This is a genomic window from Granulicella sp. L60 (assembly GCF_009765825.1).
Classification (GTDB): domain Bacteria; phylum Acidobacteriota; class Terriglobia; order Terriglobales; family Acidobacteriaceae; genus Edaphobacter.
In genome coordinates this window covers 961,704-1,019,374 of record NZ_LMUR01000018.1, presented here as the reverse complement: position 1 = coordinate 1,019,374, position 57,671 = coordinate 961,704, and the positions used below count along the sequence as shown (strand labels likewise).

Below are 57,671 nucleotides of genomic sequence, written 5' to 3'. Positions count from 1 at the left end.
TTTGTCTTGCCAGTTGGAGACATCGACGCTACCGCCGGAGGTGATGACGACGATGGTCTTTTTGCCGAGGGCGGCGATCTGCTGGATGAGCTGCTCCTGACCTACGGGAAGCTCGAAGTTGCGATCTCCGCCTTCGGATTCGGAGGCAGCGTTGAAGCCCACGGCGAGGATAACGGCGTCCGCCTTGGAGGCCATGGCGAGAGCATCTTTTTCGACGATGGTGGCGAGGGGAGCGATGCCGGCGCGCATGCCGGAGACGGAGCCGATCTGCTGAGAGAGCTGCTCGAGGACGACTTTGTGTGGAGCCTTGGTGAGATCGAGTGTGGCCTGGTTGAGGATGTACTTGGGAACGACGGAGCTGTCGAAGACGACGGCATCGTCAACGAGGAGGCGATACTTGCCGTCGGTCTGGACGAAGATGGCGAACTTTCCTGCCTCCGCGGGCGTGTAGTAGCCGGTCCACTTGCTGCTGTTGGTGGGTCGAACGTAGGGGTTGGCGGATCTGTGCGCGGTGAGGGCGTTGAGCTCCTGCTCCTCGGGTTCGCGGCGTGTGGAACCGGCGGTGCCGAGAGTGGCCTCGGTTACGGTGCTGGTGACGTCACCTTCGAGGTTCGCTTTGGCGTAGGTGACGTGGGTGACGCCAGTGGTGGTGCCCTCGGCGTCGGTGGTGAAGTGGGTGAGGCGCGACATCTGGAAGGTGCTGTAGAGACCGCGTGCGTAGAGGACCTTGGCTTGATCGCCGAGATAGTTGCTGACGCCGACGAGGAGGTTGGTGCTGGCGAAGCTGACGACCTCGCCGCTGCCGCCGCCGGTGGTAACGGTCTGGGTGGCGGTGGGTCCGATGACAGCGATGGTCTTGATGGATTTCTTGTCGAGCGGGAGGGCGTGATCTTCGTTCTTAAGCAGAACGGCGCCTTCGAGCGCGGCTTGCAGGGAGGCTTCGCGGCCTTGAATGTTGTAGCGTGGGATGTCGATGTCGAGCTGGGGGCGATCGAGCCAGCCGAAGTCTGCTGCGACGCGGAGGATACGGCGAACCTTGTCGTCGAGCGTGGCCTGGGAGATGGTGCCGTCTTTTATGAGCGGGAGAATTTTTTCCGGAGCGAAGTAGACGCCGTAGGGCATCTCGAGATCGAGGCCACCGTTTGCGGCTGCGGCGGTGTCGTAGGTGGCGACCCAGTCCGACATGATGATGCCGGGGAAGTGCCACTGGTCTTTGGCGACGTCGACGTTGAGAGGCTTGTTCTGCGTCATGTGCGCGCCGTTGGTGAGGTTGTAGGAGTCCATGATGGCGCCGACCTTTGCGGTTTTGACGGCAGCCTCGAAGACGGGCATGTAGATCTCGCGCAGGGTGCGCTGGTCGATGATGGAGTCGGAGTCGTGGCGGAGGTACTCGGAGTTATTGCCGAGGAAGTGTTTGACGGTGGCGGAGACACCCTGCTGCTGAACGCCGCGGATGTAGCCGACGGCGATGGCGCTGGCGAGGAAGGGATCTTCGCCGAAGTACTCGAAGTTGCGGCCGTTCATGGGGGCGCGGTAGATGTTGACGCCGGGGCCGAGGATGAAGGCTGCGCCACGGGAGCGTGAGTCGCGGCCGAGCTGCTGGCCGATGTTCAGTGCGAGCGAGGTATCCCACGACGCAGCGAGACCAATACCGGCGGCGTAAGCGATGGTGGGGGCAGGGATGTGCGCGCCGACGGGACCGTCGGCCATCTGGAAGAAGGGAATATCGAGGCGGGGAATGGCGTGGGTGCGGAAGGGAGTGTCGCCGCCGATGAGGTCGACCTTCTCTTCGAGTGTCATCTTAGACAGGAGACTGTCTACACGCTTTTCTACGGCCTGCGGATCGTTGCCAACGAACTGCGCGGAGGCGAAGATGCTCGCGGAGAGAAGGGCTGCGGCTGTGATGGTGCGGCAGAAGGCAGCGGCGGAGCGAGGCATGAGCATGACAGGGCCTTTCGATGAGCTCTGAGATCTCCTGGAAGGGGACATACTTCCAGAGGACGCAGAGCGTTGAATCTTTTGCGAGAGAAGTATATCGGCTTGTCGCCGGATGCTGAGGTTCGCGGCCAGTTTCGAATGGTTCGAAGAAACTAGGCGCGACCGCGTGCTGATCCGGGTGGCGGTGGGTAGTTGGGCTTCAGTTTCGCGGGTGGTAGCGGCTCGGGCTCGAGGTCGATCGGACGGTGGGTTTCGACGAGTTTCGCGATGGCGTGTTTCAGGGGCTCGATGCCTTCGCCAGTGACTGCGGAGATGGCGTAGAACGGGAGCTTGCGACGCTTGGCCATCGCGGTAAGCTTCTTGAGCTTGTCAGGATTGGCAACATCGGCCTTGGCGGCGACGAGGATGGTGGGTTTGGCCGCGAGTGCGGGGTCGAAGCTTTTGAGCTCGGCGGTGATGACCTTGTAGTCCTCGACTGGATCGGGGCGCGAGGTGCCTTCGGTGGCGCTGGAGTCAGAGACGTCGACGAGGTGAACGATGACGCTGGTGCGCTCGATGTGTTTGAGGAACTGGATGCCAAGACCGTGGCCGAGGTGCGCGCCTTCGATGAGGCCGGGGAGGTCGGCGATAGTGAAGGACTCGGTGTGGGGAAAGTCGCCTACCTGAACGACGCCGAGGTTGGGCTCGAGCGTAGTGAAAGCGTAGTTGGCGATCTTGGGTTTAGCCGCTGAGATGCGCGAGATGAGGGTGGACTTGCCTACGTTGGGATAACCGACGAGGCCTGCATCTGCGAGGAGGCGGAGTTCGAGGCGATAGGAGCGCTCTTCGCCGGAGCGGCCGAGTTCGTGTTCGCGCGGAGCCTGGTGGGTGCTGGTGGCGAAGTGCTGGTTACCGCGTCCACCGCGTCCGCCCTTAGCGATCACGATGGTCTCGTTGGGGCGGGCGAAGTCATGGATGAGTTCGCCGGTCTGGTCGTCGTAGAGCAGGGTACCGACAGGGACTTTGAGGGTGATGGATTCGCCTTGGTAACCGGAGCAGTTGGAACCGAGACCGTGGCCGCCGCGCTGAGCTTTGTGCTCGGGATTGAAGCGGAAGTGGACGAGGGTGTTATGGCTTAGAGAGGACGCCATGATGACGTCGCCGCCGTGACCTCCATCACCGCCGGAGGGACCGCCCTTGGGGACAAACTTTTCGCGACGGAAGGCCATGCAGCCGTTACCGCCGTCGCCAGCTTTGATGCGAATTCGTGCTTCGTCAATAAACATACAGTCTTTAGTGTAATGGAGAGGGTCCTACCGTACGTGGAGAGGTCACTTCGTGACTTTTGTACCTGTTTTGGTGGAGTGATGAACGTAAGGCCTCCCTTTGGTCGGCGGATGATGATTCCGACCAACGGGAGGAGTTTTGCTGCTTGTAGTTGCGTGACCGGTATAAAAGCCACGAAGTGACCTCCTGCTGAGCAAGCGGCCCGTCCGGCAGGACACGGTCTTTAGCTGAGCGTCTCCATCAGTTTGTTGATAGTGCGGTTCAGGTCCTTATCCGCGCGGCGCTGCTCATCGATCTTGGAGATCGAGTGCATGACCGTGGTGTGGTGCTTACCGCCGAACTGACGACCGATCTCCGGTAACGAGGCCTCAGTAAGCTGCTTGGCCAAGTACATCGCGATCTGGCGCGGCACGACGATCTGGCGGGAGTTGTTCTTCTGCTTGAGTTCGGCGACGCGCATGCCGAACTGCTCAGCTACCGTGCGCTGGATGGTCTCGATGGTGATCTTGCGGACCTGCGTGTCGATGAACTGCTTGAGGCACTGCTGCGTGACTGCGAGCGTGATCTCCACGCCGTGCATGGAGCACCAAGCGATGAGGCGGACGAGGGCGCCCTCGAGCTCGCGCACGTTGGTGCGGACGTTCGAGGCGATGAACATCGCGACATCGGTGGGGAGCTGGGTCTGTTCGCTCTCAGCCTTCTTCTGCAGAATGGCGACCTTAGTCTCGAGATCGGGTGGCTGAATGTCGGCGATGAGGCCCCATTCGAAGCGCGAGCGGAGACGGTCTTCGAAGTCGGCGAGCTCTTTGGGAGGGCGGTCCGAGGCGATGACGATCTGCTTCATGCTCTCGTGGAGGGTGTTGAAGGTGTGGAAGAACTCTTCCTGGGTGCGCTCTTTGCCGGCGAGGAACTGGATGTCGTCTATGAGGAGAACGTCGACGTTGCGGAACTTGTCGCGGAATCCGGTCATCTTGTCGTACCGGACGGAGTTGATCATCTCGTTGGTGAATTTTTCGCCGGAGACGTAGGAGATGGAGGCGTGGGGCTGGCGACGTTTTACGTCGTGTCCGATGGCGTGCATGAGGTGAGTCTTGCCCATGCCTACGCCACCGTAGAGGAAGAGTGGGTTGTAGGCCTTGGAGGGCCGCTCGGCGACGGCCTGTGCGGCGGCGGTGGCGAACTGGTTGCCGCTGCCGATGACGAAGGCGTCGAACTGGTAGCGCGGGTTGAGCTGCGAGGCTGCGCTCCAGTCGAAGCGCGCCTGCTCAGGCGTAGGACCCGTGACGGAGTTTGAGGAGCCGCCGAGACGGCTCTGGCGGGGCGCGTTCTGGCTATGGCTAGGTACGGGTGCGAAGCCGCCGTCCTCACGCACCTTGGGCGCGCGGGGGTCTTGTTCTGGCGTGGTGAAGCTGACGGTCTCTACGTCGAGGCCGAGGTTGTCGATGGCTTCCTGGATGAGATCGGCGTAGCGGTCGCCGATGTGCTGGAAGTCGCTGGACGGGATCCGCACGAAGAGCTTCTTACCCTCAATGTGGGAGAAGCGCGTGGGCTTGAGCCATGTCTCATACGACTGGCGGTTGATCTTTTTTTCAAGAGCAGCCAGGATACGAACCCAATAATTCAATACGGCGGTCGCCGTCGGAACGAATGACATTCTTAGTTTCCTTGTCTTGTTTCCTGGTTCAACCCAAACTGCGGCACTTTTGCAGTCACGAGTAAAGCGTGACAATTAGCAAACAGACGTCCATCCCTGCCCGAATGTGGACTGGTGATGAGTGACGTGCGTTGCCAGAGTTCTCTCCGCTAGTGCCTATCACAGAATCAGGTGGGCGGAGAGCAGTGGTTCACGTAATACAGAGTGCGGAACAGCTGGACGTGCAGAGAAACTACTTACTAAACGGGTTCGATAGTAGCACGGAAAAGAAGCGGTTTTTCGGTGTGTTCGGTCAAAAAAGAGAAGTTGCACCATTCGCGGTGAAGAAGAGAAATTTCTACTCGTTGCGGCGGGAATTTTCCTTGTTTTAGAAATTTTTCTCTGTTGCTGCGCGATGCGTTGTGCTATTCGCGAGGCGTGACATTGGGAGGTTCGATGGCTTTGCTATTGATTGGGTGGTCTGGGTTTTTCTTCGGCGTGGTACGGGGTGGTAAATGCGGTATGTTCGACTGCCTCGCGGGTGAGACTTCGCGGGTCCGCCGACACGAATGGCAACGACGACAGCAGATCCCTTCGGATGACAAATCAAGTGGCGGGCTGTGAAAAATCGCGTCCGATCGGGTATACTCAGAGATTGTTGCAACAGCTTAAAAGTTTGAGCGGGAGTCTGTCTCCTGCGCAGGAGTTTTTGTCATGCCGAAGCGTACCTTTCAACCTAACCGCCGCCACCGCGCCAAGACCCACGGCTTCCTTACCCGCATGAAGACCAAGGCAGGAGCCGCGGTGCTGAATCGCCGTCGCGCCAAGGGCCGTCACAAGATCGCCGTCAGCGCTGGATTCCGCGACTAATCTTCGCCCCCGTGCGGAAGATGTGGCTGGCCGGTTTGATTTAGTTCTTCTGGTCTAGCTCTTCGTGATCCACGGGCATTCGTTCTGGAGTCTACCGATGGCCAGTTGCCATCGGAGTGGACTGGGATAGGCGGATGGCCAACGTTCGAATGATCCGACGTTCAAGTAGATCTTTATAGCAACAAAGCCATCGAGGAGAAGAGACTCTCGCGCTCGATGGCTTTGTTGCGTCTATGCGCATGGCTTGTTTGCCACAGTCGATGTTTGCATGCGGGTGAATTGAAATGGGTTCGGGGTAGGGTTGGAATCGCCGGACGGTAGAGAGCGAAATTGGATGATCTCTGGAGCCGGGAATTGGAAAACGGAACGCAGTTTCTGGGGCAACCAACCGTCGTGGGGCGGCCTCCTACTGTGCAATGCCGGCGTCGCGAAAGCGAACGAAGTGCGGTACCGACAGCAGGAGCAATACGGTCATGGCAAATCAAGGAACACACAATCCCCCTTCGCAAGAGGCTTCCGTGAAGGGCGGTCAGCATTTGCATCAGGCAAGTCAGGGCGTAAACGCCAACCAGAGTGATCAGGGGAACAAGGGGAAGATGGGCAGTATGGGTAACAAGAATCAGCCGAACCATGAGGCTTCGGTGAAGGGTGGAGAGCACTCCCACTCAGGCAGCAGCAAGAGGTAGTATCGGTACGCGGTAATGAAGTGCAGATGGTGAAGGCCCGCTCCTGGAAGCGGGCCTTCTCTTTGCGCGGTGCGTTTGTTCTGGCTCGATGGCTGTACGATAGAGAGTAGCGGCAGGTGCCGTTTCAGGCCGCTCCGAATGACCCCTACACCCAATTCGATCTTTCGCCTGCGCAAACATGCTGACTACCAGCGCGTGTATAAGGCCAGCCGGAAACAGTTCGCGAAACAAATGAGCTACTTCTACATGGTGCGGCCGCAGTTGGGGCCGGATGGAGAGCCTTTGCGCGGGGTAGATGGTGCAGCTCCGCGAGTTGGCCTGACGGTCGGCAAGGTGATGGGGAAGGCCGTGGATCGCAACCGCATCAAACGGCGGATGCGGGAGGCCGTACGGAAGAATCTTGCGATGCTGCATCTGCCGGTGGACGTGGTGTTGCATCCGCGGCGGAGCGTGATCGACCTGGACTTTGCGACGCTGGAGCGGGAGGTTGCCGGGGTGTTTCGGGCGATCCAGCGGGCAGCAGAGAAGCGCGGCGGCGATGTGGAGCCGAAGGGCCGATGAGATCGTCCGGGGATGACTCGCCTGAGCCGGGGTTGAGGGTAAAGCTCGGCGTTCGAGTTGTGTACTGGATATATAAGACTTTAGTCTCGCCGGTGGCTCATGTGTTCAGTCCGTCGCAGTGCGTTTATCTGCCGACGTGCTCAGAGTATGCGTACGTTGCGCTGGTGCGGTTTGGGGTGTTGAGGGGGTCGTGGTTGGCATTGCGGCGGGTGGGACGGTGCCATCCGTTTGCGCGAGGCGGCCTTGATCCGGTTCCGGAGCGGGTGTCCGGCGGGCGCGAGAGCGGCTCTACCAGCCCAGACATTCACGCAGACCATTTACCATAGATCGTGCGGCTCATATAAGCGCGGCGTTAGCCTTACTTCAGCACAGAATAGGAAGTCTCTTTTGGCAGAGTTCAAGAACCCCAATCAGCAAGGCGGCGGCGACAACAAATCGCTGCTCGTCATGATGCTCGTCCTGGTCACGGTATTTTTCGGCTTGCAGTACTTTCGGGCGCGGAACAATCCGCAGACGGCTTCGCCCAACGCCGCACACAGCGCTGCTCCGGTTACAGGTGGGGCGGATGCCTCTTCGGTGACGCAGGCGGGCAGTGCTGCTTCGCCCGCATCTGCATCTGCTGCGAGCGTGCCAGCGGTGCAGGCGGCTGCTGAGACGACGACGACGGTCGAGAACGAGCTGTACCGGATCACGTTTACGAACCGGGGCGGCCAGGTTTTGAGCTGGATGCTGAAGAAGTACAAGGATAACGACGGCAAACCGTTGAACCTGGTGCATACACAGGCGGCGGATCAGTTTGGCTATCCACTTTCGCTGTACACGTATGACGCCGCGCTGACGACGGCACTGAGCAAGGGACTGTATGTAGCCTCGGCTTCGGGAAATCTTGCGGCTCCGGCTAGCCTGACGTTCAAGTACTCCGATGGAGCGGTCGAGGTTCGGAAGACATTTTCGTTCGACGAGACCTACGTGCTGCACGCCGATGTAGAGGTGACGCGCGGAGGCGCTCCGGTGCGTGCGCTGATCAACTGGCCGGGTGGGTTTGGCGATCAGGATAATGCAGCGGCCTATGCGGGCGCGCAGGTCGACATAGCGCGTAATGGCAAAGAGCAGCACCTGGCGCCGAAGAAGGTGTCGGGCGGCGAGACGCTGAACGGGCCGTTCGACTGGGCGGGTACGAGCGATACGTACTTTGCGGCGATCTTCTTGCCGGACTCACCTGATACGGCTACCCTGGCGACGCAGCATGCGCAGTTGGATGTGGCGAAGACGATTCGGCGGACAGGGCTGGGCTCGGGTGCGCCATCGAAGGGTGCGATGGAGGTTCCAGTGCTCGGCGTCGCGCTTGGCGATACGAGCGGACGAACGCAGACACGCATCTATGCCGGACCGAAGGCAGTGAGTGTACTGAAGGCGATCCACGCGACGGGCGATACGATGACGCTGGAGCCGCTGCTGGACTTCGGATTCTTCGGGCCTATCGGTAAGTATCTCTTCCTTACGCTGCAGTTCATCCATGCGCATATCGTTACGAACTGGCCGGGCTCGTGGGGCTGGGCGATCGTCATCCTGACCGTACTGATCAACTGCCTGATTCTGCCGTTCCGCATTAAAACGATGCAGAGCGGTCTGAAGATGCAGCGGATTCAGCCGCAGATGGACGCGATCAAAGAGCGCTACAAGAAGTACAAGGCGACGGATCCGAAGCGCAACGAGATGAACGTCGAGATTATGAAGCTGCAGAAGGACAACGGCGTGAACATGTTCGGCGGATGTATTCCGACGCTGATTACGCTTCCTCTGTTGTTTGCGTTCTACACAATGCTGCGCTCAGTTGTGGAGCTTCGCCAGGCGCACTGGCTTTGGCTGCCGGATCTCTCTTCCGCCGACCCCTACCATATTCTGCCGATCGTGATGGTCGTGAGCCAGTTCCTGGTCCAGTTCTATACGCCTTCACCTGGTGTGGATCCGCAGCAGCAGAAGATGATGGCATTTATGATGCCTGCGGTGACCGGCTACATGACGTGGAACTACGCCTCAGGTTTGGCACTGTACTGGGCAATTGGTAACTTGATCAGTATCATTCAACAGTCGGTGATGAACCGCACCAGCATGGGCCAGGAGATGCGCGAGATCGCTCTCAAACGTGCACGGCGCAAGGCAGGAACGGGAACGACGATCCAGGGCAAGCGGTAACGCCAAGGTCGGCGGTGTACCGAAATGGGACATCCATAGGTTCAGATTTATCAACCGTATACATAGTTTATGCCGCCAAATGGCGGCATATTAGATATAGTTCAATAGAATTCAGTTGAGTAAGTAAGTAAGTAAGTGTCCTGACGTATGACGAATCTTCTGAATGACCCGGTCCATGCAGCAAGAAAGATAGCTGACTTCCTTGAAACCCTGAGCGGTATGGGCAATCTGGAACTCAAGTCTCACATCCTTGCCTGCAACGGCCACGTGCAACCCGATACCAGCCCACACGCCGGTAAGACCTCTCTTGTCTCTTCGGACTCCTCTCACACCCCAGACTCCCCTTCCAGTTCACTTCCTTGTATTACGGTAGAGTTCACCGGACCCGATACGCCTCTTCTGCTGGCGCGTAACGGTGAGCTTCTTCATGCGATTGAACACGTCGCGGCCAAAATTCTCCGGCTCGAACCGGAGGAGCACGACCAGATCTCGTTCGACGCTGAGGGCTTCAAGGCGAATCGGGACAAAGAACTATTTCAATTGGCCGAGACAGGCATCTTAGAGGTTCGCTCAACTGGCCGGCCTTACTCGTTCCCACCGATGACCTCGCGCGAACGCCGGATGCTGCATGTGGCACTGTCGAAGTCCGGTCTTCCAACGGCCTCTTCGGGTGAAGGTCCGCGGCGCTTCGTCGTTCTTTATCCGGTGGGGTATGAGGGGGTAGCGGCTCCCGTCTCGGCTGAACGCGCAAAGGCGATCCGTAACAGCTTTCGCCGTCGATAGCATGTCTACAGTCTTTTTCTCAGGAGTTGACTGAGATAGCGGAGGTCAGGTGACTTCTGATTCGCTACCCTTGAGAGCTGCGCAGAACCGCGGTCGCGTCCCATCGGCGTGGCGTGTCCTTTTGCGAAGGAGGCGGAGCTGGTTCGCTACGACCGTCGAGGTAGTTGTGCCACTGGTCGGACTCGGCTACCTGTTTGATGTAAGCGTTACGTTCTGTCAGGAATGCTGATAGATAGCGCTGTAGGTATAGCTTCGTCGCCAGTCGCCCAAGTGGTCCCCAAGGGGCGGAGTACCGGATCTCATCGCGCATGCGGGTACCGTCGTCCATAGCGGCGAAGTGGTGCTCATGTTCGAATCGTCCGAAGACGCCTTTGACCATGACATCGCGAAAGTACGAGTAGGGACGCAGCTTTTCGATGCGACTCGTATGGCGCAACCGCATACCGAGATGGCGGCCCTGGAAGGTAACCGTCTCCCCTTCGCTGATAAGGCCTGTGGTGATCCCATCGATCGCTTTTTCGTTGGATTTATGTGCAGATTCGACGTGCAGATCGATACTAAGCGAGAGCAGGAAACAGCGCTCAACCGGTGCATCAATCCAAGTCGATAGTCGAATAGTATTCATGGCCAGCCGTCCTCGGCTCCGCGCCCGTTACTCGAATTACGATAGTAACAGAATCTTTCCAATTCCACCCTTTTCTGCGGCTTCCTGAGCCTTGCCGGCTTCGGCCAATGGAACCATACGATCGATCGGAATCTTTAGCCGGCCAGCGACGACGTCTTCAGCGAGCTCGTACAGCTCCTTGGAGTCGCTGTGGACCATGATGGCTTCGATTTTAACTGTCGGGTGCATCTTTGCGTTCTCCGGAGGCCCAAGCACAGATCCGAAGGTACCTCCCTGCTTCACTTTGGCGAGGAGCTTCTGCGCAGTTTCCCCTCCCACAGCATCGGCCACGGCGTCGATGAATCCAAGCTTCTCCATGGCGGCAGCGTCATCGAGGGCGAGGACCTGGTCGGCGCCGAGGTCAGCGGCTTCTTTCAGCTGTGACTTCTTGACTCCTGCTATGACAATGGCACCAGTCTTCTTGGCTGTCATGACTGCCGAGCGGCCTACATTGCCCATGGCGCCTGCGATGAGAACGGTCTGACCGGACTGAATCTTTACGGCTCGCGTAATGAGCTGTCTGCCAGTGAGAGTAACGAGAGGAAGTGCTGCAGCTTCGACCAAGTCGAGGCCCTTTGGAAGATGAGTGAGATCGGATGCTTCGACGACGGTGAGTTCGGCGTAGCTGTTCTTTCCAAGCGCCATGACCTGATCGCCTAGCTCGAATCCGCTTACCCCTTCGCCGATTGCGCGAACGATGCCGGCGATGTCGCGGCCGAGGATCGCGGGCAGCTCGAGAGGCATGCGCTCCTTCATTGCTCCGCTGCGCAGCTTAAAGTCTACGGGGTTGATGCTGGTAGCCGAGAGGCGTACAAGCACCTGGCCTGCGCCAGCCACAGGATCTGGAACTTCTTCGTACTTCAGTTTGTCTGGTCCACCAAACTCATGCAGAACGACAGCCTTCATAAGAGCAAATCCTCTAACAGGTGTGATGCAGGAATGCTTCTCCCGATAGTTAGACGAATGTAAATGAATGCGGCGTGACTGCAAATGAATGCAGTGACGATACGCTAAAGCGCGTCATCAGGGAGATACTCTCTCCACTCTCCGCTTTCGGCTATCTTTCTCAAAAGATGCATACGTCTGCGCAGCAGCTTGGAGATGTGCGGCACCATCACTGCCTGCGCCACGAGTGAGCCTGCCCATCCATAAGGCATAGTGAAGCGCACCTTATCGTGGAGCAGGGTCTGTCCGCCGATCTCGGTAAAGTGATGATCGTGCTGAAATCTTTGAAAGCGGCCTCGGCCCATTGTGTCCTGAAAGTAGTTTGGGCGTTCATATTTAGTGATCAGGGATTCGTGCATCTGTGGAAACCCGAACTTCCAGCCTGCCCAAAGCAACCTGTCCCCGCCTACGATCATGCCGCTGGTCTTGCCCTCGATGGGTTTCAGGCCGAGGGTCTGCTGCACCAGCTCGATGTTAGTCGAGAGGAGAAAAACCCTGTCGATGGGAGCGTTGATATGAACGCTGTCGCTGATGGTAAACATGAAGCTCCTGAAACTATCCTAACGATTCCCCTCTGAATACGGTGGTTTGAGAGAACTCTCTGCCTGGCCTGGTGTAACTGGATCTTGCGATGGACTCTATCAAATGTGAGTGCGGAAGCGGAGCTAGAGATTCAGATGCTGCCGCGCTCGGCTTCGGCTGTCTGGTGGCAGTTGCGGCAGAGGAGTTGGGTGTTTCCTGCAGTGTAGCCGTCGATGGCGCGGAAGCGGTCGAGCTCTGCGCCTCGCTCAGGCAGGGAACCGCCGCACATGGCGCATAGTCCGCGCTGGCTTCTGCGCTTCTGCTCTTTCAACCTGCGGCGCTGCGTGGGCGTGCCGCGCTCGTCGAACTCCAGCCGCTTGAGAATGTAGCGGCGGATCTGGAAGAGGCGATCGCGGTCTGATTCAGCAGCGGCCGCGATCTTTTGCCGCAGGTCTTCCAGAATCGCAATCGCCCGGATGCGGTCGTCGTCTGAGAGCGATGCCATGGTCAGCCTCTGGAGTACAACTGGCTTAGTTTAGAGTGTGATGGTCTTGGACTCCTGCAACCGCTTTGCTCTTTCGATGAAGTCGGCGAGGCTAACGCTGCCTTCGTCGCCTTTGCCACGCGTCCTGACGCTCACGCTCTCAGTGGCCGCTTCCTTATCGCCCATGATGAGGACGAATGGAACCTTCTGCAGCGTGAACTCGCGGATCTTGGCGTTCATCTTTTCGTTGCGTGCGTCGAGCTCTACACGCAGACCGGCGGCTTCGAGTTTGGCTTTGACAGCAGCGGCGTATTCGAGATGCTTCTCAGAGATGGGGACGAGTCCGATCTGGACCGGTGCAAGCCAGAGCGGAAAGGCTCCGGCATAGTGTTCGATGAGGACGCCGAAGAAGCGCTCAACCGAACCGAAGAGTGCGCGGTGCACCATAACGGGACGATGGAGTTCGCCATCTTCGCCCTTGTATTCGAGCTCGAAGCGCGCGGGAAGGTTGAAGTCGAACTGCACCGTCGAGAGCTGCCACATGCGACCGAGCACATCGACGAGCTTGATGTCGATCTTGGGGCCATAGAAAGCCGCCTCGCCAGGGATCTCTTTGAACGGGATACCTTTGCGGCCGAGCGCTGACTTGAGCGAGTTGATGGCGAGGTGCCAGTTCTCTTCGCTGCCGGTATAGCTCTTGCGGTCGTTCGGATCCCAGGTGGAGAGTTCGACCTTGAACTCTTCGAAGCCGAAGGTGTGGAGCACGCTCTGCGCGAAGTCGATGCACGCGACTACCTCGTCTTCGATCTGCGAAGGTGTGCAGAAGATGTGGGCATCATCCTGCGTGAAGCCGCGAACGCGCAATAGGCCGTGCATGGTGCCGGAGCGCTCGTAGCGATAGACGTTGCCGAGCTCCGCGTAGCGCACGGGCAGGTCGCGATAGCTGCGCGGGGAGTTTTTGTAGATAAGGATGTGGCCGGGGCAGTTCATCGGCTTCAGGCGATACTCGGCGTCGTCGAGCTCCATCGGAGGATACATGTTCTGCGAGTAGAAGCCCTCGTGGCCGGAGATCTTCCAGAGGTCGCGGCGCATGATGTGCGGGGTGTAGACCATATCGTAACCGCGACGGATACATTCTTCCCGCATCCAGTCTTCCATGGTTTTGCGGATGAGGCCGCCCTTGGGATGCCAGAAAATGAGACCCGATCCCGCGACCTCCTGGATGGAGAAGAGATCGAGCTGTTTGCCCAGGACACGGTGGTCACGAGCCTTGATCTCTTCGAGACGTTTGAAGTGAGCGTCGAGATCCTTGTTGTTGAAGAAGGCGGTTCCGTAGATGCGCTGCAGCTGCTGGTTCTTCTCATCGCCGAGCCAGTAGGCTCCTGCGACGGAGGTGACCTTGAATGCCTTGACTCGGCCGGTAGAGGGTACGTGCGGCCCGCGGCAGAAGTCGACGAACGCTCCGTTCCGGTAGAGGGAGATCTCATCGCCGGGCTGCGTGAACTTTTCGATGAAGTGGACCTTCATGAACTCGCCCTGTTGCTCGTAGTCCTTCAGGCCCATCTCGCGCGACTCTCCTTCGCGGATGAATTTTTCATCGCGCGCGACGACCTCAGCCATCCGCTTTTCAATGGCAGCGAGATCTTCTTCGCTGAAGGGGGTCTCGCGATAGACATCGTAAAAGAATCCGGAGTCGGTCGCGGGTCCGTGCCCGAGCTTGGTCTCCGGGAAGAGTTCGAGGATGGCTGTCGCCATGACGTGCGCGGCAGAGTGGCGAACGACCTTCAGCGCAGCCCCGTCGGTCTCCTTCAGAAGTTCCAGCGCGACGTCCTCCGTCAGCGGCGCTGCGAGATCGACGAGACGCTCCGCGCCTGTGGCTGCGCCGTACATCTCGGTCTCAGAAGCTTCGTCGTCTGCTACGGTACTGACGGACGTTGGAGTAAGCGGACGAATCCGCGCCACAACGACCGCTGCCGCCAGCCGCGGCGAGATGCTCGTCGCCACGTCAAATGCTGTTGTGCCGCGCGGAACTTCGCGCACTGAACCATCCGGAAGCTGAATCTTGATTGTCTGCTCGCTCACACTCATAAGAATAGATGGTTGCCGCAAAGCAAGTCGAGACGCCGGGTGGGAATCGTCCTGCGCTCGGGTCGCGCGGTGGTGGCATTACTCTGACGCTTCTGTGTTATTGGCCATGCACCCGAGACTAATCTATCGTGTTGATCATCAGCTCATCCAGTAACAATTGGGTCACTCCAGGCTCAGGACGGCACCGCTATGCAGGTCTTACTTAGACGTTCGAGGTTTCGGCAGGACTTTCAATGTGTTGTCTGCGGGCAGGCCTTTCGCCTCTATTGGGAGCTGAGTTCGCCGTCGGAGCGCGACACCGTGCGCGCCATCGTCCTAGGAGAGCTTCGAGATCACCATGCAAGAGAGCAGGGCGGCGACATGTCCGCTGCGGCACACCCGGTCGACCTGTTTCGTCTGCCAAGCTGGACGAGTTCCCGGAAGCTCTCACGAACCACCCGACACGCGGAGACCACCGCACCGCACCGTCCACCGGCTCCGGTCGTCCTCATCTCGGACTACGCAAAATAACAGACGTCTGCGCTTCGCCCGGCAGAGTCAGGATTTGAGAGACCTTAAAAAAGGAGGACCGCACCATGGCGGCGACGGTCCTATAATTCTCTTGTCAACTGAAAATAGACGGGTTATGCGACCTCAGGGATGGATTTTACTTTGCGTTCGGTTGGCATGTGGTTCTTCAACCACACATTTGCCCTCCATCGGCCGACGAACGGCGCGGCGGCGATCATTCCAAAAGCTACTGCTAATGCGATATGCATCAAACATCTCCTTTATCCCCGAGAGTTTTCAACCTCTCATAGGGTGAACCGGCAGATAGAACTGCAAAGAATTGCATGTTGCTACTGTTGATTCCCCACTATCGTCCTCCTGCATCCCACTCGATATACCACCTTGGTGTAATTGGTCGGACGTTGGTGTTAACCACAGCTTTCATAGACTGCCGAACCCTGTTGCAGTAGTCCCAATCGCCTAAAATAGCCGTATGTCTTATGCAGCCGCAGTCGACCACCTCTACGCACTGGGCCATGAACTTGCCCCGGCCAGCTCCACCGCTCCTCGCCGAAAGTTCGACCTCGCCCATATGCGCGTTCTCGCCGCGGCGCTGAATAATCCTCACCTTAGCTTTCCCGCAGTCTTGATCGCCGGAACCAACGGCAAGGGCTCTACTGCAGCCACGCTCAGCAGCATTCTTACCGCCGCCGGCTACCGCACAGCTCTCTATACCTCGCCGCATCTGGTTCGGCTCAACGAGCGTATTCAGATCGACGGCGTCCAGATCCCGGACGAAGACTTTGCCCGCATTTACTTTCAGGTAGATGAGGCCGCCCGCCACCTGGTCGAATCAAACGAACTACCCCATCCGCCAAGCTTCTTCGAAGTGCTGACCGCCGTTGCCTTCCTTTACTTTGCGGAGCAGAAGGTAGACTTCGCGGTCTTGGAGGTAGGACTCGGAGGCCGCCTGGATGCCACAAACATCGTCGAGCCGCTGATCTCCATCCTCACCGACATTGCGCTCGATCATCAGGACTATCTGGGTTCGACGATTACGGAGATCACACGCGAAAAGACCGGCATTCTTCGCGACCACGGTGTCCTGGTCACTCTGCCGCAGCATCCCGAAGCAAACCAGGCTATCGGCGAGGCGGCAGCTACGCTTCATCTACGAGCCATCAGCGCAGCGGACTATATTCCTCATCTTCCGCCACGCGCTTCGTCCGATTCGCTAGAGGGAAGCGCATCTCTGCCGCGGAATCACTATAGTGTGACGGTGAATGGCGAAGCTCTGGAGATCGACTCCCCTCTGCCCGGCCATCACCAGCAGCGCAACATCGCCCTTGCGATAGCCGCGGCTGTGGAATTAAAAAACCATGACAGTTACAAATTACCGACGGACAGTACTGTACGTAACGATAATGGTTACAAAATATCAAATAGCGCCATTGAAGCTGGAATTCGGAGCACCAACTGGCCAGGACGGCTTGAGCTCTTTACCTTCCCCGAAGGACCGAAGCTTCTGCTCGACGTAGCGCATAATCCTGCCGGCGCCTGGACCCTGCGAGCAGCGATCGCACAACTGCCCGAGAGTCAGCCGCGCACCCTGATCTTCAGCTGCCTGGGCGACAAGAAGATCGACGAGATGGCCCAGATCCTCTTTCCCCTCTTCGATTCAACCAGCGACAGGCCCAACGACCATATTATCTTTGCCCCAATCGATAACCCTCGAGCAGCCAGCCTGGAGGATCTCCTTGCAGCCGCACACACGCTGGATATTCCTGCCCACGCGGCTCCGCATCTGGCTGCAGCCCTGGCTCAGGCGCGAGCCGTGACCCCGGCACAGGGCCTAATCATCGCAACCGGCTCGGTCTACCTGGTGGGCGAGATCCGCCATCTTGCGGAGAATGGATGACCTCCGGAATGACTCCAGAGCAAACCTCCCTTCTGCAGCAAGAGAGCCCGGTTCCTGCATCTACAGGCCAACCGTTGCCAACGCCACCGTCCAGTAGACCACCTTTTCTACTGCGCTGGCTCTCCTACTTGCTGCTAATCCCTCTCATAACCCTTGCTACAGCCGGATTTGGCTGTATCTCTCTTATCTGCGGTCTTTGGGACAAGTCCGGTCGCCAGCAGCACTTCATCGCTCACCTGTGGGCCCGTACGCTTCTCCTCATCAGCCTCTCCCCGGTAACTGTCGTCGGGCGCGAGAAGCTTCATGAGCACGAGACCGCCGTATACGCCTCCAACCACCTCAGCTATATGGACACGCCCGTCCTCTTTGCCACATTGCCATTCCAATTCCGTATCCTGGCGAAGCAGTCTCTCTGGAAGGCTCCATTCATCGGCTGGTACTTGAACCGATCTGGACAGGTCCCGGTGGATAGCAACAGTCCACGATCCCTCATCGGGAGCCTCAATCGAGGAGTGGCGACCCTGAAATCCGGTCTCCCGCTTGTTCTCTTTCCGGAGGGTGGGCGCGCCGCCGACGGTCAGCTTCAAACGATGATGTCCGGCTGTGCCTATATGGCGATCAAAGCACAAGTTCCCCTGATTCCACTGACTCTGATCGGCACCTACGAGCTGCTTCCGATTCACGTCTACTCACTATACCCACGCCCTCTCAGCATTGTTATCGGCGAACCCATCCCCACGGTGGGGCTTACGAGCCGCGATGCGGATGCCCTGACCCAACGCCTCTACGCGGCAATCTCAGAGACCTACATGAGCTCAACCTCCAACCGGTAGTTGTTTCAGTGTTCCACGTGGAACATTGAGCTGGCCGGATTTTTCCAGTGTTGACAGGCTTCGACGCTAAACGCCACACATTCGCTCGCTGCGCTTGATGGCCGTATCATAGATAGAAGCCATGAAGCCCCGTATCGCTATTCCCGTTCCCACCAGCAACGATCTTGTCTATAACCAGCAGTCCTGGCCGCAATATGCCTTGGCGGTCCAGCGAAGCGGCGGCGAACCGGTAGAGATCCCTCTAAAGGCAACTCCAACCGAGATCGCTAACCTGATCAACACCTGTCAGGCCGTTCTTCTTCCCGGCAGTCCAGCCGACGTAAACCCTCACAAATACGGCCAGGAACCGATCCCTGAGTGCGCTCCAACCGATAGCGCACGAGAGAATGTCGATGAACTCCTGATCCAGGACGCTCATAACCTCTATAAGCCCATCTTCGCCATCTGCTTCGGAGTCCAGTTCCTGAACGTCTGGCGCGGAGGCACTCTGGTTCAAGATCTGGCTCCAATGCCAGTCAACCATCCTGCTGGCCGCAGCGTCGCCATCGCCCACAACGCTGCCGTAGCACCAGATTCTCTGCTCGGCAGCTTACTCACTCCCGAAGAATCCCCCAAAGTCGATGCTTTTCTCCATCTTCCGATCAACTCCAGCCACCATCAAGCTATCGGCATTCCTGGAGACGGCCTGCGGATTTCAGCGCGCTGCCCGCAGGATGGCGTTATCGAGGCGGTTGAGGGTGGATTAGCCTCAGAGGGCGCTCATGCCCACTTTGTTCTCGGTATTCAGTGGCATCCTGAACGAAGCTATGACATCAGTGCTGCTTCACGCGCTCTCTTCGACCGATTCATTAGCGAAGCTAAGGCCTGGGCGCCACGTCCAATCCATACTTCAGTGGTCACCGCCAGCTAGATGTTCCACGTGGAACATCTAGCTGGCCAATACGCATCCTTCCCCGACATAATCCATAAATAAAATCCCTGAGATACTAGCCATACCCATGGCTACCTTGTCTGAATCCGTAATTACGGGTCTTCTCGCTCCGTATCTTGATGCAAACCCCGCTCCAAAGCCGGTGAATCCTGATCTTTATACAAAATTGTCCCTGTATCTTGATCTTCTGCTCAAATGGAACGCCCGGACAAATCTAACCGCCATTCGCGAGCCCCAAGAGATCGTCCGGCGGCACTTTGGGGAGAGCCTCTTTGCCGGCCTTCATCTGGATGCATGCCCTACATTACTCGATTTTGGCTCTGGTGCGGGATTTCCCGGCCTCCCCATTGCGATCTTGAGACCAGACATCGCCGTAACCGTCGCTGAATCGCAGAATAAGAAATCCACGTTCCTGCGGGAGGTTGTCCGCACACTCGGCCTTCAGGTTAACGTATGGACGAGCCGTGTCGAAGATATGTCGCCCACGCGTCAATTCGATACCGTAGCGCTTCGGGCGGTGGACAACATGACGGCGGCCCTAACAGCGGCCCATCCCAGGGCCAAGCATCACCTTCTACTTCTTACAGGAGCTATTCCTGAGCTTCCACAAGGCTTTGAACCCCCTAGATCTATGCCAATTCCGAACTCAGAGAACTCATTCCTCCTCATCTCAACACGCAGCAAATAGCTGATCGATGTTCCACGTGAAACAAAAGATTTCCACAATCACAGGGTAGAAAACCTCCAATTTGCCGAGCAAACGCAGCATTCCACAAGTTCTCCACAGCGTCAGACGTTCTGCACAGCTTTGGCAGCATTGCAACCGCTCAAACCTATCGATAGGCTTCAAATATCGCCGATGACGACCGAGATGACCGAAGAAACTAAGCCAGAAGCCGCAGCCACACCGAGATCCGCCTCCCGCGTCATCGCCGTCGTCAACCAGAAGGGCGGCGTCGGCAAGACAACTACCGCAATCAATCTCTCCGCCGCACTCGCTCTCGAAGGCCTAAATACCCTCCTGATCGACTGCGACCCCCAGGCAAACTCAACCGGAGGCCTGGGATTCGCCCGCGACGAGGCCCGCCATAGCATCTACGACGTCCTCCTCGGCCAAACCACCATCGCCGAAGCACTCCTCTCCACCGAAATCGAGACCCTCAAACTAATCCCAAGCAGCAAGAACCTCATCGGAGCCACTCTCGAGCTGATCTCCGTCGACCGGCGCGAATACAGGCTGCGCGATGCAATCGAGCCCATCCGCGCCGACTATCCCTTCATCATTCTCGACTGCCCTCCCGCGCTCGACCTGCTAACCCTTAACTCGCTCGTCGCCGCCGATGGCCTTCTTGTGCCCATGCAAGCCGAGTACTTCGCCCTCGAAGGAATCTCCGAGCTGATGAGCACGCTCGACCGCGTCTCCCAGGCCTTCAACTCTGGTCTCGCCCTCGAAGGAGTTCTCCTCACCATGTACGACGATCGCACCAACCTCTCCCAGCAAGTCACCGAGAACCTGAAGGCGTTCTTCAACGACAAGCTACTGAAGACCAGTATCCCCCGCAATATCCGCCTGGCCGAGGCGCCAAGCCACGGCAAGCCAGTCTCGCTCTATGATCCGCGTTCTCGAGGCGCCGAAGCCTATCGTGAGCTCGCCATGGAGCTGCTCACCCGAAACAACATGAAGAGCCCCGAAGAACAGAGGCGCAAAGCCGCTGCGGCCGCTGCAGCCAGCTCGCTCAAATCATTCCAGAAACCTGAAAAAAAGAGTCGCTTCTGGCAGTCTTCCAAGTAGAAGTCAGCCGCCAAAGCTCCCGGTTCGTGCATCAGCCATAAGCAATTCACCTTAGATCAGTAATCAAGAGACGCCAATATGCCAACTGCAACTCCAGATCCTAAACGCCGTGCTCTGGGCAAGGGGCTCGAATCCCTTCTCCCCTCGCGTCCCGTCCCTGCTGCCGTCCCACCCCCGGTCGTCGAATCCACCGGCAAACCGCTGGAGATCCCGCTCGATCAGATCGACCGCAATCCCTACCAGACCAGGACGCAGTTCGACGAGGCGAAGCTGGCCGAGCTGGCTCAGTCCATCGCCGCCTCTGGCGTAGTCCAGCCCATCGTCGTCCGAACACTTCCAGGAGGCCGCTATCAGCTCATCATGGGCGAGCGGCGTTGGCTTGCCAGCCGCAAGGCGAACAAGGCCACGATCCCGGCCATCGTTCGCCAGGTGTCAGATGAGCAGACGCTTGAGATGACCATAGTCGAGAACCTGCAGCGTGCCGATCTCAACCCGATGGAGCAGGCCCGCGCCTACCAGCGCCTCAGCCAGGACTTCAAACTAACCCAGGAACAGATGGCCGTACGCACCGGCAAAGAACGAGCGAGCGTATCTAACTTCATTCGTTTGTTACGCTTACCAGAACTGATCCAGCAAAAGGTGGAATCCGGCGATCTCTCCTTCGGCCACGCCCGCACTCTTCTGGCGCTCGACTCCCCCGAGGCCATTACCGCTGCCGCGCAAAAGGTGATGGCCCTGTCTCTCTCTGTGCGCCAGACCGAGAGCTATGTGCAAGGCCTGATCAATCCCGAGGCGAAGCCAAAGAAAGAAGCAAAGCTCGCCGAAGAGACTGAAGACCCAAACGTCCGCGAAGCACAGACTCGCCTGCAACGCACACTCGGCCTGAAGGTACGGATCGAAGACAAAAAGGGCAAAGGCAAAGTCATCATCGAGTACTCAGGTCTCGAAGACTTCGACTCCATCCTCACCGCGCTAGGCGGTCAGGTGTAGTTCTGAGAATTAATTTGCTCCTTACATAGTTACAAACTGCAAACATGCCAACCGCAGGAAAGAGAGTATCGCGCTGAGCGCCGCATGAAAGCCACTGCCCTGGAGTTCCGCTTCCGCTATCTCATCCACGCCATCATCTACCTAATCGGCTTCATCGCTCCGTGGAACTATGCCCTACATCTGGACTCCGTGCGGACGTGGCAGTTCCTGGCTGCATGGCCTGCGCGCAGCGGCTGGATCAACTTCAGCATCTCCACCATCACCGTACTCCTCGCCGGCGCTCTCTGTGCCTTGCTGGCGGCGTCAATCCGTACCTGGGGCTCAGCCTATCTCGGGACGTCCGTCGTGAAGGATGGCGCTATGCACGGCGACCGTATCGTTGCATCCGGCCCCTATCGCCATCTGCGCAACCCACTCTACCTCGGCACCTTCATCCATACTCTCGCTCTAGCGCTGCTGATGCCGCCCACCGGAGCGATCTTTACCATCCTCGCCATCGGCATCGAACAGCTTCGTCTCATCGGAGGCGAAGAGTCCTTCCTCACCGCAGGACTCGGCGACTCCTATCGCGACTACTGCGCCAAAGTCCCCCGCCTGCTGCCGTCCCTCACACCGCGTGTACCCGACTCTGAAGTCCATCCTCACTGGGGCACCGGATTTCTGGGCGAGATCTACTTCTGGGGCACGTTCCTCTCTTTTGCCACCCTCGGCTGGCGCTACAACGCCCTGCTGATCATTCAAGGCGTCGTTGTCTCGCTCGGCCTCTCATTTGTCGCCCGCGCCTTCGTTCCCCAGCCAGAGACAAAACAATAAGCCCGCTGCTCCCAAAGCGTACTGGAAACAACGGGCTCATCGCCACTCTCACATCTCGGCGTAACTATGCCGGACGCGTTGATCGGGGAGGGCCTCCGCATGCGACGCCTCTGCACAGAGACTGCAGTCAGCGTCGTCGCGTAACTACTTCTTTACCGGCGCGATCGTATCCTTCGCAACCTTGGCCACGCGGAACTTGACCACGGTCTTGGCCTTGATCTTGATGGTCTCACCCGTCTGAGGGTTGCGGCCAAGACGCGCCTTGCGCTCTGCCTTCACCAGCTTGCCGATGCCGGGGATGGTGAACTCGCCGTTCTTCTTGGTCTCTTTCACCGCGGTCTCGGCCAGCAGTTCCAGGAAACCGGCAGTCTGCTTGTTGGTCAGTTCGAGCTTCTCCGCCAGGTGGCGAACCAGCGCTGTCTTTGTCATTCCCTTTGCCATGTGTGTTGCTCCTTCTTACGTTCTGAAATAAATATCTGCGGTCTGCTCACCTCGCCCTGCATGAATCGTTATGAGACCCGCATCTGTTTTCCAAATGCGAAATCATCAGTGTTCATGCGGTTGCGGAGAACCGTACCGCATTTCACCTTCAGCTTTTCCAAGCGCTTTGTCAATGACATTTCTTTGGTTTCCACAGGTTTTTTCCGGTTTTTTCCGGTTTTGTTCGAAAATTGGCACATTTTGTCCCGAAAACCCCAATAAAACGATGAATTCACACTACCCGCCGACGACCATGCTTCACCAGACGAAGATGATTTCGAAGTCCAAGGCGCCTGCTTTAGCCCTCAGCGTGAGGCCTAATTGGAATCTTTCAACGGCCTCTGCACTCCGGTCAGCTCCTCGGAGATCTCCCACAACTTCCGCGCCGCCGCCTCATCTCGCGCTGGCTTCGGCAGTGGAACAAGCACCGGCTCTCCCTTCAATTGGAAGCTCCCATTCGGTGCATAGTAGCTTCCCATCGCTGCGTTCACATCCGTGGCAGCACGCAGCGTAGGCAGTGCTCCGTGCGCCGCGTCCTGCGACATAAACGAGGCCATCCACCTCTCTGCTGCATTCATCTCTCTGCCAGGGCCGGTCGTCTGGAGATTGGTGCGCGCAAATCCCGGATGAGCCGCGTTGCTCAGCAGGCTGTAACCCGCAGCCACGCTGCGTCGCCCAAGCTCCGTCATCAACATCAGGTCGGCCAGCTTCGACTGGCAGTAAGCCTTCCAGGGCCCATAGCCCTTCTCACCTTGCATGTCTTCAAAGTTAATCCGCTTCGATCCCATATTGGCCGCACCGCTCGACACGGTAGTCACGCGAGCAGACTCCGCACGCAGCATCGCCGGAAGCAACAAGTTCGTCAGCGCGAATGGTCCCAGAAAGTTCGTGCCAAACTGAACCTCAAATCCATCCTCTGTCACCTGCCGTTTTGGCAGTCTCATCACACCCGCGTTATTCACCAGCAGATCCAGCCTTGCCTCGCGATTCACCTTTGCAGCAAACGCCCGCACGGACTTCAAGCTCGCCAAATCCAATATCTCGAACCGAACTTTGGCCTCCGGGATCTGTCGATGAATACGCTCGACAGCGTCCTGACCCTTCTGTTGTGTGCGTGCCGCGAGAATCACCTCACCGCCCGCTCGCGCCAGCTCCAGCGCCGTGTGCCAGCCGATGCCGCTGTTCGCCCCCGTCACCACCGCCAGCCTGCCGCTCTGCGAGGGAATATCCGCCACTGTCCACTCCGCCATATCTTCCTCCTTCGTAAATGCACTTTATTATGTGAGTGCTTACTCACTCATCAAGATTCACAAAGTTCGGCGGAAAGAATTGAACTGCCTTTTTTGCTTGCGCCTCTAGTCTTCGTTCCCTTTTACAGAGACCCTAGAACATCGGCCTCTTCGGTTTTACCAGCAGCGGCGCATTCAGCATCTCGACCATCGGCGCGGCAGCCTTGAACCGCTCGATAATCTTCTTCCCGAGCGTTGCATCCATCGCCGTTTCAAGCGGCAACGTTGCAGACACGCCCCACTGCCTGCACATCAGCAGATCGATCGCAGGATCATCCGCGGAGAATCCCTTGGGCGGCCGCGTCAGCCGCGCTGCGTCGCTCTCCTGCATCAGCGAACGCAGCTTCTTCGCCGCCAGCACTGCGCGAAACTCCTTGTGGTGATCCACCAGATAGCGCCGTATCGCGAGCAGTTGCTCCCGCTCCGGCATGTACACGCCCGCCGCTACCATTACCTCGGCCGTATTGATGTGAAAGTAGAAGCCTGCCCCAGAGGTCTTCTGCAATCCATCACGCGCCCACCATCCCGCCACATTATTTTTGTACGGCCTCTTGTCCTTACTGAAGCGAATATCACGGTAGATCCGCATCGCAATCTTCTGCGGCGGTCGCACATGCTGCGGCGCAAAGTCCACCATCGCATCGTTCACCTCACCGATAAGCGCGAGCAGTGGCTCCTTCAGCTCCCGCTCATAGATCGGCTTTCTCTCGGCAAACCAGTCGCGGTCGTTGTTCCGCTTCAGGCCTCGAAGAAACTTCATCGCATCGCTTGAAAAGTGTGTCCCCATCCCTTAATCCTAAACCGCCTGCAGAAGAACTCCGGCCACGACCACCACGAGCGTGTCGTTCCAGCTCGAAGTTCACTGCATAGAAATCTGATGAATTAGTAGATTTGACGACCTAGAGCCCAGTACGTTCCGCGTGCGCCGCTGCGGCCTGATTGATCTCCAACGCCAGCGCCAGCGCAGCGCGGCCATTCTCACCCGAGACCAGCGGCGTAGAGCGCGTGCGTACAGCTTCGAGAAACGACTCAATCTCCAGCCGCAGCGGTTCGCCCTGCTCCACCGGCACCTTCGTAAGCGAAAGCCCCGCAGACGGATGCTGACCCGGCTGCTGTGCCATCGCTGCCATCGCCGCAAGCTGCGCCGGGTCCACGCCAGCCGCCGCCGCAACATCGATCATCAGCAGATCCTGCCGCGCAAAGTCGAGCGAAAGATACTGGTGGGGCTGAAAGAATCGCAGCTTACGGACCCGCTCCGTGCTTACGCGGCTGGCTGTAAAGTTCGCCACGCAGCCGTTCTCAAACTCAACCCGAACGTTGGCGATATCGACCTTACGCGATAGCACCGGCAGTCCAACCGCACGGACCTCCCGCACAGGCGACGCCACCAGGCTAAGCACAATATCCAGATCATGAATCATCAGATCCAGCACAACATCCACATCAAGCGAGCGTGGTGTGAAGATGCTCAACCGGTGTGCCTCAAAGAACATCGGACGGTTGAGATATCTGCGCGCTGCGGCAACGGCTGGATTGAACCGTTCCAGATGACCCGTCTGCACGATGCGTCCATGCCGTCGGCTCAAGTCGAGAATGCGATCGGCATCGGCAAGACTCGCCGCCAGAGGTTTCTCGATTAACAGATCAACCCCTGCAACAAGCAACGGCTCAGCGGCAGAGGCATGATGCACCGTTGGCACACAGATCGAAGCTGCATCGAGAGAACCCACAGCAGCCAGACAAGCTTCAATCGTCGGGAACGCCGGTACGCCAAACTTTGCGGACGCCTCCGAAGCAGCCTTCGGTTCAGGCTCTACGAATCCGACAACTTGAATGCTCTGCCCAGCCTGCTCCAGCTCGCGATACACCCGCAGATGGTTCCGCCCGAACACCCCTGCTCCAACGACCGCGACGCGCAGTGGCTGCGTGGCCGGCACTACTTCTTTTCGACCGGAGCCTCAACCGCCTGGCGGCAGCGGGCATAGAGCTCAAGCAAGTGCGTCACCTGGTCGTCCGACTTGGGAGACGAGGACCCGCCGAAGCCAGTGGAGCCTGTAGCTTTGCTGCCGACATTGGCCTGTGCTGCAACGAACTTGAGTAGATCGAGCGCGATATCTTCAGAGCGGCGCGCTGCGGTGGTTGCTTCCATGAGTGATTCCTCTCGTTTCTCTTAACTACGATGTTAAAGGGCGGGATGCCGTGGGCGCAAATGCGCAGCACCGATTACACAAGCCGCGAGCTCGCCCGCACGCCGCACACAATCTCATACGCAATGGTCCCGGCGATCCGCGCATGGTCATTCGCTGTAATGCCTTCTCCCAGAACAACAGCCTCATCCCCCACCGCAACATCCAGAATCTCCGTCACATCCACGATAGTCAGGTTCATCGACACCCGCCCCACAACCGGCGCACACCTGCCATGCACCATCACCCATCCACCAGGCCGCGTATCCGACCCAGAGAGCTCGCGCCGAACTCCGTCCGCATATCCAACCGGCAGCAGCGCAAGCCGCATCGCCCGCTGCGCCGAAAAGATCGCGTTGTACCCAACGGTGTCGCCAGGACGCACATCGCGCAGCCCAATCACTCGCGTCTTCCAGGTCATCACATGCTGAAGCCTTGGCTCGACACCGGGCCGAACCACATCCTCCTTCGTCGAAGACACGGAAGCCTGTTCAATAGGCAGACAATACCCATAGAGAGCAAGCCCAGTCCTCACCATCGACCTCGCCCCTACACTCGCGGCCAACCGACGCAACCAAGCAGGACTGCCCTCGCCGAAATTCTTGACGCCCTGATTGTCGACAGTAGACGAGTTACCCGCATGCACCCAAGCCGGTTGCAAACCAGCCGCCTTGACCGCCCCCACCGCCTCTTCAAACAATCCCGCCTGCTCTACCGTCTGGGGCGACCCAGCAATCTCCGACGAGGCGAAGTGTGTCATCACCCCACCCAGCCGCAACCCAGACTGCGCTCTAAGCCAGCCCAGAAGCTCATCCAGATCCTCCCCCGGTCGAACGCCCTGCCGCGCCATCCCAGTGTCAATCTCGACATGCACAGCCAGTGGAACACCACTACCCGCTCGGGAAACTGCACCCGCAAGCCACTCCACCTGCTGCCGATCCCAGACGACAGGCGTCAGACCATGCCGCACCACCGCACCCGCCTCGTCGCCAATCAGCCCAGACATAACCAATATCTCCGGCTGCATCGCACTCGAGATTCCCTCACTCGTCAGAGCCTCCCGAACCGCCGCGCCCTCAGCAACATCCGTCACCCCAAGCCACTTCGCTCCAGCCCGCGCCAGCACCGGAGCGCAAATCGCCGCCCCATGCCCATAGGCGTTCGCCTTCACCACGGCGAGCACCGCCGTACCCGCGCCAGCCGCCTCCATCAGCAGTCTGTAGTTCGCCGCCAGCCGCTGCTCTGAAACCTCCACCCAACTCTTCACACTCCTTATCCTAACCGTCGCGGTCTCCCGCAGAGAGGCCGCTGAACTACCGATTCCCCATCGCACCCCAGGTGTGATACAAAGCCACGTCCGAAGAAAGCACCACCGCCGCGACGCCACCCAGGGTCCGCGACGTCGCAAAGGGGTACGTGCGTCGCCATGAAAATGAATAGCCGTTCAGTCTCTCTCTCCTGCACTCCGCTTCTTCTCGTAGGTATCGGCCTCTGGCTCACCGGCTGCTCCGGCGGAGGCAGTTCCAACCCCCTCGCAGCCATCCAGGCAGCGCAGGCGAAGAACGTCGGCAACTTCTCCAACACCGTCTTCCTCGGCGACTCGCTCACTGCCGGCTACCAGAGCGGATCCCTTCTCGACACCCAACAGGTTCACGGATGGGCGCCCGTAGTTGCCGCGCAGGCCGGCTTCAACATCATCCAGCCTCTCATCGCCTTTCCCGGCGCACCCAACGTGATGGAGCTCGTCTCCGTCGGACCACCGCCCGTCTTCACCACCGCACCCGGAACCACCACCGGCCGCGATAACTTCGCCACCCAGGTCACCGACCTCGCCGTGCCCGGCGCCTTCGTCAACGACGTCATGAATACCCTCCCGCTGGCAACCCCCACCACGCCCGAGCAGCAGATCACCCAGCTCGTACTCGGCTTCCCCGGCCTCGGCTACGGGCAGGCCTATAGTCAGTCAACCTTCGCCGTCAAAGCTCAGCCCACCACCATCTTTCTCTGGATCGGCAACAACGACGCCCTCATCGCCGACGAGACCGGTATGCCCAGCAGCATGACGACGGTGGCCAGCTTCACCTCGCAGTATCAGGCGCTCATCACGCAGCTCACCACCATGACCCCCGCCCACCTCGTCATCGCCAACATCCCAGACGTCACACAGGTCCCCTACCTCCAGCCCGCCGCCCTCGTCCTCGGCGAGTACTCCGCCGCCACCGGGGTCCCCACCGCCGTCCTCAGCGGCCTGCTCGGCATCGTCCCCGGCGACTACGTCAATCCCACCGGACTCGACGAGATCCCCCTCATCCTCGGCGGCGCCCAGAAGGGACCCATCGACGATGCAGGAGTACTCTCTGCTTCCGAAGTCGTCACCGTGCAGGCGCAGGTCGCAGCATTCAATCAGGTCATCGCCGCTCAGGCCAAGGCAGCCAACGCCACGCTGGTCGATATCAATGCACTCTTCGCGAAGGTCACCGCCTCGGGCCTCACCATCAACGGATACACCGGCACCGCAAGCTTCCTCGGAGGCTTCTTCGCACTCGACGGCATCCACCCCACCAACACCGGTTACGCCGTCGTAGCCAACACGTTCATCGACACCATGAACTCATCGATCAGCACCAAGATTCCTGATATCGCATTAGGCCCAGTCGCCGCCGCAGATCCATTCTGGCCGCCGAATCTCGCCACGCAAGCCATGACCCGCCCGCTTATGATGCCTGCCATGGCTGGAAAGAGCTTCGACAAACTCGTACTTGGAAAGAAATAAAGTAAAGATAAGCAGACAATAAACAGAGCGTTCCGACTAATAACCGCCGGAGTCGCCACCAGGCTGCAGATTTTCGAATCGCGTGTAGTCCGCAAGATACGCAAGATGAATGCTTCCCGTCGGCCCGTTTCTCTGCTTCGCGATGATGATCTCGGCCTTACCCTTCAGGTCTTCGTTCTCGCGGTCGTAGTACTCCTCGCGATGAATGAAGCACACCACGTCAGCGTCCTGTTCGATTGAGCCCGACTCACGCAGGTCGCTCAGCAACGGCTTCTTATCCCCACCGCGCTGCTCACTCGCACGCGATAGCTGCGACAGCGCAACCACCGGCACCTTCATCTCCTTGGCCAGCGCCTTCAACCCACGCGAGATCGCAGAGACCTCCTGCGTGCGATTTTCAAAGCCCTTCTGCCCGCCCGCCGAGCCCGTCATCAACTGCAGGTAATCGATCACAATCAAATCAAGCGACCCATGCTGCTGCTTCAGCCGCCTCGCCTTCGCGCGCATCTCCGCCAGCGTAATGCCCGGCGTATCGTCGATAAACATCTTCGACTCCATCAGCCGCTCCAGCCCTTCAATCAACTTGCTGCGGTCCTCCCGCATCATCATTCCGTTCTGAATCGCCCTCGAACTCACCAGCGCCTGCGAGGCCAGCATTCTGCGCAGCAGGCTCGCCTTACTCATCTCAAGCGAGAACACCGCGACCACCTTGCCGCCGCGCACCGCCGCATTCTCCGCGATGTTGATCGCCCACGCCGTCTTGCCCATCGAAGGCCGAGCCGCGATGATCGTCAGCTCCGACTCCTGCAACCCACTCGTCATACGATCAAACTCGATGTAGTGCGTCGCCAGCCCGGTAACCTCGCGCCCCTGCTCATACAGCGCATCGATAGACCCGAACGAATCCTTAACAATCGCCGTGATATCGGAGAAACCGCCCGTCACCGCGTGTTCCGAGATCTCGGTCAACCGGCTACTCACCTGGTTCAGCACGTCGATCGCCTCGCGGCTCTGATCGGACGCCTCGACCATCCCCATATCGCAGACCGTAAGCAGCTGTCGCATTAGGCTCTTGTCGCGGACGATGCGAACATAGCTCTCGATGCTCAGCTTGCGCGGCAGCCCTTCGCTCAGCGACGCCAGATACGGCAGTCCGCCAACCGAGTCCAGCTCCTTCTTCTTACTCAGAAAGTCGGTGACCGTAACGATATCGACAGCGTGCCCAACCTCCACCAGATGCAGCATCGCGTCGTAGATCTTGCGATGCGAATCCAGAGCGAAGTCGTCAGTCTTCAACAGCATGGTCGCGTCGATGATCGCAACCGGCTCTACCAGCATCGCGCCAAGAATAGTCATCTCGGCATGCACGGATGCCGGCCGTTCCTGCTCGCCGACGATGTGGGGGTACGTTGCCATTGGAATTCTTACCTTACAGAAGTTCACCCTGCGGAAAGCGGGTGAACCTGTGGATTCTGTGGATCCTGTAGCAACAGTCTACGCCGTACATACCCACGCCCGCGCAGGGAGAACCGTACCAGATGCTCCCAGTCCACGCTCTCCGCAAACGCCGGTTTCCATCCCGTCAGGCAAGTCGTTATAGGCTATTGAGGAAGTCCTAGTTTAAGTCGCACAGGAGCCAAGATGGGTTCAGAGAAAGTCCTAAGCATCCCCTCAGCCGCGCAACGCGACAAAGCCTCCTTCGAGGTTCTCCGAGTCTGGATCGCCGAGCAGTCGCAACACGTCAGCATCCGCAGCGGCGCCTGGGAAGATCCTTTCGCCTGGGGAATCGTTCTCGCCGACCTCGCACGCCACATCGCCCACGCCCACGAGCTTCAGAACCAAGGTGCCGACACCGACGTCTTCCTCGAGCGCCTGCTCGAAGGCTTCCAGGCCGAGATCGACAACCCGACCGACGAGCCCGAGGGCGAGGTCTCCCAGTAAGTCTGCCGAAAGACCCACTGCAATTTACTTGTGCTTGTAGTCCTGAAACAGATCCGGAAACTGCGCCATCAACGCCTTTGTCTTAGGCACATCGCAGATCTGGATATAAGGATTGTTCGGATTCTTCTCCGCATAGTCCTGGTGATAGTCCTCGCCGTCGTAGAACGCCTTCAGCGGAACAACCTCAGTCACAATCGGCTTTGCAAAAGCATGCTCTCCGTCGAGCTGCGCAATGTACGCCTTCGCAATCTTCTCCTGCTCAGGACTCGTAAAAAAGATCACCGAGCGATACGACGTGCCCACATCCGGCCCCTGACGATTCATCTGCGTAGGATCGTGCACCACCGAAAAGAAGATCCGAAGCAGCGTGCCATAGCTGATCTTCGAAGGATTGAACACAACCTTCACCGACTCCGCATGACCCGTCCTCTCCGAAGAAACCTGATCATAGGTAGCAGTAGAAGCCGACCCGCCCGAGTAGCCCGCAGTCGTCGCCGTAACCCCCTTCACCCGCTGAAACACCGTCTGCACACCCCAGAAGCATCCACCCGCAAACACCGCCGTCTCATGCGTGGACGACGAACTCGGCTCATCCAGCGTAGGAGCCGGAAGCGGCTCTTTTCTCTCCGCACCCATCACCGTTCCCATCATCATCTTCCTCCCGCCAGCCAACAGCACCACACCCAGCGCCACCACACCCAATACAAACAGTCCCGACCTCATCCCAGCTGACATAGCCATCTCCATTCCTACACAGCATTGGACGTCAAAATCGCCCGATCGGATACATATCACACAAACTTGCCGCCCGCAGCGTACTAAGCCACCCTGTCTCGTCCCTGTATCTCGATATAAATCAGAATCAAACTCACCGCCGCCGGCGTAACCCCAGAGATCCGACTCGCCTGTCCCAGCGTCTGCGGCCGCACCCGCGACAGCGTCTCCTTCATCTCGCTCGAAAGCCCGCTCACCGCGCTGTACTCGAACCACGCAGGAATCCCCCGCCTCTCCGACTTCCGCATCTTCTCAATCGAGCGGCGCTGCTGGTCCAGATACCCCGAGTACTTGATCTCCGTCTCCACCGTCTTCATCTCATTCCTCACCCACGCAGGCAGCCTCGAGCCGCCAGCAACACGCGCGCCATCCATCGCCTCCACCCACTCCTTCAGCGCCCCATCACCAACTGCCAGCCGATCCCGAAGCAGCAGCGCCATCTCCTCCACCGGAACCTCAGGCCGCTTCAAAAACTGCGCAAACGTCTGCCCACTCACTCCCGCCGCATCACCATCCAACCTCGCCAGCAGCTCCGCCGGCAACTCCTCCGCCCGCACCCGCGCCGTCTGCAACAGCCTCTCAAACGCCTCTGCCCGAGCCTGCTTCGCCTCATACTCCGCCCACGCCGCATCATCGATCAGCCCCAGCCGTCGTCCATGCGGAGTCAGCCGCCGATCCGCATTATCGATCCTCAGGTGAAGTCGAAACTCCGCCCGCGACGTAAACATCCGGTACGGCTCATTCGTTCCCTTGCTGATCAAATCGTCGATCAGCGTCCCCGTATAAGCCTCCGTGCGATCCAGCGTAAACGCCTCTTCACCCCGCACCGCCAGCGCCGCATTAATCCCTGCCATCAACCCCTGGCACGCCGCCTCTTCATATCCGCTCGTCCCATTAATCTGTCCGGCAAGATAAAGCCCTGCAATCGACTTCACCCGCAGCGAACGGTCCAGCTCCGTAGGATCAATCGCGTCATACTCAATCGCATATCCCGGACGAAGCATCTCTGCATATTCCAGTCCCGGAATCGAACGCACCATCGCCGACTGCACCTCCATCGGCAGACTCGTGCTCATGCCATTGATGTAAACCTCGTGCGTATTCAGACCCTCCGGCTCCAGAAAAAACTGGTGCCGCGTCTTCTCCGGAAACCGCACAATCTTGTCTTCAATCGAAGGACAGTATCGCGGCCCAATCGCCTCAATCTGTCCCGTATACATCGGCGAACGATGTACATTCTCGCGAATCAGCCGCAGCGTCTCCGGCGTCGTATGCGCAACGTGGCACATGATCTGCCGCAGCGGAAGCGCCCCGCCCTTCGCCACTCCCGACCGCATGCTGAACGGCGTCGGATCTTCATCCCCCGGCTGTTCTTGAAACTGCGTCCAGTCAATCGTCCGCCCATCCAGACGCGGCGGCGTTCCCGTCTTCAGCCTGCACTCCCGCAGCCCCAGCCGCTTCAGCGCCTCGCCCAGCAACACACTCGCCGGCTCTCCACTACGCCCCGCCGTGTACTGCTGTTCTCCGCAATGGATCAGCCCATTCAAAAACGTACCCGTCGTAACAATCGTCGCCGCCGCATGAATCACGCGTCCATCCCGCAACTTCAACCCACGAACAACTCTGCCTGCGGTAAGGCCAGGAGAACAAGTTACCGAATCAGTTACATAACTGTGTGCCTCATCTTCGCGCAGCTTCATCGCGCTAAGGGGTGCATCGTGCGAAGCACGACCGCTCTCCTCCACCGTAGCAACCTCTTCAATCAGCAGGTCCACCACCTCCGCCTGCTTGATAAAGAGATTCTTCTGCCCCTCCAGCACCTCGCGCATCTTCACGCGGTACAGCGCCTTGTCGCACTGCGCCCGCGGAGACCACACCGCCGGACCACGCGACGTATTCAGCAGCCGAAACTGAATCCCCGTCGCATCCGCAACCTCGCCCATCACCCCGCCCAGCGCATCCACCTCGCGCACCAGGTGTCCCTTCGCAATCCCGCCAATCGCTGGATTACAACTCATCTGCGCAATCAAATCCAGATTCAGCGTAAAGATCGCCGTACGCAGCCCCATCCGCGCCGCAGCCATCGCCGCCTCGCACCCGGCATGCCCCGCCCCCACCACCACCACATCGAACTGTTCCGTAAAGCTCACCCCTCTATTCTAGGCTTTCCGCAGCATCTTCTTTACAATTCAAACCTTTACAAATCCAGACCTTTACAATCCAAGCCCAGCGCAGAACAATCGACTCATGCGCATCCATCCCCTCCTTGCCGCGGCTCTGCTTTTCTGCTTCCCACTCTGCCCCTCCATGCACGCCCAGCAGTCTCCATCGGCCATCGCAGCCGACCCCACGCCAGACAAAGCCAACCCCGCTGCCATGCAAACCTTCCAGCTCCCCAGCCACGGCGCCCTGCTCAACGCACTCGTCTATGTGGCCGAAGGTCCCGGCCCGCATCCCGTCGTCATCCTCCTCCACGGCTTCCCCGGCAACGAGCGCAACTTCGACATCGCCCAGACCCTCCGCCGCGACGGCTACGACGTCCTCTTCTTCGACTATCGCGGCTCCTGGGGCTCTCCCGGCAACTTCTCCTTCACCCACTCCATCGAGGACGCACAGTCCGCCATCGCCTACCTGCGCAATCCCGTCAACGCCAAAAAACTCCGCGCCGACCCCAACGACATCGTCCTCTTCGGCCACAGCATGGGCGGCTTCATCGCACGCTACGCCGCCGCGCAGGATCCCGCCATCAAGGCAGTCGTCCTCGTCTCCGCAGCAGACATGGGTGTAGACAAACTCCAGCCCATCCCACCCGCTCAGCGCATCCACGCTCTTCATCCCCTCGCCACGAATCTAGCCGCAGAGGGCATCTCCCCGCTCGCCGGATGCACCCCCGAGAGCCTCGCACAAGACCTCATCACCAACGCCACACTCTGGAACGTCCCCAACCTCGCCCCGAAGCTAACTACACGCCCCATCCTCGTCATCACCTCCGACGACGGCCTCGCCCCCTCCAACGACGCCTTCGTCGCCGCGGTCCACAAAGCCGGTGGCACACAAATCACCGCAACCCACATGCCCACCGACCACTCCTACTCCGACCACCGCATCGCACTGCAGCAGTCCATCCTCGACTTCCTCAACTCGCTGCAGCACCCAAAGAAATAAGCACCCATAGAAGCAGAAACCGGGACACTCGTTACATCAAACCGTCTCCACCCTCACGCATCTAACGGTCACAGGAGACCTGGCATCTTGAACGCACAGACCCTTCGCTCCGCCGAACTCGCATCCCTAGTTCCTCAGCTAACGCACTCCCGCATATCGACGCTTGCCATAGGACACTTCCGCCACGGCTGGTTCGCCGCCATCTTCTGGTTCTGCACCGCCATCGTCCTCGCGAACGTTATTCACTACATCCTCTTCCGCATACTGCGTCGCGAAGAAGGAAAGACCGCAGGCCTCGGCTGGGGCATGCAGCGCTATCTCGGCAAACCCGCGCGCGCCATATTCCTGCTCACCTGCCTCATCGCCATTCTCCCCGCCATACCCAAGCTCTCCGACAGCCTCGAAGCCAACATCCGCCAGGGCCTTGCGATGGCGATGGTCGCCGCGCTCGGCTGGTTCGCTGTCGGCTGCATCTACGTCTTCCAGGCCGTCATGCTGCGCCGCTACGATCTCAACGCCGAAAACAACGTCCAGGCCCGCCGCGTCCACACCCAGTTCCAACTCTTCCGCCGCATGCTCATCTCCTTCGTCGTCATCATCGACATGGGCGCCCTCCTCTGGACCTTCAACGATCCCCGCATCTGGCACTATGGCTCCGGCCTGCTCGCCTCCGCCGGCATCGCCTCCCTCATCCTCGCCACCGCCGCCAAATCCACCGCCGCCAACTTCCTCGCCGGCCTCCAGATCGCCCTCACCGAACCTATCCGCATCGATGACGTCGTCGTCGTCCAGGGCGAGTGGGGACGCATCGAAGAGATCAACTCCGCCTACGTCGTCATCAAAATCTGGGACCTCCGCCGCCTCATCGTCCCCCTCAGCTACTTCATCGAAAACTCCTTCACCAACTGGACCCGCGAGTCCTCCGACATCCTCGGCACCGCCTTCCTCTACGTCGACTACTCCATCCCCGTCGAAGCCCTTCGCCAGCAACTGAACCTCATCGTCCAGACCACGCCGCTCTGGGACAAGCGCGTCTGCGGCCTCCAGGTCACCAACCTCACCGACCGCTCCATGGAGATCCGCTGCCTCATGAGCTCACGCAACTCCAGCGAAAGCTTCGACCTCCGCTGCCTCGTCCGCGAACAGATGACCGCATGGATCCAGCAGAACTACCCCAACACCTTCCCCACCACCCGCTTCGCCTCCCGCCCAGACTCCAATCCAGATCAACTACCCATGCACTAGCCCAACCCCCACACTTCATCTACACTCGCATCCCACGAGGTAAATGCATGATCGCCGACAACCCACTCATCGCCTTCATCCCCACCCAGGACGCCGACCGCGCCCGCACCTTCTACGAACAGCAACTCGGCCTCCGCTTCATCAGCGACGACACCTTCGCCATCGTCATGGACGCAAACGGCAACATGGTCCGCATCGTTCGCGTCGGCGACTTCACCCCCGCATCCTTCACCATCCTCGGCTGGCAGGTCTCCGACATCCACACCGCCGTCGCCGAGATGACCGCCAAAGGAATCCACTTCGAGCGCTATCCCTACTTCGAGCAAGGCGCCGACGGTGTATGGACCGCTCCCAGCGGCGCAAAGGTAGCCTGGTTCCGCGACCCCGACGGCAACACTCTCTCCCTCTCGCAACACTAAAAAGACGAGCGCCTGCGCAAGCCACGATCACCTCGCGATTGATACACCCATTCGACCGATCCTGCGTTGGTCAGCACAGAGATCATTGCCGACCAACGGAAGGCCCACCCGAAGGTTTAAGAAAGCGTGAGAACGCCCACCCCACGTGCAGTGGGCCCGTCCGGCAGGACATCGCCTCTAAAACTCCACCCTCAACCCCACCTGCACCTGCCGCTCCGGCGACTGCCCCACCGACGCCGCCGTGAACGTCCCAAACGGCTGCACATTCAACCCCTCCGCCGCCACCGTCGCCGCACTCTGAAACACCAGCGGCGTCACCCCATTCACCTCCGTCCCCACCAGAAACGCCCTCTGCATAATCGCCGAATAGTTCACACGGTTCGTCAGATTGAACGCCTCCACCGTCCCCCGCACTCGCATCCTCTCCGTCACATGCAGCGTCCTGCTCACCCGCAGATCCACCCGCCCCGAATCCGGCAGCCGCAGCGTATTCCTCCCCACCGTCGGCAGATACACCGCCCCACCCGAGCCGTTGATACTCTCGTGCCCTCCGCTCAGCCGTGTCCCACCAAAGATCTCCAGGCTGTACGGCCTCCCACTCGTCTCCGTAAATAGCGGCGCAACCATCCACCCATTCGCCACCGTTCTCAAAGTCTTCGAATCACTCCGAACCCTCGGCTCCCAAACCGCACTCGCCACCACCTTCTGCGGAAAGTTCAACCCCGACAACCCTCTGTCATACCCTACGCTGAACGGATCGAACTGCGCATTCGCTCTCGGAGTCGCACTCATCTGTCCATAGTCCAGCGCCTTCGCCCAAGTCCAGCTCGCCCTGAACTCCAACCCTCCGCGTCCTCTCTTCCGCGCCTCCACCACCATCGCGTTGTACGTCGCATTGTCGTTCGAAACAATATCCGTCACCGTCCCAAAGCTCGTATTCAAACGCTGCGTATACTCCGGAATCACAAACGTCTCACCATCCTGCACCCCAAACGCACTCGTCCCACCCTGCAACTGAAACTCTTTTGTAACCGTCGCCGGAGCAATATTAATATCCACCGAGTTCGGCAGCTGCCGGTCAAGATTCATCAGGTACGTCGCACTCGCCACAATCCCCGCGCCCAACTCATGCTCTATCGTCAAACTCCCCTGCTGCACCATCGGCAGCCGAAACCTACGATCGAACAACGTCGCCGAAGTCGTCGTCGACACCGCGGCCGGCGGCGTCGTCACATACGAGCACGCATATCCAAACCCCTGGTTCGCCGCCTGAGGACAATCTGTAACCGTCGTAGGTAAGATCAGCACATGCGTCGCCGAAGACGGCAGCGCCGTATCCACCAGCGCACTCCGTATCATCGCACCCGCCAGCCGCCCATAGAACAACCCATACCCCAACCGAACCACACTGCGTTTACTTCCAAACGGCTGCCACGCCAACCCCACACGCGGCCCAACGTTATTCCTGTCCTCCGGAAACACCCCCGTCGCGCCAACCGTCCCAAACGCCTCATCCACCCCGGCGTTCGGCTGTTGCGGCAGCGGCAAAAGCTCATACTCATACCGCACGCCCACATCCAATGTCAGTCCCGGCCGCAGCCTCCAGTCCTCTTGCACAAACCCCGCCCACTCCTGCGTGTCGAAGCTCACCGTCTGCTGCCCAAAGCTCTGCGTAAACGAGCGAAAACAAAACTCATGAATCGCCGACGTAATCGAAGGACACCCGCCGTTCGGATACGCATTCACATCGAACGTATAGTCTGTCACCCAATCCACCAGACCGCCCGCATGGCCCGACGTCACACCGCTGTCATAGTGGAACGCGCCCTCCGTATTATTCAGCCCCTCCACAAAGTCATGCACCAGGCTCACATCCGCACCCACCTGCACATGATGCCGCCCGCGCGTCCAACTCAGTACATCCAGCAGCTGCAACTTCCTCTCATCCGGATACGCCGTGCGCCCCAGCGACGACGATGTTCCAAACGTAAATCCCTCCGGCCCAATCGACACCTCCGGCGCATACCCACCCGGTCCCACCGCCGGCTCCTGCGGCAGCGGAGCCGCAGCCTCCTCATACTGCAAATCCCGCCCATACTGCACCCGCAGCTCATTGCTCACACGCGACCCCGGCTGCCACAACCATCCCCCCAGCACCGAATCCACCTTCGCAAAACTACTCCCCAAACTCGCCCTTCCCACATCCACCACCGCCGCCGTTCTCACCCCCGAAGGCGAACTCGACCTAGCCCGGTCATACTGCAAACTGAACCTGTGCTTCGACGCAGCCCTCCAGTCCAGCTTGCCGAAGTTGATCGTCTGGTCCTGCCGCCGCGGAATCGTTCCACTCAAACTATCCAGATAGTTCAACGCCGCATTCACCTTCGCCGGCGTCACACCGCGATTGGCCAGCAGCGCCATCTGCGTCGCCGTCAGCGTATAAAAATCAGGATCCTCCGGCGCAGACACCGCAGGAAAGTCCCGCACCTGCTGGTCGTACGCATAAAAGTAAAACAGCCTGTCCCGCACCGCCGCCCCGCCCAGGCTCCCGCCAAACTGCTGCCTCAAATCATGCGGCTTCACCGCCTCACTCGTTACCGCGCCATCCACATACGTCGTCGAGATCGAAAACGGATTCGTCGCTCCCAGCGCACTCGATCGCACCACATAAAACCCCGTGCCATGCACCACATTCGTCCCACTCTTCGACACCGTCGTCACAATCCCACCCGCCGCATGCCCATACAATGCCGAGTAGTTCTGCCCACTCACCCGAAACTCCCTCACCGCCTCCTGCGAAAACGTATAAGCAGCCCCCGCATGACGCCCATACCCTCCACCCCCATCCACGCTCCCTCCGCTCGACCTGCGCGAAGAGCCGCTCTCCGCCGCATCCTCCGCCTCAGCCGAACTCTCCACCCCCGTCCCCCGAGGCACCCCTCCAAAGCTCTGGTCATCATCCCCGCCATCCACCCGGCTACTATTCTGCGTCGAATCCAGCCCCCGAAAACTCAGCAGCCCATCTCCCGCCGGATCCGCATTCACCCCCGGCATCAACAGCGCAAACGTCTGCCATCGCCGCCCATTCACCGGCAGCCGCTCCATCTCATACGGAGTCACCACACTCTCAATCGCACCCGAAGAAAGATCCTCCTCGCTGATCGTCGCAACCGGCTCCTGCGCCGTCACGGTCACCGAGTTCACCACACCGCCCACCCGCATCCTCGCGTCCACCGTAGTCGCGCCGCCCACCTCCACCGTCACCCGCTCCAGCCTCAACTCCGCAAAGCGCTCGTACTCCACCCGCACCCGATAGTCTCCCGCGGGCAAACTCCCCACCAGAAACTCACCCCTGCCGCCAGTCTTTACCGACACCACCGATCCCGTAGCGACGCTCTCCACCTGCACCGCCGCCCCGGCCAGCGCAGCCCCGCTCACATCGACGACAAAACCGCTGATCGCCCCATCCACCGCCGTCTGGCCCCATGCGCTCGTCCACAGAGCCGCAAAGACACAGCACCACAGCAAGCCCATCCACCCAGTCTTCTTCGCCGTCGCGCCCAGCCTGCGGCACGCCAAACCCTGAAACATGCACTCTCCCTGTCCAGGTCAGTTGCTCTACGTTGGAACCACAGGAAAGATAAGGGGTTCAGCCGAAGACTAACGAAATTTTCCCGAATTAGGAAGTACACTTCCGGGTTAGAAGGTCACTTCGTGACGCGCTACCTGCCAAGCCCGCGCAGAAGGTATAAGTCCTCCCCATAGTCGGAATCATCTCTGTGCCGACCAACGGGAGGCCCACCCGAAGGCGTATACAAGTCACGAAGTGACCTCCCCGCGAGCAGCGGCCCGTCCGGCAGGACATATCTTGAAAATAAACCCGAAAAACCTGTCGTACTCCCCACCGTCCGAAAACATGGTGCGAACCAACCACGTCCACCACACCAACCACCACGAACTCACCAGCAAACTACCACAAAAATCACACCGTTTTCGCCAAAACCCCAGCAAATACACCCCACCACCACCCCCAGAAAAAACCGCTACTTCGGAAGATAAATATTAGGAATCGGATGCGCCGGCGACTCCGCATCCCAGAAGATATTCACCACCCAGTACCGCTCCCCATCCTTCAATAGCTGAAAGCTATTGATCCCCCGCGCAAACGGAGCGACATCGTCCAGACCATGCCGCGACTCATACGTGCTCCAAACCTGAACAATATTGCCAAACTGCTCAATCTCATTGTGAATCGACCGCTCAAAGAACCCCATCGTCGTCATCCTGCGATCGCTGCGCGCAATATACCCATCAATCGTCAGAATGATCGCATCCGTATGCCCGCCAGGCGCAGCAGCCGAAGGAATAAGCCGCGCATCAGGAATGAACAGCGAACGCATCCTATCCCAATCCCGCGCCTCGCCCTTACCCCCGGAGATCACGCTATACACCGCATGAACAATGGCCTCCGGCGATCCAACATCCTCCGCCTTGGCCACCGGCCACCCCGGATGCCCAGAAATCGAGCCCACCGGAGCAGCAGGTGCGGTTTGTGCAGCAGGCACAGGGGTTTGCGCGATTCCCACAGCCCCAAACCCAGCAAACAAAATCCCAGCCAGTAGAGTCACACGCCTCATGAGAGCTCCTCGAACAACAAAGATACTCTACCGCGAACCCGCCCCTACCAGGAGATATACACGCCCCTCTGAACCCACTGCGGATTGCCGATCTGCTGCATCATGAAATCGGCCACATCCTCACGCGCGATGCGGCTCCCATTGCGTGGAAGCGCATCGCCATCCACCCTGTAGTAGCCCCGCCCCGGCCCATTCGTAAGCATGGGAGGCATCACCATCGTCCAGTCCAGCCCGCTGCTCGAGAGATCCTTCCACTGCGAGATCTGCGACGCCACAGGCCACTTCAGGAAGGTGTTATAGACCACATTCTGTACGATCCAGCGACGCCACGCCGGCTGCTTATCCAACGAAGTAGCCAACGCCCCAGCCGACCCCAAAGCGATGATCCGCCGCACCGTCTGCTGCAGCGACGCAGTCTCCTGCATCGCCTTGACGATCTGTGGCACAGCGCGTTCGAGCACGTCCTCTCTCTTCAAAGACTTCGCGCCAAGCGCAGACAGAACAACGTCCGCCTCCGCAATCGTCTCTCGAACTGGTGCCGAATCAAACGCACTTCCCTGAACCACCTGAACCCGATCGACAAATGGAAACTTCTCGGGCGTGCGCAACAGTGCCGTTACCTCGTATCCAGAGGCAAGACAGCGCTGAACTAAAAGCCTTCCAGTAGCTCCGTTAGCCCCAAAGAGTGCAATCTTCATAACAAGCCTCCTTTTGCTTTTCAGCCCCGTTATCCTCGCAGATGAGATGACAGTGTGAAAAAGCAGGACGATCTAAGCCGCTCATTTTGTTTCATTTGATCAACATTCCCACCTTTGGTTCCATGTCTTCTCAGAAACTCGCATGGCAGGCTGTGAAGAAATTGGATAACCGGTGACCTTCAGAGAAGCTTCAGACAAGTCTTCCGAACTCTTCGGTTCTGCATGGCCAGTTTTCTAAAACAGGACACACCCTCAAGTCGAGGTGATTGAAAGAGATGGGAGAGATATCCACTTTTCAAGCGACAACGGTTACTGCTACTGGTATTTTCTCTGTTTTTATCTAGTTTCTATAGAAGCAGTAGCCGATCCTTCGTGAAGCATCTGTGCCGGCACCATCCGTCGCACACAAGCGACCTTGCTTTCCACAAAGAAATCTATCGCGTTGAAGGCAGGTTCGACCCTAGAATCAAGCATGAGCTGAGCCTGACCCAGATGCACCATAACCTTGATCCGGTGTACAGTTTGGCCAGTGAGCAACAACTGAATTCAGGGAGAGACCGACCGTGACGAGTGCGACCCAGGAGCCCGAGATGACTTTGCCGACCGAGACGAGCGCAGCCCCAGCCCCAACCGGCAACCTCGAGATCACCGTCTCCCGTGCCGAGCTGCTGCGAGAGTTGACCGCCGCACAGAGCGTCGTCGAGCGCAAAACTACAATCCCGATCCTGTCGAACTTCCTTTTCGAAGCGACCCAGGGTGAAGGTGGCGACCGCCTCACCATCACCGCAACCGACCTCGATCAGAGCCTGCGGACGAGCTGCGCGGCCAAGGTAAAGAAGCCCGGCGCATGCACCATTCCTGCCCGCAAGCTCTACGACTACATCAAGCTGCTGCCCGAGGGCGAGATCTCCATCAAGCTGATGGACAACCATTGGGTGCAGATCCGCGCAGGCCGTTCGAACACCAAGATGGTTGGCATGGCCCGCGCAAACTTCCCGCAGGTTCCAGAGTTTCCATCGAGCGGTGCGACAAAGATCTCTGTTCCTTCGCTGAAGAATATGGTCTCGAAGACGATCTTCGCCATCTCCAACGAAGAGTCGCGCTACACGCTGAACGGCGCGCTGCTCGTGCTGAAAGCCGAGAGCATGGCCATGGTGGCGACGGACGGCCATCGTCTCGCGCATATCGAAAAGCTGGGCGAGACGCTGGAGGGAGTATCCGGCGAAAAGAAGACTCTGATTCCACGCAAGGCTTTGAGCGAGATCTCTTCCTTGCTCGGCGTGACGGAGGCAGAAACACTGGAGTTCGCCGATGACGACCAAACCCTCTTCTTCAAGATTGGCGGACGCGTTCTGACCAGCCGTAAGCTAACCGGCCAGTTCCCCAACTACGAGGCCGTACTGCCACGCGACAACAACAAGTTCGTCATCGTGCGCTCGGAAGACCTGATGGGATCGATCCAGCGCGTCGCGCAGTTTGCCGACGAACGCAGCGGTGCCATCAAGATCCGGCTCGAGCAGAACGAGCTCAAACTATCATCGTCGAGCACCGACGCCGGTGAGTCCGAGGACACGATCGAGACGCCATACAATTACGACCCCCTGGTCGTCGGATTCAACAGCCAGTATCTGATCGATTTTCTAAAGGCAATCGGAAACACTGGTGAGGTGCGGCTCGAGTTCAAGGATGCCCAGAGTGCAGGACAGATGCGACCCGAGGATGCGAACGAGGACGTGAAGTATCGCTACATCTTGATGCCGATGCGCATCTGACCATCCACATTGAACCCCCCCCTGAAAAATAACCCATAAGTTGGCCAAATGGCCAGCTTATGGTATCAACAGCGCAAACGACGACGACAACGGCATGCGTGAAAATGTAGAAATGCGGCCAGCTTATGCTTTTAAAGCTGTCATTCCGAGCGCAACAAACATATCGAATAGTCGCTCACTGATTTTCTTGGAGACGAGGACATCGTTTATTCGCAGGCTTCCCTGAAATAACAAGATCGGAAGTCGTTAGCGAAGATGGTAGGGAAAACGAGCGTAGCAAGCCTGTGCCGAGCCAAATCCGTTAGGTGTTCGGATAAACGCAGCAAGAGAAAAGCATTGAACGCAGGCTTTGCTACTTCTTGCTACCAGGGAATGTCACAACATGTCTGCGCAACGCTGCTACGAAACGCTGAAAGTTCAGCTCTTTGGCAGGCCGAGTGATTATTGCCCGTGGTGAGTTTGTCGCCATCACCAAACAAGCCTTATGAATTTGTCGCTGGCCCCGAAGTCAGCATGGTCGTCACTCGCAATCGGAGGGTGATTTTCTCATTGAACATGGAAGTCCAGCTACAACCTAAGTTGCATTAGTTATCCGTATTTCAACTATTACTTTGGTCCGGCTACCTTTATAAGTGTTGCAGGGGCACAGGTTAGAGCTTATTCCAGCTGCAGAATCCAAATCCCTCGCTTTGCACTTTTTTCTGGGGACTGGATCGTTGACTTTGTCACAGTCCCCATTTGTCAATTTGTTCCAACCTGACTTGGAGACCTCTGATGAATGCAACCTCCCCCTGCGCCTCGCATTTTTTTCTGCGTCTTTTTAAGGGACAATTTCTCAAGATTCCATTCGCGATGGCCATGCTCGGCCTGATCCTGATCGTGTCACAGACTGCATTCGCAGCCACCTTCACCGTCACCAATACATCCGACTCCGGTACAGGTTCGCTGCGTGACGCGATCACTCAGGTAAACACCGGTTCGGGCGGTGACACGATCAACTTCTCCGGTGTAACCGGGACGATCACGCTGGGCAGCACACTCCCTCTAAACAAGAGCGTGACGATCAATGGCCCCGGAGCGAATCTCCTGACTCTCTCCGGAAACGATACTGTAGGGGTAATCAGTACTGGCGCAGGGACGACAGTGAATATCTCGGGGCTGACCATCGCTCATGGCTTCGCTCCACTTGGGGCCGGCATTGTCAACGGAAGCTCAGGCCTGTTGACAGTGACCAACTGCGTCTTCTCCAACAACGTGGCCATCAACACGGGCACCGCCACCCTTGGTGCAGCTATATACAGTATCCAAGGCGCCTCTGTATTAACGGTAAACAACAGTACTTTTGTTCATAACAGTGCAAGTGGTGAGGCCAACACTGGTGGCGGCGCAATTTTTGTCAGTACAGGTGTGGTGAACAATAGCACCTTCTTCGGGAACAGCGCCCCCGCTAATGGTAGCTCTATCTTTGGCGTACTCGGGCCCCTTCTGACCGTGCGGAACAGCACTTTCGTTGGCAACATTGGTAGTGGCGCAACGATCAATGCCTCCGGCACCTTCAAAGTTTCAAACAGCATCATCGCGGGCAATACCGGCGGAAATTGCGAAGGAACCAACTGCACCACCGGCGATAACCTGATCGGCAGTAGCATGCCCCCTCTTAGCCCTCTGCAGTACAACGGCGGCCCGACGCCGACGATGCTGCCGTTGAGCAGCGGCACCGGAATCATCGGGGCCGGGTTAAACAGCACACTGGCTACCGATCAACGCGGCTTCGCGCGTCCAACCTCCGGTGCCAGCGATCTCGGCGCAGTCCAGACCTACAATCTGATAGTCACCACCACCGACGACAGCACCAACAGTGGAACAACCTGCACCGGTGGCGACACCTGTTCGCTGCGTGATGCGATCACACTGACAGATAGCCACGGTTCGGGAGACGTTATCCCCCTCAGCACACTGCAGGGAACGGTTGCCCTGAGCAGCGCACTGCCGGACATTACCGCTGACGTCAACCTCACGGGGCCGGGTGCGAACCTGCTGACGGTCTCCGGCAATGGAGCTGTGCCGGTGTTCAATATCACCAGCGGGGTCACAGCGAACCTCTCCGGTCTCGCCATCGCCAATGGCAGCTCCAGCAGCAATGGCGGTGGTATCAACAACAGTGGCGCATCGTTGACGCTGACCAACTGCGCTCTCTCCAATAATGCCGCTACTGGCGGAGCTTCCGGCGGCGGTCTTGCCAATACGAACCCAGCGGGCAGCGCGACCGTGACCGACTGCACCTTCTCCGGAAACAACGCCCTCAACGGCGGCGGTATCTATAACCTCGGCGCGTTGCTGGTGACCAACAGCACCTTCTCCGGCAACAACGCTCCCGGTACCGCAGGCAGCGGCAGCGGTGGCGGCATCTTCAACCAGGGCGTGGCGGTGGTCACGAGCAGCACTGTCTCCGGTAATGCCGCTGGCACAGGTGGCGGCATATCCACCAGCACTGGCACGATGACTGTGACCAACAGTCTGGTGGCAGGCAACACAGAGGTTGTGTCGCCGGGCGACGATTGCAGTTCATGCGGTCCACAGACCCCCTTCAACTCAATCAGCACCGCAGGCGCGCCCATCACGGCGGCGCAGGTCATGCTTGGCCCACTGGCTTACAACGGTCTGAATCAGACGGTGCAGACTCTGCTTCCACTACCCGGCAGCCCTGCAATCGAGACCGGCGATCCCACGCAGTTACCGGTCGACCTCACCACGGACGAACGCCAGTTGCCGCGCACTATCAACAGCAAACTCGATCTGGGGGCGGTCCAGACCAACTACACCGCAATCCAGTTCGCCCAGCAGCCGTCGAACACTACGGTCAATACGTCCATCTCACCAGCGGTGACGATGAGCGTAACCGAAAGCGGCACAACAGCGGTAAACATTCCAATCCCGATCACCTTCACAGGGTCAGGCGCGCTGCATGGAACACTGACGCAAAGCACGGTGGCTCCCACCGTCATTAGCAATCCCGCGCTGGCCGGCTTTGCAGATCTGAGCGGGGATACGGTCGGGACCGGCGATACGTTGACCGCGACGCTGGCAATAACACCAGCGGGGATAACGCCCGCACAAACACTAACCGCAACCAGCAATCCGTTCAACATCACCCAAGCAACCGCAGATGTGCCGACGGTGACGGTTGGTCCGTCGTCGCCGACGTACGGCCAACCTGAAGCAGTAACCGTAACTGTACCGACGACGGGGAGCGTTCCGCCAACCGGTGTGGTCACGGTCTACAACAATGGCAACCCGATTGGGACGGGAACGCTCGGTCCAAATGGAACCGTGATAGTAACGATTCAAGGCGGCACGCTGCCAGCAGGACCTGCCTCGATTACAGTCGGCTATCCCGGCGATGGTAACTATGGAAGCTCGACCAGCGTATCGGTACCAGTGACGGTAGCCACAGTGACAAGTGCACCGACGCTGACAGTGGGTCCTTCCTCGCCGACGGTTGGCCAGCCTGCAACCGTGACCGTAGCGGTGCCGACTGTTGAAAGCACACCGGCAACCGGCACGGTCAATGTCTACGACAACGGCAGCCAAATCGGAACAGGAACGCTGGGTCCGAACGGAACCGTCACAGTGAATATCCCCGCAGGCCTCCCGGTAGGTAATAACACCATCACGGCAGGCTATTCGGGGGCAGGAAACTACGGAGGCTCAACCAGCGCTCCTGAATCCGTCACGGTGGCTCCTGTCGTGAGCGTGCCGATGGTCACTGTCGGTCCCTCCTCACCGACAGTTGGCCAGCCTGCAACCGTGACCGTTACAATACCGACTGTCGGCGGCACACCGGCAACCGGCACGGTCAATATCTACGACAACGGCAGCCAGATCGGGACCGGAACGCTAGGCCCGAACGGAACCGTCACGGTAAATATCTCCGCAGTCCTGCCGCTAGGTAGTAACACCATCACCGCAGGCTATCCAGGGGCAGGAAACTACGGAAACGCCATCAGCGCCTCTGTATCCGTAACTGTATCTCCGATCGCAGGGATTCCGACCGTAACAGTCGGTCCCTCCTCACCGATAGTCGGCCAGCCTGTAACCGTGACCGTTACAGTACCGACTGTTGGGAGTACCCCTCCTGTCGGCACCGTGATCATCTACGACAACGGCAACCAGATCGGGACGGGGACGTTGGGGCCAAACGGAACCGTCACCGTAAACATCCCCGGAGGCCTACCAGCCGGAAACAACAACATCACGGCTCTCTACTCAGGAGGAGGAGGAATCTATGGCAGCGCGACCAGTGCAACCGCGCCGGTTACCGTCAGCGCCACTGTAGCTCTCGACTTCACCCTGACGCGAACCTCGGCAGCGAGCCAGACGATCATCCCAGGACAGGCTGTAACGATTGCCCTGCAGGTAGCTCCCACAAGCGGAACCTATCCCGGAGTCGTCAGCTTTACAGCTACAGGACTTCCCGCAGGCGCCACAGCTACCTTTACTCCGGCGCCGGTCGCGGCCAACGCGGGTCCGGCGCCGGTCAATCTGGGCGTCCAGACGGCTCCTCTGGCGAGCGCGAACAGACTTGGCAACCCGGTTGCGCCAATCGCTTTTGGGATGTTTCTGCTGCCTCTCCTTGGAGCGAAACGGAAAAAGCTGATCTCAAATGGACGAGCGACCGGATGCTATCTCCTGATGGTGCTTGTCCTACTTGCAGGTGCCGTTACCATGGCTGGCCTCACCGGTTGTGGTAGTGGGAATGGCTTCTTCGGTCACGCCCCCCAGACCTACAACATCACCATTACAGCTACTAGCGGAACCGTGCAGCATTCGGTCAACGCCACGCTCAACGTGCAGTAGATAAGAGGAGAAAGAATGCGTTTATCATTTCGAGATTTTCTGCTGCTCGCAGCACCATTACTACTGACGGCCGGTTTGAAAGCACAAATGCCTGCAACTACCTCCAGCCTCGGCCACCAGGAAGTAGATCTTGGTGTCACATACACAGCGCAGCACAGCAATCTGGTCTCTACCCCCACCTTCTGGCAGCAGGGCGGAAGTGTGGAGCTTTCAACCCAGACTTGGCGTGGTCTGGGAGTCGCGGCCAACATCACCGGAACGGAGGTCGGAAGTGCTGCTAATAGCGGGGTCGGACTCGATATGCTCACAACCACCTTCGGCCCGCGTTATACGTGGTACAAACCGAGAGGCGCATCTCCTAAACGAAGTCTCGCCATCTTCGGTCAGGGATTGATCGGCGAAGCCCACGGCTGGAACAGCTACTTCCCATCAGCAGGCGGAGTGCAGACAAGCCATAACTCATTTGCACTCCAGGTCGGTGGCGGCGTCGATCTGGGGCTATCACGTCATTTTGCAATTCGCGCTATTCAGGCCGACTGGCTCCGCACTCAGTTTCCCAACAGCGCAACCAATGTACAGAACAGCTTCCGTCTGGGTGCGGGGATTGTGCTGACACTTCCTCAGCACAGTAAATGATCTGAGCCAGCGAAGAGCAAAGCATCGGTCGAAGTTTTTTTCGCAAATAATACTGGCTCTCATCCTGTATTAGTCCAGGATGAGAGCCAGATAGCACTCGGTAAAAGGCTGCGATACTGTTGGAAGAGGCTGATGGCGAGGACCTGCACAGTCGATGAAGTCATGTCTCGGAAGCTGGACAGTGGCGAACCGATCTTCGATGGCCGAATACACTGGATGCACAGGTCGGTCAATCAGAACTTGGATGGAAGGCACCACTCGGCCACGCGCAGAGAGTCTCTTTCGGCTTTGTTACGCGTTGAACGTCACCCCGCTCAGCTTTCTGGGTTATGGGGGTGAACCGCTGCCGAGCGAATCGAGGGCGAAGAGACGGCCGGCTTAGTGAAGAACGTCTTAACGCCGAGCTTCTCAATAGCCGTTGCGGCTGAGAAATCGCTGGAGACGAATCGTGTCGATGCTGTACCCGTGGCCGAGGAGTGTGACCCCGCTGGTGGCCTGCTGAACCAGGTTACCCCTGCGGCTGATGGAGGCCTGCATGATGAGGTTGGCGATCTCAGTCTCTGACCGCATGATCTGCGCCAGCGATGCGCGGCATATACGCATTAACCGCGTGGGCCGGACAGCACGGCAGCTAACCAGGGTCTCCCGGTTATCTAGGAGATCTAGTTCACCGGTGAACTGGCCGTCGGTCAAGCGTGCAACGATATGCTCCTCGCGATTATTTCCGACGCCTTCAAGGATCTCGACGGCGCCATCGAGAATCACGAACCAGTCAACGTCGCGCTCGCCACGGACGAAGAGGGAGAAGGACTCCGAGACAATCTCTTCGCTGCCATAGCACTTCAGGCGATTAAGCAGAGCGGGCGCGAAAGTTGGGTGGAAGATGCCAGCAGTCTGGATGCCAGCGGACTGGGGGCTGCTCGAATTTGCTTCGGAAAATATCAGCGAGGATGTCATGGCGCGCTTCAGCGAAAAATAGCGGTGATGGGAAGCGGGACGCCGTTGCGGGCGCCCCGCGACCTCGAGGGGCTTAGCTCTTGAGAAACCCGAGCAAGCCCTTGTTGATCACGTCGGCGTGCGTGATGGGCATGCCATGCGGGAAGCCGGCATAGACCTTCAGCGTCGCATTCGGGACCAGTTTGACGGTTAGCGCGCCCGCATCCGGGTACGGAACGATCTGGTCGTCATCTCCATGCATGACGAGGGTTGGGACATCGATCTTCTTCAGGTCTTCGGTGAAGTCGGTTTCAGAGAACGCCTTGATGCAGTCGTAGGAGCCCTTGATGCCATTCTGCATACCCTCGAACCAGAAGTTCTCGCGCACGCCTCGGAGATCGTCGCTCGCGGCCGGTTGTAGCCGAAGAATGGGAGCGAGAGGTCCTTGTAGAACTGAGAACGATCGTTGACAACGCCGTCGCGAATCGCATTGAGCGCTTCGATCGGGGTGCCAATGGGGTTGTGCTCGGACTTCACCATGATCGGCGGCACAGCGCTGATGAGCACGGCTTTCGCTACGCGACTCGTGCCATGGCGCGCAATGTAGCGCGCAACCACGCCGCCTCCCGTGGAGTGGCCCACCATGATTGCGTCCTTCAGGTCGAGCCCTCCGAACAGCTCCGCAAGGTCGTCAGCGTAGGTGTTCATCTCGTTGCCATCCCAGGTCTGGCTGGAGCGGCCGTGGCTGCGGCGATCGTGTGCGATGACGCGATAGCCGAGGTTGCCGAAGAACAGCATCTGGGCGTCCCAGGCGTCCGCGTTCAGCGGCCAGCCGTGGGAGAAGGTGATGGGCTGACCGGTGCCCCAGTCCTTGTAGTAAATCGTGGTTCCGTCTTTCAGAGTAGTGTGCTCATGATCTCCTCGATTCTCGCGGGTGACTGTTGCGTTGGAGTGGAGACTCAGTCTGCTTGATGCTGAGCCGGTTTCTTCTTTCTGAAAGTGATTCTGACCCCGCCCGCCTCGTATGAACACCTCACCAAGGGGGCTTTGTAAGCTACTCGTTTGGGTGGTTGTTGAGCGCGTTCCTTGCCGCCTGATCGATGATGGCCGCCACCTCTGCCGGGTCCTGCTGAATGACCATGTGACAGCTGTCCACGGACACGGTAACGGCGCCCATTCTCTTCGCCATCATGGCTTCCATCGCAGGCGCCAGCATCTGGTCCTGGGTGGAGATGAGAGCCCAGTTGGGCTTCGTCTTCCACGCAGCAACCGTCAACTTATCGTCGAACATGGGGCCTTAGCTCTGGCCCTGGGTTGCGAGTGCGAGTAGACGTTCCTCCATAGGCAGGCCTTCAGTGACGTAGTTCAGCATTCCTTCCGCGGTCAATGTGGCGAATTTCTCCGCGTCGAGGCGAATCTGCTTTTGTCCGGCGGTCCAGCCGTAAGGTTCCCGGCATCGTTCGAGGATTCTCCGACCTCCGGAGCGTAAGCCGTGATGTAGACAAGCCCGGCGACCTTTGGATCGTCGCCGGCTTGTGTGATAACGGCTCCGCCCCAGGAGTGGGTCACGAGGATGAGCGGGCCATCCTGAAGCGCGATGATGCGCTTCGTGAAGGCGACTTCATCCGCGAGGGAAGTCATCGGATTCTGCACGGCGACGACGTGGTAATCCATCTTTTGCAACAGTGGGATCACCTTCGACCAGCTTGATCCATCCGCCGTGTACCAGAACGATGTTCTTGACGCGTGTATCGAGTGCCTGGTTAGACATGGCAGTTCTCCTCTTTGGTGGTTGGTGGCGTTATTTGCGTAACGCAGTCTTTGCAGCCTGGTCGATCACCGCGGCGACTTTGGCCGGCTGCTCGAGCATGGCGAGATGGCAGGTCTGAAGGGTGATCGCAGTAGCGCCCAGACGCTTTGCGGAGGCCTCTTCCATGGCCGGCTGAAGCATCTGATCGTTCGCCGCGATGATGACCCACGAAGGCCTCGTCTTCCAGGCGGCGACGGTCAGCTTCTCACCGAACATCGGGCCGTAGCTTTCGCCCTGTACGGCAAGCACTATCCGGCGCTCTTCCATCGGAAGTCCCTGGGCGAAGTGGTTGAGGATGCCGTCCGAGGTCATGTAGGCGAACTTTTCGCTGTCGACGCGGATAGACTTCGGCCTTCGGTGATGCCAAACGGAGTGCTCGCGTCGTTCGCCGATTCGCCAACATTGGGCGCATAGGCAGCTACATAGACCAGACCTGCGACCTTCGGATCGTCGCCTGCCTGAGTGATGACCGCGCCGCCCCAGGAGTGGGCGACGAGGATGACGGGACCATCCTGTAGAGCGATAGCGCGTCGGGTGGCGGCTAAATCGTCGGCGAGCGAGGTGAGAGGATTTTGGACAGAGACGACGTGATAGCCTTCACCTTCGAGGATAGGGATGATCTTCGACCAGCTGGTGCCATCGGCAAAGGCGCCATGGACGAGGACAATGTTCTTTACAACGGGGTCGGGCGTTTGCGCGAGCAGAGGAGCGGCTGGGATGAGCGCAGCTGCCAGACCGATGCTGTTGCGGAGTGCGATGTGAACGATTTTGTTGAACATGATGTTCTCCTTTTGAGTTTGTGGACCGGTGAGTGAACTTATGCCGATATGCGGGCGTTCGACACGAAGGGATCGGTACTGCTGCGTTGCTGACTTTGATCAGCTAGTAGGTGGAGTATGTTCGGGTTCAATGCGGAAGGGGCCACCCGGAAGGGGTGAAAAATAGCTACCTCATGGGATGAGCGAAGCCATATCGACTCATACAGGAAACTCGGCGGAAGACCACCCGATCGGGTGGTGACGGGCGCGTGGAGGGGAGATAACCTAGAACGGATATCACACGCCGGACGGCTTCGCGATACGACGCAGAGGATAGGAGTAAGAGTTGCATGACAGAGTTCGACGCAATCATTGTGGGGCCGGGCAGGCAGGCCTTCGCTCGCCGGCAGGCTGACGGCCGCTGGATGGACCGTCGCGTTTGTAGAGCGGAAGCTCTTCGGCGGAACCTGTGTAAACACAGGATGCACGCCTACCAAGGCACTCGTTGCGAGCGCACATGCGGCGCACCTGAACAGGAGTGCCGAGGACTTCGGAGTTGCACCGAGCATCGCGGTAACCGTGGATATGCGCCGAGTGAAACGGCGCATGCAGGATATCGTTGCGAAGTCGCGTGATAGTGTCGAGCGATCGCTGCGCGGGATGGACCGCTGCACTGTATACCAAGGTACGGCGCACTTTGTCTCCGCGACGGAGCTACAAGTAGGCCCCGATATATTGAAAGCACCGCACATCTTTCTCAACGTTGGCGCGCGCCCAACGATCCCAAAGCTTCCCGGCGTCGACACGGTGCCTTACCTGACGAGTTCCACCATTCTGGCTCTGGGTACGTTGCCGCCGAGCCTGGTGGTGGTTGGCGTAAGCTACGTCGGGCTGGAGTTCGCGCAGATGTACCGGCGTTTCGGTTCGGACGTTACCGTCGTTGAACGTGGGACGCGGCTCGTCGCACATGAGGACGAAGACGTTTCGCGGGCGGTGCGGGAGATTCTGGAAGCGGAAGGGATTCGCGTGCGGCTCAACGCGGAGTGCATCTCGCTGATCCACGGAGGCGACGGGCTGGTGGTGGGCGTGAGTTGCATCGACGATGAGCAGGAAGTTGAGGCGTCTCACGTTCTGCTGGCGATGGGGCATACCCCGAACACGGACGATCTTCGCCTGGAGGCTGCCGGCATCTCGGTCGACGAGGACGGCTATATCCCGGTCTACGACCGGCTGTGTACCGCCGTCCCGGGGATATGGGCTCTCGGCGATTGCAATGGACGTGGTGGGTTTACTCACCTGCCTACAACGACTTCGAAATCGTCGCGGCCAACCTGCTCGATCACGATTCGCGTAAAGTGAGCGATCGCATTCCGGTGCATGCGTTGTATATCGATCCACCACTCGCCCAGGTTGGCATGACCGAACATCAGGTACGGCTGCGCGGGCCGGCTACGCCAAACCAAACCACCATTCGAGGCAGCGGCGTGGAAGGTGTAAGTGTCAGGTTGGAGCTTCATGTAGGTCGCTTCGGTGCGGGTTCGTTTTCACCCAATTTGCCTACAATCTGTGTTGGGCTGGATCGGTTCCCGAATCGAACTGCACAAAATACTGGCTTTCCGGCAACTACGAATAGTTGTGACTCCGCCTGCAGCAAGTTCAAATGGTGGGAATCGCCTGTGCGCTTATCGAGCGCTATTCGTTTGAGGACCAAGGAACAGATTCATAAGTCGTGGACATGTCAGCGGCAGAGGAGGCCGCTCATATGCCCCAAAAGGCCAGGAAACCTGTTCCTAGGAAAATCGTCCTCCGCCTACCGGATCTCGATCATGCAAAATCTTCTGTACTCAATAGCTTGAGTTCCCCCCGGCTGTTGAATGATAATAAAGTTTTATCCTCAAATAGCAATAACCCGTTTATTTTGTGTAACGAAACTTCATCGAAGGTCTTTGGCGTCGATCAGGATACTTCAGGATGCACCCAGAGTATAGGAATGGCTTGGCGCTGTGGTATTGCCATTCCTGATGTGCAGTGACGGGAAGTGAGATATTCCGATGATCCTCTCGTAGAAAGTAAGTCCACGTTCTATCTGGTGGCTGCGAGTTGTTTGAGCTTGGCTTGAAGCTGAGTTAGATCTTGTTGCGACAGATAGTGGCCGTCGGTGACGACGGCCTTGATCTTTCGCGTGTTGGCGATGTCGGCAAGAGGGTTCGCTTCCAGGAGGACGAGATCGGCGAATCGACCTGGCTTGACCGTTCCAAAATCATTGAGCCGGTTGAAGAATTTCGCCGGGTTGAGAGTAGCGGTCTGCAGCGCCTGGAGCGGGGTGAAGCCGGCGGCGACGAACCGTTGCAGTTCAAGATGGAGGCTGATGCCGGGAATCACATCGACGCCTGCTGGAGTGTCCGTGCCAGCCAGAAAAGGAACATCGGCGGCATGAAGTTTGCGGACAATGTCCAGCTCGTGGTCGACGAACTTTTCGCGGATGGGAAGCGGGTCAACATCCAGGTTATTAAGGATTCCCTTTTGCGCCGCAGGCCAATGTTTGACCACCCAGGAGTGGGGAGCATAGGCGAGATCGGGATCTTTTGTGTAGTCGATGGCGTCGACGAGCCACTGGCCTCGCTCCCAAAAGAGAGTCGGACACTGCCAGACCTGGTTTTGGGCCAGCAGTTGAATGATGCCATCTTCGAGTCTGGAGTCGTAGGTAACAAGGAACATGCCCACAGTCTTTTTTCCAATAAGGTACTTGGTCTCGTCAGGAGAGCTGGCCTCAAAGACGCCGATGAGATGCTCGAAGGTGTGCTGGCCAGCGGCGACAGCCTCAGAGGCGCGGATAGCGTCTGGAACATGGCCTTCAAATACAATGCCCACCTTCTTTGCTTCGTCGGCGATGGCGAAATAGGCTTCCCGGGGAACTCCGGATTGGACCTTGATGAAGTCGGCGCCGCGGCTCTTAAGCATATCGACAGCCTTGCGGCCGTCGTCAGGAGTTGTGATGGCGATGGCTGCCTTGTAATGGGAGGTAGGGCCATCGAGCATCGGGCCGGAGACGAACATGCGGGGACCGAGAAGTCGGTGTGCGGCGATCTCGTCGCGGGCATGGAGAACAGGATCAAGTGCGCTGCCCATGTCGCGGATACCGGTGATGCCGTTGGCGAGGAAGAGTGGCAGAACGATATCCGTGCCATCGGCGGCGGTGCTGTCGAAGTAGACATGCGTGTGCATGTCCCAAAGACCGGGGATGAGGTATGCGCCATGGGCGTCAATTACCCGTCCGGTTTTGGGTTTGAGCCTGGTGCTGCGTGCAACACTGGTGATTCGATTGCCCTCAATGACTACGGTCGTGTCGGATTGGATTGTGCCGCCTATCGTGTCGATTACCTTGGCGTGGGTAATGGCAACGGTTTGTGCTCGCGCGACGAGCGTTAACAGTGCCAAGGAGAAGATAAGTTTTTGTAGTGTCTGCACAGAATTGATCGTAAACGGTGGCCCGATGATTGGGTCATATGGTTTTCGGTATTAATGCTAAATCGCCATTGCGCGTTTCAGCGGTTGCACTTCTGAAGTAGTTCGCGGTAGGGATATCAGTTGCCTGATACCCTCGCACAGATCCGTACGGGCGCTCGTTAGCGCATACGGCTCTTACCCGGATGATTGGCCGCGAAGCGATCAAGAACTTGCTTTCCGCACACCCGTAAGCCCCTGTGACACGCGCCCCGCTCTGTGTCGGGCGCGTGCTGGACTGATGGATGTTCTCCTTGATCAGCGGGCCTTCCCTCCTCACTCTCCGCCATCGATTGCTCGATTTTGTTCGAATGATTCATCGGTACTATGCGGCTGTCCGACTCCTCGGATGAAGAAAGCGCACAGCGGCTGGAGGCAGGCGAGGAACTGAGCTCCTCCCATATGGAGAGCAAGATAAAAAAGGCCTATCGTTGAAGTAAGGAGTATGCATTGGGTTTGACGAAGCGATGGTTAGAGGAAGAGGAGGCCAGACGTTACTACATGTCCGACGACAGCGTGTGCGCGCGATGCTTCCATGACAGAGGAATTTAACGCTCCATTTAGCAACACCAAGCCTAGCCTCGTTATCGGACCCAGCCAACGCTGGGTACACCACTCAGCAACCAAAGCCGAGCAGCCTTCCTTTACGAGACAAGCCTCGTCTAAGCGAAATTCATACCGTCGTACATGACTCTAAATAAGCCCAGCAGGCGGTTTGCAGAATCGCGTCAAGGCATGCATTGCCAGGCATATAGCAAACAGCCTAAGCTCCTAAGTGCAGCCGTAGGGTCGTTTACGCGCTCTACTGCATTGCATGAGGAAAACCAATGACGCACAGCATCAAGAAGCAAATGTTTTCAAGGGCCCCGTATCTACGCATCCGCTCAAAAGCGCAAGCTGTTTTACTAAGCGGATGCTTTGCTTTCACAGTTACACCTTTCCTATCAGCACAGAGCACTACAGGCGACATAACTGGAACAGTGACCGACACAACCGGCGCAAGCGTACCTAACGCCACTGTGATACTCACCAACTTAGGAACAAAGGAATCAAGGACTATACATTCAGGCGATTCGGGCGATTACACTTTTACCCAGCTTGGCCCTGGCAGCTATTCGGTACAAATCCAAGAAACTGGCTTTCAGTCCTTTATCATCCCATCCATCGCCCTGAACGCCGGGGACCGTGCTCGTGAAGATGCCAAGCTTGTGCTGGGATTAGAATCCACCACGGTGACGGTAACCGCACAGACGCCGGCATTGCAGACGGACAGCTCTAGCATCTCGCATACGGTGACTGATCAGTCTGTGCAGGATCTGCCGCTTAGCGGACGCAACTACATCAACCTCGTGCAGATCACGCCCGGTGCGAATGAAGGTCCAGGTAACG

Annotated in this window: 51 protein-coding genes and 1 pseudogene (1 of these 52 only partly in view); 24 read left to right on the top strand and 28 right to left on the bottom strand. The window is 58.5% G+C overall.

Translation table 11 applies throughout. The features are described from left to right. From GSQ82_RS14550 to dnaA, 3 genes are all read right to left on the bottom strand, one after another. On the bottom strand, positions 1 to 1,944 hold the 5' portion of the coding sequence (locus GSQ82_RS14550; RefSeq protein ID WP_158792955.1) for a glycoside hydrolase family 3 C-terminal domain-containing protein. Its footprint begins 642 nt before the window's first position; 1,944 of the gene's 2,586 nt are visible here — the first part of the coding sequence; it begins with the start codon at positions 1,942 to 1,944; its stop codon lies off the left edge, out of view. A gap of 146 nt (positions 1,945 to 2,090) precedes the next feature. Further along, positions 2,091 to 3,203: a GTPase ObgE gene (gene obgE / locus GSQ82_RS14545; RefSeq protein WP_158792954.1), complete on the bottom strand. Its 1,113-nt coding sequence runs from the start codon at positions 3,201 to 3,203 to the stop codon at positions 2,091 to 2,093. Positions 3,204 to 3,427: 224 nt separating this feature from the next. Continuing rightward, the gene (gene dnaA / locus GSQ82_RS14540) at positions 3,428 to 4,858 is read right to left on the bottom strand and encodes a chromosomal replication initiator protein DnaA (RefSeq protein WP_158792953.1); all 1,431 of its coding nucleotides are present in this window, start codon (positions 4,856 to 4,858) and stop codon (positions 3,428 to 3,430) included. 693 nt (positions 4,859 to 5,551) lie between these two features. Between dnaA and rpmH the strand changes: the two genes are divergently transcribed. The 6 genes from rpmH (at position 5,552) to GSQ82_RS14510 (ending at position 9,933) form a co-directional block, all read left to right on the top strand. Beyond that, complete coding sequence (gene rpmH, locus GSQ82_RS14535; RefSeq protein WP_013582097.1) at positions 5,552 to 5,707, top strand: 50S ribosomal protein L34; 156 nt, start codon at positions 5,552 to 5,554, stop codon at positions 5,705 to 5,707. Positions 5,708 to 6,180: 473 nt separating this feature from the next. Next, positions 6,181 to 6,393, top strand: a complete 213-nt coding sequence (locus GSQ82_RS14530) for a hypothetical protein (protein WP_158792952.1) — start codon at positions 6,181 to 6,183, stop codon at positions 6,391 to 6,393. A gap of 138 nt (positions 6,394 to 6,531) precedes the next feature. After that, complete coding sequence (gene rnpA, locus GSQ82_RS14525) at positions 6,532 to 6,954, top strand: ribonuclease P protein component (protein ID WP_158792951.1); 423 nt, start codon at positions 6,532 to 6,534, stop codon at positions 6,952 to 6,954. Then, positions 6,951 to 7,280: a membrane protein insertion efficiency factor YidD gene (gene yidD / locus GSQ82_RS14520; RefSeq protein ID WP_158792950.1), complete on the top strand. Its 330-nt coding sequence runs from the start codon at positions 6,951 to 6,953 to the stop codon at positions 7,278 to 7,280. Before rnpA ends, yidD begins: the two co-directional genes overlap by 4 nt. A 61-nt stretch (positions 7,281 to 7,341) precedes the next feature. Continuing rightward, positions 7,342 to 9,150, top strand: a complete 1,809-nt coding sequence (yidC, locus tag GSQ82_RS14515; protein WP_158792949.1) for a membrane protein insertase YidC — start codon at positions 7,342 to 7,344, stop codon at positions 9,148 to 9,150. A gap of 147 nt (positions 9,151 to 9,297) precedes the next feature. Further along, positions 9,298 to 9,933 carry a R3H domain-containing nucleic acid-binding protein gene (locus tag GSQ82_RS14510; RefSeq protein WP_254061654.1) on the top strand — a complete coding sequence of 212 codons (636 nt, stop codon included), beginning with the start codon at positions 9,298 to 9,300 and terminating at the stop codon, positions 9,931 to 9,933. Positions 9,934 to 9,997: 64 nt separating this feature from the next. Here the strand turns inward: GSQ82_RS14510 and GSQ82_RS14505 are convergent, their stop codons facing one another. The 5 genes from GSQ82_RS14505 to thrS form a co-directional block, all read right to left on the bottom strand. Next, a complete protein-coding gene (locus GSQ82_RS14505; protein WP_216847090.1) occupies positions 9,998 to 10,558 on the bottom strand; it encodes an SRPBCC family protein in 561 nt (186 codons plus the stop codon). Between the two features lie 36 nt (positions 10,559 to 10,594). Next, complete coding sequence (locus GSQ82_RS14500) at positions 10,595 to 11,503, bottom strand: NADP-dependent oxidoreductase (RefSeq protein WP_158792948.1); 909 nt, start codon at positions 11,501 to 11,503, stop codon at positions 10,595 to 10,597. Positions 11,504 to 11,607: 104 nt separating this feature from the next. Beyond that, positions 11,608 to 12,084: an SRPBCC family protein gene (locus tag GSQ82_RS14495; protein ID WP_158792947.1), complete on the bottom strand. Its 477-nt coding sequence runs from the start codon at positions 12,082 to 12,084 to the stop codon at positions 11,608 to 11,610. 131 nt (positions 12,085 to 12,215) lie between these two features. After that, positions 12,216 to 12,569: an HNH endonuclease gene (locus tag GSQ82_RS14490; protein ID WP_158792946.1), complete on the bottom strand. Its 354-nt coding sequence runs from the start codon at positions 12,567 to 12,569 to the stop codon at positions 12,216 to 12,218. Between the two features lie 30 nt (positions 12,570 to 12,599). Beyond that, positions 12,600 to 14,636, bottom strand: a complete 2,037-nt coding sequence (gene thrS, locus GSQ82_RS14485) for a threonine--tRNA ligase (protein WP_158792945.1) — start codon at positions 14,634 to 14,636, stop codon at positions 12,600 to 12,602. Between the two features lie 189 nt (positions 14,637 to 14,825). On the opposite strand from thrS, the gene GSQ82_RS14480 reads away from it, so the two are divergent. Further along, positions 14,826 to 15,146: a hypothetical protein gene (locus GSQ82_RS14480; RefSeq protein WP_158792944.1), complete on the top strand. Its 321-nt coding sequence runs from the start codon at positions 14,826 to 14,828 to the stop codon at positions 15,144 to 15,146. Between the two features lie 113 nt (positions 15,147 to 15,259). Here GSQ82_RS14480 and GSQ82_RS25380 read toward each other — a convergent pair whose 3' ends face one another. Then, positions 15,260 to 15,394, bottom strand: a complete 135-nt coding sequence (locus GSQ82_RS25380; RefSeq protein WP_256370087.1) for a hypothetical protein — start codon at positions 15,392 to 15,394, stop codon at positions 15,260 to 15,262. Positions 15,395 to 15,618: 224 nt separating this feature from the next. Here GSQ82_RS25380 and GSQ82_RS14475 point away from each other — a divergent pair, with 224 nt between their 5' ends. The 7 genes from GSQ82_RS14475 (at position 15,619) to GSQ82_RS14445 (ending at position 22,402) form a co-directional block, all read left to right on the top strand. Continuing rightward, positions 15,619 to 17,043, top strand: a complete 1,425-nt coding sequence (locus GSQ82_RS14475) for a folylpolyglutamate synthase/dihydrofolate synthase family protein (protein WP_158792943.1) — start codon at positions 15,619 to 15,621, stop codon at positions 17,041 to 17,043. After that, positions 17,040 to 17,876, top strand: coding sequence for a 1-acyl-sn-glycerol-3-phosphate acyltransferase (locus GSQ82_RS14470; RefSeq protein ID WP_158792942.1), 837 nt, complete (start codon positions 17,040 to 17,042; stop codon positions 17,874 to 17,876). The genes GSQ82_RS14475 and GSQ82_RS14470 overlap by 4 nt, the downstream gene beginning before the upstream one ends. A 121-nt stretch (positions 17,877 to 17,997) precedes the next feature. After that, positions 17,998 to 18,786: a gamma-glutamyl-gamma-aminobutyrate hydrolase family protein gene (locus tag GSQ82_RS14465; RefSeq protein ID WP_158792941.1), complete on the top strand. Its 789-nt coding sequence runs from the start codon at positions 17,998 to 18,000 to the stop codon at positions 18,784 to 18,786. Between the two features lie 88 nt (positions 18,787 to 18,874). Next, positions 18,875 to 19,495 carry a 16S rRNA (guanine(527)-N(7))-methyltransferase RsmG gene (rsmG, locus tag GSQ82_RS14460; RefSeq protein ID WP_158792940.1) on the top strand — a complete coding sequence of 207 codons (621 nt, stop codon included), beginning with the start codon at positions 18,875 to 18,877 and terminating at the stop codon, positions 19,493 to 19,495. Positions 19,496 to 19,678: 183 nt separating this feature from the next. Beyond that, entirely contained in the window at positions 19,679 to 20,599 is a 921-nt protein-coding gene (locus tag GSQ82_RS14455; RefSeq protein ID WP_158792939.1) for a ParA family protein, read from the top strand. 78 nt (positions 20,600 to 20,677) lie between these two features. Further along, positions 20,678 to 21,589, top strand: coding sequence for a ParB/RepB/Spo0J family partition protein (locus tag GSQ82_RS14450; protein ID WP_158792938.1), 912 nt, complete (start codon positions 20,678 to 20,680; stop codon positions 21,587 to 21,589). Positions 21,590 to 21,673: 84 nt separating this feature from the next. Further along, complete coding sequence (locus tag GSQ82_RS14445) at positions 21,674 to 22,402, top strand: isoprenylcysteine carboxylmethyltransferase family protein (RefSeq protein WP_158792937.1); 729 nt, start codon at positions 21,674 to 21,676, stop codon at positions 22,400 to 22,402. Positions 22,403 to 22,546: 144 nt separating this feature from the next. Here GSQ82_RS14445 and GSQ82_RS14440 read toward each other — a convergent pair whose 3' ends face one another. The 6 genes from GSQ82_RS14440 to alr all read right to left on the bottom strand — a co-directional run bounded on the left by GSQ82_RS14440 (position 22,547) and on the right by alr (position 27,624). Continuing rightward, complete coding sequence (locus GSQ82_RS14440; protein ID WP_158792936.1) at positions 22,547 to 22,843, bottom strand: HU family DNA-binding protein; 297 nt, start codon at positions 22,841 to 22,843, stop codon at positions 22,547 to 22,549. A 356-nt stretch (positions 22,844 to 23,199) separates the two neighbouring features. Then, positions 23,200 to 24,132 carry an oxidoreductase gene (locus tag GSQ82_RS14435; protein WP_158792935.1) on the bottom strand — a complete coding sequence of 311 codons (933 nt, stop codon included), beginning with the start codon at positions 24,130 to 24,132 and terminating at the stop codon, positions 23,200 to 23,202. A gap of 133 nt (positions 24,133 to 24,265) precedes the next feature. After that, positions 24,266 to 24,958, bottom strand: coding sequence for a DUF2461 domain-containing protein (locus tag GSQ82_RS14430; RefSeq protein WP_158792934.1), 693 nt, complete (start codon positions 24,956 to 24,958; stop codon positions 24,266 to 24,268). A 112-nt stretch (positions 24,959 to 25,070) separates the two neighbouring features. After that, entirely contained in the window at positions 25,071 to 26,108 is a 1,038-nt protein-coding gene (locus tag GSQ82_RS14425) for a Gfo/Idh/MocA family protein (RefSeq protein WP_158792933.1), read from the bottom strand. Continuing rightward, complete coding sequence (locus tag GSQ82_RS14420; RefSeq protein ID WP_158792932.1) at positions 26,108 to 26,320, bottom strand: hypothetical protein; 213 nt, start codon at positions 26,318 to 26,320, stop codon at positions 26,108 to 26,110. Before GSQ82_RS14420 ends, GSQ82_RS14425 begins: the two co-directional genes overlap by 1 nt. 74 nt (positions 26,321 to 26,394) lie before the next feature. Beyond that, entirely contained in the window at positions 26,395 to 27,624 is a 1,230-nt protein-coding gene (alr, locus tag GSQ82_RS14415; RefSeq protein WP_254061653.1) for an alanine racemase, read from the bottom strand. Between the two features lie 165 nt (positions 27,625 to 27,789). On the opposite strand from alr, the gene GSQ82_RS14410 reads away from it, so the two are divergent. Then, on the top strand, positions 27,790 to 29,130 hold the full coding sequence (locus tag GSQ82_RS14410) for an SGNH/GDSL hydrolase family protein (protein ID WP_158792931.1): 1,341 nt from the start codon (positions 27,790 to 27,792) through the stop codon (positions 29,128 to 29,130). A gap of 36 nt (positions 29,131 to 29,166) precedes the next feature. On the opposite strand, the gene dnaB is transcribed toward GSQ82_RS14410, so the two are convergent. Then, a complete protein-coding gene (dnaB, locus tag GSQ82_RS14405) occupies positions 29,167 to 30,546 on the bottom strand; it encodes a replicative DNA helicase (RefSeq protein WP_158792930.1) in 1,380 nt (459 codons plus the stop codon). Positions 30,547 to 30,771: 225 nt separating this feature from the next. Between dnaB and GSQ82_RS14400 the strand changes: the two genes are divergently transcribed. Beyond that, positions 30,772 to 31,071, top strand: a complete 300-nt coding sequence (locus GSQ82_RS14400; protein WP_158792929.1) for a DUF5076 domain-containing protein — start codon at positions 30,772 to 30,774, stop codon at positions 31,069 to 31,071. A 24-nt stretch (positions 31,072 to 31,095) separates the two neighbouring features. Here the strand turns inward: GSQ82_RS14400 and msrA are convergent, their stop codons facing one another. Both msrA and GSQ82_RS14390 read right to left on the bottom strand, forming a co-directional pair. Further along, the gene (gene msrA / locus GSQ82_RS14395; protein ID WP_158793698.1) at positions 31,096 to 31,719 is read right to left on the bottom strand and encodes a peptide-methionine (S)-S-oxide reductase MsrA; all 624 of its coding nucleotides are present in this window, start codon (positions 31,717 to 31,719) and stop codon (positions 31,096 to 31,098) included. Positions 31,720 to 31,889: 170 nt separating this feature from the next. Next, a complete protein-coding gene (locus GSQ82_RS14390; protein WP_158792928.1) occupies positions 31,890 to 33,995 on the bottom strand; it encodes a tRNA uridine-5-carboxymethylaminomethyl(34) synthesis enzyme MnmG in 2,106 nt (701 codons plus the stop codon). A gap of 97 nt (positions 33,996 to 34,092) precedes the next feature. Here GSQ82_RS14390 and GSQ82_RS14385 point away from each other — a divergent pair, with 97 nt between their 5' ends. From GSQ82_RS14385 to GSQ82_RS14375, 3 genes are all read left to right on the top strand, one after another. Then, positions 34,093 to 35,010 (top strand): S9 family peptidase, encoded by a 918-nt coding sequence (locus GSQ82_RS14385; RefSeq protein ID WP_158792927.1) that lies wholly within the window; start codon positions 34,093 to 34,095, stop codon positions 35,008 to 35,010. Between the two features lie 87 nt (positions 35,011 to 35,097). After that, positions 35,098 to 36,255: a mechanosensitive ion channel family protein gene (locus tag GSQ82_RS14380; RefSeq protein ID WP_254061652.1), complete on the top strand. Its 1,158-nt coding sequence runs from the start codon at positions 35,098 to 35,100 to the stop codon at positions 36,253 to 36,255. A gap of 47 nt (positions 36,256 to 36,302) precedes the next feature. Beyond that, complete coding sequence (locus GSQ82_RS14375) at positions 36,303 to 36,674, top strand: VOC family protein (protein WP_158792926.1); 372 nt, start codon at positions 36,303 to 36,305, stop codon at positions 36,672 to 36,674. Positions 36,675 to 36,851: 177 nt separating this feature from the next. On the opposite strand, the gene GSQ82_RS14370 is transcribed toward GSQ82_RS14375, so the two are convergent. From GSQ82_RS14370 to GSQ82_RS14360, 3 genes are all read right to left on the bottom strand, one after another. Further along, on the bottom strand, positions 36,852 to 40,265 hold the full coding sequence (locus tag GSQ82_RS14370) for a TonB-dependent receptor (protein ID WP_158792925.1): 3,414 nt from the start codon (positions 40,263 to 40,265) through the stop codon (positions 36,852 to 36,854). 452 nt (positions 40,266 to 40,717) lie between these two features. Next, entirely contained in the window at positions 40,718 to 41,311 is a 594-nt protein-coding gene (locus GSQ82_RS14365) for a hypothetical protein (protein ID WP_158792924.1), read from the bottom strand. 44 nt (positions 41,312 to 41,355) lie between these two features. Continuing rightward, the gene (locus GSQ82_RS14360) at positions 41,356 to 42,009 is read right to left on the bottom strand and encodes an NAD(P)-dependent oxidoreductase (RefSeq protein WP_158792923.1); all 654 of its coding nucleotides are present in this window, start codon (positions 42,007 to 42,009) and stop codon (positions 41,356 to 41,358) included. A 590-nt stretch (positions 42,010 to 42,599) separates the two neighbouring features. On the opposite strand from GSQ82_RS14360, the gene dnaN reads away from it, so the two are divergent. The 3 genes from dnaN (at position 42,600) to GSQ82_RS14345 (ending at position 49,274) form a co-directional block, all read left to right on the top strand. Then, positions 42,600 to 43,781, top strand: coding sequence for a DNA polymerase III subunit beta (gene dnaN, locus GSQ82_RS14355; protein ID WP_158792922.1), 1,182 nt, complete (start codon positions 42,600 to 42,602; stop codon positions 43,779 to 43,781). 774 nt (positions 43,782 to 44,555) lie between these two features. Next, positions 44,556 to 48,638: an Ig-like domain repeat protein gene (locus GSQ82_RS14350; RefSeq protein ID WP_158792921.1), complete on the top strand. Its 4,083-nt coding sequence runs from the start codon at positions 44,556 to 44,558 to the stop codon at positions 48,636 to 48,638. A 15-nt stretch (positions 48,639 to 48,653) separates the two neighbouring features. Then, positions 48,654 to 49,274: a hypothetical protein gene (locus tag GSQ82_RS14345; RefSeq protein ID WP_158792920.1), complete on the top strand. Its 621-nt coding sequence runs from the start codon at positions 48,654 to 48,656 to the stop codon at positions 49,272 to 49,274. Positions 49,275 to 49,682: 408 nt separating this feature from the next. On the opposite strand, the gene GSQ82_RS14340 is transcribed toward GSQ82_RS14345, so the two are convergent. The 6 genes and pseudogenes from GSQ82_RS14340 to GSQ82_RS14315 all read right to left on the bottom strand — a co-directional run bounded on the left by GSQ82_RS14340 (position 49,683) and on the right by GSQ82_RS14315 (position 52,799). Continuing rightward, complete coding sequence (locus GSQ82_RS14340; protein WP_158792919.1) at positions 49,683 to 50,231, bottom strand: cyclic nucleotide-binding domain-containing protein; 549 nt, start codon at positions 50,229 to 50,231, stop codon at positions 49,683 to 49,685. 73 nt (positions 50,232 to 50,304) lie between these two features. Beyond that, a pseudogene (locus tag GSQ82_RS25755) lies at positions 50,305 to 51,110 on the bottom strand (alpha/beta fold hydrolase). A 154-nt stretch (positions 51,111 to 51,264) separates the two neighbouring features. Further along, entirely contained in the window at positions 51,265 to 51,501 is a 237-nt protein-coding gene (locus tag GSQ82_RS14330; RefSeq protein ID WP_158792918.1) for an alpha/beta fold hydrolase, read from the bottom strand. A gap of 92 nt (positions 51,502 to 51,593) precedes the next feature. Next, positions 51,594 to 51,884 carry an alpha/beta fold hydrolase gene (locus tag GSQ82_RS14325; protein WP_174243108.1) on the bottom strand — a complete coding sequence of 97 codons (291 nt, stop codon included), beginning with the start codon at positions 51,882 to 51,884 and terminating at the stop codon, positions 51,594 to 51,596. A gap of 127 nt (positions 51,885 to 52,011) precedes the next feature. Further along, positions 52,012 to 52,413, bottom strand: coding sequence for an alpha/beta hydrolase (locus GSQ82_RS14320; protein ID WP_371417233.1), 402 nt, complete (start codon positions 52,411 to 52,413; stop codon positions 52,012 to 52,014). After that, complete coding sequence (locus tag GSQ82_RS14315) at positions 52,329 to 52,799, bottom strand: alpha/beta fold hydrolase (protein WP_158792915.1); 471 nt, start codon at positions 52,797 to 52,799, stop codon at positions 52,329 to 52,331. The genes GSQ82_RS14320 and GSQ82_RS14315 overlap by 85 nt, the downstream gene beginning before the upstream one ends. Before the next feature lie 351 nt (positions 52,800 to 53,150). On the opposite strand from GSQ82_RS14315, the gene GSQ82_RS14310 reads away from it, so the two are divergent. Next, entirely contained in the window at positions 53,151 to 54,137 is a 987-nt protein-coding gene (locus tag GSQ82_RS14310) for an FAD-dependent oxidoreductase (RefSeq protein WP_254061651.1), read from the top strand. Between the two features lie 723 nt (positions 54,138 to 54,860). Here GSQ82_RS14310 and GSQ82_RS14305 read toward each other — a convergent pair. After that, positions 54,861 to 56,246, bottom strand: coding sequence for an amidohydrolase family protein (locus GSQ82_RS14305; RefSeq protein ID WP_158792914.1), 1,386 nt, complete (start codon positions 56,244 to 56,246; stop codon positions 54,861 to 54,863). Positions 56,247 to 57,109: 863 nt separating this feature from the next. On the opposite strand from GSQ82_RS14305, the gene GSQ82_RS14300 reads away from it, so the two are divergent. Then, the coding region (locus GSQ82_RS14300) for a carboxypeptidase-like regulatory domain-containing protein (protein ID WP_174243078.1) at positions 57,110 to 57,671 on the top strand (562 nt) is incomplete at its 3' end.

Bases quoted from the DNA above. Each gene is read 5' to 3' on its own strand.
- GSQ82_RS14495 (WP_158792947.1), bottom strand. From the start codon at position 12,084: ATGTTTACCATCAGCGACAGCGTTCATATCAACGCTCCCATCGACAGG.
- dnaB (WP_158792930.1), bottom strand. From the start codon at position 30,546: ATGGCAACGTACCCCCACATCGTCGGCGAGCAGGAACGGCCGGCATCC.
- rsmG (WP_158792940.1), top strand. From the start codon at position 18,875: ATGGCTACCTTGTCTGAATCCGTAATTACGGGTCTTCTCGCTCCGTAT.
- GSQ82_RS14430 (WP_158792934.1), bottom strand. From the start codon at position 24,958: ATGGGGACACACTTTTCAAGCGATGCGATGAAGTTTCTTCGAGGCCTG.
- GSQ82_RS14435 (WP_158792935.1), bottom strand. From the start codon at position 24,132: ATGGCGGAGTGGACAGTGGCGGATATTCCCTCGCAGAGCGGCAGGCTG.
- GSQ82_RS14325 (WP_174243108.1), bottom strand. From the start codon at position 51,884: ATGGATTACCACGTCGTCGCCGTGCAGAATCCGATGACTTCCCTCGCG.
- GSQ82_RS14500 (WP_158792948.1), bottom strand. From the start codon at position 11,503: ATGAAGGCTGTCGTTCTGCATGAGTTTGGTGGACCAGACAAACTGAAG.
- obgE (WP_158792954.1), bottom strand. From the start codon at position 3,203: ATGTTTATTGACGAAGCACGAATTCGCATCAAAGCTGGCGACGGCGGT.
- GSQ82_RS14360 (WP_158792923.1), bottom strand. From the start codon at position 42,009: ATGAAGATTGCACTCTTTGGGGCTAACGGAGCTACTGGAAGGCTTTTA.
- rpmH (WP_013582097.1), top strand. From the start codon at position 5,552: ATGCCGAAGCGTACCTTTCAACCTAACCGCCGCCACCGCGCCAAGACC.
- GSQ82_RS14480 (WP_158792944.1), top strand. From the start codon at position 14,826: ATGCAGGTCTTACTTAGACGTTCGAGGTTTCGGCAGGACTTTCAATGT.
- GSQ82_RS14365 (WP_158792924.1), bottom strand. From the start codon at position 41,311: ATGAGGCGTGTGACTCTACTGGCTGGGATTTTGTTTGCTGGGTTTGGG.
- GSQ82_RS14345 (WP_158792920.1), top strand. From the start codon at position 48,654: ATGCGTTTATCATTTCGAGATTTTCTGCTGCTCGCAGCACCATTACTA.
- GSQ82_RS14330 (WP_158792918.1), bottom strand. From the start codon at position 51,501: ATGTTCGACGATAAGTTGACGGTTGCTGCGTGGAAGACGAAGCCCAAC.
- GSQ82_RS14505 (WP_216847090.1), bottom strand. From the start codon at position 10,558: ATGAATACTATTCGACTATCGACTTGGATTGATGCACCGGTTGAGCGC.
- GSQ82_RS14410 (WP_158792931.1), top strand. From the start codon at position 27,790: ATGAATAGCCGTTCAGTCTCTCTCTCCTGCACTCCGCTTCTTCTCGTA.
- GSQ82_RS14450 (WP_158792938.1), top strand. From the start codon at position 20,678: ATGCCAACTGCAACTCCAGATCCTAAACGCCGTGCTCTGGGCAAGGGG.
- GSQ82_RS14370 (WP_158792925.1), bottom strand. From the start codon at position 40,265: ATGTTTCAGGGTTTGGCGTGCCGCAGGCTGGGCGCGACGGCGAAGAAG.
- GSQ82_RS14465 (WP_158792941.1), top strand. From the start codon at position 17,998: ATGAAGCCCCGTATCGCTATTCCCGTTCCCACCAGCAACGATCTTGTC.
- GSQ82_RS25380 (WP_256370087.1), bottom strand. From the start codon at position 15,394: ATGCATATCGCATTAGCAGTAGCTTTTGGAATGATCGCCGCCGCGCCG.
- GSQ82_RS14455 (WP_158792939.1), top strand. From the start codon at position 19,679: ATGACCGAAGAAACTAAGCCAGAAGCCGCAGCCACACCGAGATCCGCC.
- GSQ82_RS14445 (WP_158792937.1), top strand. From the start codon at position 21,674: ATGAAAGCCACTGCCCTGGAGTTCCGCTTCCGCTATCTCATCCACGCC.
- GSQ82_RS14510 (WP_254061654.1), top strand. From the start codon at position 9,298: ATGACGAATCTTCTGAATGACCCGGTCCATGCAGCAAGAAAGATAGCT.
- GSQ82_RS14340 (WP_158792919.1), bottom strand. From the start codon at position 50,231: ATGACATCCTCGCTGATATTTTCCGAAGCAAATTCGAGCAGCCCCCAG.
- GSQ82_RS14400 (WP_158792929.1), top strand. From the start codon at position 30,772: ATGGGTTCAGAGAAAGTCCTAAGCATCCCCTCAGCCGCGCAACGCGAC.
- GSQ82_RS14490 (WP_158792946.1), bottom strand. From the start codon at position 12,569: ATGGCATCGCTCTCAGACGACGACCGCATCCGGGCGATTGCGATTCTG.
- GSQ82_RS14440 (WP_158792936.1), bottom strand. From the start codon at position 22,843: ATGGCAAAGGGAATGACAAAGACAGCGCTGGTTCGCCACCTGGCGGAG.
- GSQ82_RS14420 (WP_158792932.1), bottom strand. From the start codon at position 26,320: ATGGAAGCAACCACCGCAGCGCGCCGCTCTGAAGATATCGCGCTCGAT.
- dnaN (WP_158792922.1), top strand. From the start codon at position 42,600: ATGACTTTGCCGACCGAGACGAGCGCAGCCCCAGCCCCAACCGGCAAC.
- dnaA (WP_158792953.1), bottom strand. From the start codon at position 4,858: ATGTCATTCGTTCCGACGGCGACCGCCGTATTGAATTATTGGGTTCGT.
- GSQ82_RS14315 (WP_158792915.1), bottom strand. From the start codon at position 52,799: ATGTTCAACAAAATCGTTCACATCGCACTCCGCAACAGCATCGGTCTG.
- GSQ82_RS14530 (WP_158792952.1), top strand. From the start codon at position 6,181: ATGGCAAATCAAGGAACACACAATCCCCCTTCGCAAGAGGCTTCCGTG.
- thrS (WP_158792945.1), bottom strand. From the start codon at position 14,636: ATGAGTGTGAGCGAGCAGACAATCAAGATTCAGCTTCCGGATGGTTCA.
- GSQ82_RS14375 (WP_158792926.1), top strand. From the start codon at position 36,303: ATGATCGCCGACAACCCACTCATCGCCTTCATCCCCACCCAGGACGCC.
- rnpA (WP_158792951.1), top strand. From the start codon at position 6,532: ATGACCCCTACACCCAATTCGATCTTTCGCCTGCGCAAACATGCTGAC.
- msrA (WP_158793698.1), bottom strand. From the start codon at position 31,719: ATGGGAACGGTGATGGGTGCGGAGAGAAAAGAGCCGCTTCCGGCTCCT.
- GSQ82_RS14350 (WP_158792921.1), top strand. From the start codon at position 44,556: ATGAATGCAACCTCCCCCTGCGCCTCGCATTTTTTTCTGCGTCTTTTT.
- GSQ82_RS14385 (WP_158792927.1), top strand. From the start codon at position 34,093: ATGCGCATCCATCCCCTCCTTGCCGCGGCTCTGCTTTTCTGCTTCCCA.
- GSQ82_RS14475 (WP_158792943.1), top strand. From the start codon at position 15,619: ATGTCTTATGCAGCCGCAGTCGACCACCTCTACGCACTGGGCCATGAA.
- GSQ82_RS14470 (WP_158792942.1), top strand. From the start codon at position 17,040: ATGACCTCCGGAATGACTCCAGAGCAAACCTCCCTTCTGCAGCAAGAG.
- yidD (WP_158792950.1), top strand. From the start codon at position 6,951: ATGAGATCGTCCGGGGATGACTCGCCTGAGCCGGGGTTGAGGGTAAAG.